Source organism: Arthrobacter glacialis, from assembly GCF_002909445.1.
Taxonomy (GTDB): Bacteria; Actinomycetota; Actinomycetes; order Actinomycetales; family Micrococcaceae; genus Specibacter; species Specibacter glacialis.
Map to the genome: position 1 here is coordinate 1 of NZ_PPXC01000018.1, position 57,671 is coordinate 57,671.

46 protein-coding genes (1 of these 46 running past the window's edge) are annotated in these 57,671 nt (G+C 59.8%); 21 read left to right on the top strand and 25 right to left on the bottom strand.

What is annotated here, in order from left to right; genetic code table 11:
* Positions 1–268: 268 nt before the first annotated feature.
* The 10 genes from CVS27_RS17610 to CVS27_RS17655 form a co-directional block, all read right to left on the bottom strand.
* On the bottom strand, positions 269–733 hold the full coding sequence (locus tag CVS27_RS17610) for a hypothetical protein (protein ID WP_103467164.1): 465 nt from the start codon (positions 731–733) through the stop codon (positions 269–271).
* Positions 730–1,641: a PIG-L family deacetylase gene (locus tag CVS27_RS17615; RefSeq protein WP_103467165.1), complete on the bottom strand. Its 912-nt coding sequence runs from the start codon at positions 1,639–1,641 to the stop codon at positions 730–732. The genes CVS27_RS17610 and CVS27_RS17615 overlap by 4 nt, the downstream gene beginning before the upstream one ends.
* A 126-nt stretch (positions 1,642–1,767) precedes the next feature.
* The gene (locus tag CVS27_RS17620) at positions 1,768–3,555 is read right to left on the bottom strand and encodes an ABC transporter ATP-binding protein (protein ID WP_103467166.1); all 1,788 of its coding nucleotides are present in this window, start codon (positions 3,553–3,555) and stop codon (positions 1,768–1,770) included.
* 4 nt (positions 3,556–3,559) lie between these two features.
* Entirely contained in the window at positions 3,560–4,573 is a 1,014-nt protein-coding gene (locus tag CVS27_RS17625) for an ABC transporter permease (protein ID WP_103467167.1), read from the bottom strand.
* Complete coding sequence (locus CVS27_RS17630) at positions 4,566–5,492, bottom strand: ABC transporter permease (RefSeq protein ID WP_103467168.1); 927 nt, start codon at positions 5,490–5,492, stop codon at positions 4,566–4,568. Before CVS27_RS17630 ends, CVS27_RS17625 begins: the two co-directional genes overlap by 8 nt.
* A gap of 205 nt (positions 5,493–5,697) precedes the next feature.
* Entirely contained in the window at positions 5,698–7,332 is a 1,635-nt protein-coding gene (locus tag CVS27_RS17635; protein WP_103467169.1) for a peptide ABC transporter substrate-binding protein, read from the bottom strand.
* Between the two features lie 266 nt (positions 7,333–7,598).
* Positions 7,599–9,515, bottom strand: coding sequence for a translational GTPase TypA (gene typA / locus CVS27_RS17640; protein ID WP_103467170.1), 1,917 nt, complete (start codon positions 9,513–9,515; stop codon positions 7,599–7,601).
* 280 nt (positions 9,516–9,795) lie between these two features.
* Positions 9,796–10,440 (bottom strand): hypothetical protein, encoded by a 645-nt coding sequence (locus CVS27_RS17645; protein ID WP_103467171.1) that lies wholly within the window; start codon positions 10,438–10,440, stop codon positions 9,796–9,798.
* Between the two features lie 65 nt (positions 10,441–10,505).
* Positions 10,506–12,296 (bottom strand): ABC transporter substrate-binding protein, encoded by a 1,791-nt coding sequence (locus CVS27_RS17650; RefSeq protein ID WP_103467172.1) that lies wholly within the window; start codon positions 12,294–12,296, stop codon positions 10,506–10,508.
* Positions 12,297–12,494: 198 nt separating this feature from the next.
* Positions 12,495–13,031 (bottom strand): DinB family protein, encoded by a 537-nt coding sequence (locus CVS27_RS17655; RefSeq protein WP_103467173.1) that lies wholly within the window; start codon positions 13,029–13,031, stop codon positions 12,495–12,497.
* A 117-nt stretch (positions 13,032–13,148) separates the two neighbouring features.
* Here CVS27_RS17655 and CVS27_RS17660 point away from each other — a divergent pair, with 117 nt between their 5' ends.
* The 4 genes from CVS27_RS17660 to CVS27_RS17675 all read left to right on the top strand — a co-directional run bounded on the left by CVS27_RS17660 (position 13,149) and on the right by CVS27_RS17675 (position 17,600).
* Entirely contained in the window at positions 13,149–13,544 is a 396-nt protein-coding gene (locus tag CVS27_RS17660; protein ID WP_103467174.1) for a VOC family protein, read from the top strand.
* A 65-nt stretch (positions 13,545–13,609) separates the two neighbouring features.
* Positions 13,610–14,086, top strand: a complete 477-nt coding sequence (locus CVS27_RS17665; protein WP_133159192.1) for a DUF1877 family protein — start codon at positions 13,610–13,612, stop codon at positions 14,084–14,086.
* A gap of 145 nt (positions 14,087–14,231) precedes the next feature.
* A complete protein-coding gene (locus CVS27_RS17670) occupies positions 14,232–15,275 on the top strand; it encodes an LLM class flavin-dependent oxidoreductase (RefSeq protein ID WP_103467176.1) in 1,044 nt (347 codons plus the stop codon).
* 213 nt (positions 15,276–15,488) lie between these two features.
* Entirely contained in the window at positions 15,489–17,600 is a 2,112-nt protein-coding gene (locus tag CVS27_RS17675) for an FAD-dependent oxidoreductase (RefSeq protein ID WP_207767563.1), read from the top strand.
* 72 nt (positions 17,601–17,672) lie between these two features.
* Here CVS27_RS17675 and CVS27_RS17680 read toward each other — a convergent pair whose 3' ends face one another.
* Positions 17,673–18,560, bottom strand: a complete 888-nt coding sequence (locus CVS27_RS17680; protein ID WP_103467177.1) for a DUF808 domain-containing protein — start codon at positions 18,558–18,560, stop codon at positions 17,673–17,675.
* Positions 18,561–18,804: 244 nt separating this feature from the next.
* On the opposite strand from CVS27_RS17680, the gene CVS27_RS17685 reads away from it, so the two are divergent.
* Positions 18,805–19,419: an NAD(P)-dependent oxidoreductase gene (locus CVS27_RS17685; RefSeq protein WP_165788200.1), complete on the top strand. Its 615-nt coding sequence runs from the start codon at positions 18,805–18,807 to the stop codon at positions 19,417–19,419.
* A 90-nt stretch (positions 19,420–19,509) separates the two neighbouring features.
* Here the strand turns inward: CVS27_RS17685 and yiaA are convergent, their stop codons facing one another.
* Both yiaA and CVS27_RS17695 read right to left on the bottom strand, forming a co-directional pair.
* On the bottom strand, positions 19,510–19,974 hold the full coding sequence (gene yiaA, locus CVS27_RS17690; RefSeq protein WP_103467179.1) for an inner membrane protein YiaA: 465 nt from the start codon (positions 19,972–19,974) through the stop codon (positions 19,510–19,512).
* Between the two features lie 430 nt (positions 19,975–20,404).
* Positions 20,405–21,049: a dihydrofolate reductase family protein gene (locus tag CVS27_RS17695; protein ID WP_103467180.1), complete on the bottom strand. Its 645-nt coding sequence runs from the start codon at positions 21,047–21,049 to the stop codon at positions 20,405–20,407.
* Positions 21,050–21,440: 391 nt separating this feature from the next.
* Between CVS27_RS17695 and CVS27_RS17700 the strand changes: the two genes are divergently transcribed.
* The 5 genes from CVS27_RS17700 to CVS27_RS17720 all read left to right on the top strand — a co-directional run bounded on the left by CVS27_RS17700 (position 21,441) and on the right by CVS27_RS17720 (position 24,888).
* Positions 21,441–21,989 carry a hypothetical protein gene (locus CVS27_RS17700; RefSeq protein WP_133162980.1) on the top strand — a complete coding sequence of 183 codons (549 nt, stop codon included), beginning with the start codon at positions 21,441–21,443 and terminating at the stop codon, positions 21,987–21,989.
* Between the two features lie 74 nt (positions 21,990–22,063).
* A complete protein-coding gene (locus CVS27_RS17705) occupies positions 22,064–22,684 on the top strand; it encodes a hypothetical protein (RefSeq protein WP_103467182.1) in 621 nt (206 codons plus the stop codon).
* A 159-nt stretch (positions 22,685–22,843) separates the two neighbouring features.
* Complete coding sequence (locus tag CVS27_RS17710) at positions 22,844–23,536, top strand: histidine phosphatase family protein (RefSeq protein WP_103467183.1); 693 nt, start codon at positions 22,844–22,846, stop codon at positions 23,534–23,536.
* A 24-nt stretch (positions 23,537–23,560) separates the two neighbouring features.
* The gene (locus tag CVS27_RS17715) at positions 23,561–24,121 is read left to right on the top strand and encodes a DUF3090 domain-containing protein (RefSeq protein WP_103467184.1); all 561 of its coding nucleotides are present in this window, start codon (positions 23,561–23,563) and stop codon (positions 24,119–24,121) included.
* The gene (locus tag CVS27_RS17720; RefSeq protein ID WP_103467185.1) at positions 24,121–24,888 is read left to right on the top strand and encodes an SCO1664 family protein; all 768 of its coding nucleotides are present in this window, start codon (positions 24,121–24,123) and stop codon (positions 24,886–24,888) included. The genes CVS27_RS17715 and CVS27_RS17720 overlap by 1 nt, the downstream gene beginning before the upstream one ends.
* Positions 24,889–25,156: 268 nt before the next feature.
* Here CVS27_RS17720 and CVS27_RS17725 read toward each other — a convergent pair whose 3' ends face one another.
* The 4 genes from CVS27_RS17725 to ychF all read right to left on the bottom strand — a co-directional run bounded on the left by CVS27_RS17725 (position 25,157) and on the right by ychF (position 30,648).
* Positions 25,157–27,406, bottom strand: a complete 2,250-nt coding sequence (locus CVS27_RS17725; protein WP_103467186.1) for an AAA family ATPase — start codon at positions 27,404–27,406, stop codon at positions 25,157–25,159.
* Positions 27,407–27,527: 121 nt separating this feature from the next.
* Entirely contained in the window at positions 27,528–28,274 is a 747-nt protein-coding gene (locus CVS27_RS17730) for a TIGR02391 family protein (RefSeq protein WP_103467187.1), read from the bottom strand.
* A complete protein-coding gene (locus CVS27_RS17735; protein ID WP_103467188.1) occupies positions 28,267–28,929 on the bottom strand; it encodes a DUF8453 domain-containing protein in 663 nt (220 codons plus the stop codon). The genes CVS27_RS17730 and CVS27_RS17735 overlap by 8 nt, the downstream gene beginning before the upstream one ends.
* A gap of 633 nt (positions 28,930–29,562) precedes the next feature.
* The gene (gene ychF, locus CVS27_RS17740; RefSeq protein ID WP_103467189.1) at positions 29,563–30,648 is read right to left on the bottom strand and encodes a redox-regulated ATPase YchF; all 1,086 of its coding nucleotides are present in this window, start codon (positions 30,646–30,648) and stop codon (positions 29,563–29,565) included.
* Positions 30,649–30,744: 96 nt separating this feature from the next.
* On the opposite strand from ychF, the gene CVS27_RS17745 reads away from it, so the two are divergent.
* Positions 30,745–31,923 carry a DNA recombination protein RmuC gene (locus tag CVS27_RS17745; protein ID WP_103467228.1) on the top strand — a complete coding sequence of 393 codons (1,179 nt, stop codon included), beginning with the start codon at positions 30,745–30,747 and terminating at the stop codon, positions 31,921–31,923.
* A 114-nt stretch (positions 31,924–32,037) separates the two neighbouring features.
* Here CVS27_RS17745 and CVS27_RS17750 read toward each other — a convergent pair whose 3' ends face one another.
* Positions 32,038–33,111, bottom strand: a complete 1,074-nt coding sequence (locus CVS27_RS17750) for a 4-hydroxy-3-methylbut-2-enyl diphosphate reductase (protein ID WP_103467190.1) — start codon at positions 33,109–33,111, stop codon at positions 32,038–32,040.
* A gap of 10 nt (positions 33,112–33,121) precedes the next feature.
* Positions 33,122–33,955: a hypothetical protein gene (locus CVS27_RS17755; protein WP_103467191.1), complete on the bottom strand. Its 834-nt coding sequence runs from the start codon at positions 33,953–33,955 to the stop codon at positions 33,122–33,124.
* 165 nt (positions 33,956–34,120) lie between these two features.
* Between CVS27_RS17755 and xseA the strand changes: the two genes are divergently transcribed.
* Genes xseA through CVS27_RS17770 form a run of 3 tightly spaced genes read left to right on the top strand, consistent with a single transcriptional unit; the run spans position 34,121 to position 36,629 of the window.
* Positions 34,121–35,425 carry an exodeoxyribonuclease VII large subunit gene (gene xseA / locus CVS27_RS17760; protein WP_103467192.1) on the top strand — a complete coding sequence of 435 codons (1,305 nt, stop codon included), beginning with the start codon at positions 34,121–34,123 and terminating at the stop codon, positions 35,423–35,425.
* The gene (locus CVS27_RS17765) at positions 35,422–35,667 is read left to right on the top strand and encodes an exodeoxyribonuclease VII small subunit (RefSeq protein ID WP_103467193.1); all 246 of its coding nucleotides are present in this window, start codon (positions 35,422–35,424) and stop codon (positions 35,665–35,667) included. Before xseA ends, CVS27_RS17765 begins: the two co-directional genes overlap by 4 nt.
* A gap of 38 nt (positions 35,668–35,705) precedes the next feature.
* Positions 35,706–36,629 (top strand): CE1 family esterase, encoded by a 924-nt coding sequence (locus CVS27_RS17770; RefSeq protein WP_103467194.1) that lies wholly within the window; start codon positions 35,706–35,708, stop codon positions 36,627–36,629.
* On the opposite strand, the gene CVS27_RS17775 is transcribed toward CVS27_RS17770, so the two are convergent.
* The 4 genes from CVS27_RS17775 to CVS27_RS17790 form a co-directional block, all read right to left on the bottom strand.
* Complete coding sequence (locus CVS27_RS17775; RefSeq protein WP_103467195.1) at positions 36,626–37,480, bottom strand: polyphosphate kinase 2 family protein; 855 nt, start codon at positions 37,478–37,480, stop codon at positions 36,626–36,628. The two genes, CVS27_RS17770 and CVS27_RS17775, sit on opposite strands and share 4 nt — an antisense overlap.
* A 14-nt stretch (positions 37,481–37,494) precedes the next feature.
* Complete coding sequence (locus CVS27_RS17780) at positions 37,495–38,712, bottom strand: pyridoxal phosphate-dependent aminotransferase (RefSeq protein WP_103467196.1); 1,218 nt, start codon at positions 38,710–38,712, stop codon at positions 37,495–37,497.
* 67 nt (positions 38,713–38,779) lie between these two features.
* The gene (locus tag CVS27_RS17785; RefSeq protein WP_103467197.1) at positions 38,780–39,739 is read right to left on the bottom strand and encodes an ABC transporter substrate-binding protein; all 960 of its coding nucleotides are present in this window, start codon (positions 39,737–39,739) and stop codon (positions 38,780–38,782) included.
* A 28-nt stretch (positions 39,740–39,767) separates the two neighbouring features.
* Positions 39,768–41,699, bottom strand: a complete 1,932-nt coding sequence (locus tag CVS27_RS17790) for a glycoside hydrolase family 35 protein (RefSeq protein ID WP_243400263.1) — start codon at positions 41,697–41,699, stop codon at positions 39,768–39,770.
* Positions 41,700–41,910: 211 nt separating this feature from the next.
* Here CVS27_RS17790 and CVS27_RS17795 point away from each other — a divergent pair, with 211 nt between their 5' ends.
* Complete coding sequence (locus tag CVS27_RS17795; RefSeq protein WP_103467198.1) at positions 41,911–42,933, top strand: LacI family DNA-binding transcriptional regulator; 1,023 nt, start codon at positions 41,911–41,913, stop codon at positions 42,931–42,933.
* Between the two features lie 89 nt (positions 42,934–43,022).
* Here CVS27_RS17795 and CVS27_RS17800 read toward each other — a convergent pair whose 3' ends face one another.
* Entirely contained in the window at positions 43,023–43,934 is a 912-nt protein-coding gene (locus CVS27_RS17800; protein WP_103467199.1) for an N-acetylglucosamine kinase, read from the bottom strand.
* A 17-nt stretch (positions 43,935–43,951) separates the two neighbouring features.
* On the opposite strand from CVS27_RS17800, the gene CVS27_RS17805 reads away from it, so the two are divergent.
* The 3 genes from CVS27_RS17805 to corA all read left to right on the top strand — a co-directional run bounded on the left by CVS27_RS17805 (position 43,952) and on the right by corA (position 46,718).
* Entirely contained in the window at positions 43,952–44,980 is a 1,029-nt protein-coding gene (locus CVS27_RS17805; protein ID WP_103467200.1) for a nitronate monooxygenase, read from the top strand.
* A 140-nt stretch (positions 44,981–45,120) separates the two neighbouring features.
* Complete coding sequence (locus CVS27_RS17810; protein ID WP_103467201.1) at positions 45,121–45,636, top strand: Lrp/AsnC family transcriptional regulator; 516 nt, start codon at positions 45,121–45,123, stop codon at positions 45,634–45,636.
* A gap of 86 nt (positions 45,637–45,722) precedes the next feature.
* The gene (corA, locus tag CVS27_RS17815; RefSeq protein WP_103467202.1) at positions 45,723–46,718 is read left to right on the top strand and encodes a magnesium/cobalt transporter CorA; all 996 of its coding nucleotides are present in this window, start codon (positions 45,723–45,725) and stop codon (positions 46,716–46,718) included.
* A 16-nt stretch (positions 46,719–46,734) separates the two neighbouring features.
* Here the strand turns inward: corA and CVS27_RS17820 are convergent, their stop codons facing one another.
* Positions 46,735–48,021, bottom strand: a complete 1,287-nt coding sequence (locus CVS27_RS17820; RefSeq protein ID WP_103467203.1) for an ATP-binding protein — start codon at positions 48,019–48,021, stop codon at positions 46,735–46,737.
* Between the two features lie 169 nt (positions 48,022–48,190).
* Here CVS27_RS17820 and CVS27_RS17825 point away from each other — a divergent pair, with 169 nt between their 5' ends.
* The 3 genes from CVS27_RS17825 to CVS27_RS17850 all read left to right on the top strand — a co-directional run.
* On the top strand, positions 48,191–48,823 hold the full coding sequence (locus tag CVS27_RS17825; protein ID WP_103467204.1) for a malonic semialdehyde reductase: 633 nt from the start codon (positions 48,191–48,193) through the stop codon (positions 48,821–48,823).
* A 324-nt stretch (positions 48,824–49,147) separates the two neighbouring features.
* Positions 49,148–53,662: a family 20 glycosylhydrolase gene (locus tag CVS27_RS21085; protein ID WP_243400265.1), complete on the top strand. Its 4,515-nt coding sequence runs from the start codon at positions 49,148–49,150 to the stop codon at positions 53,660–53,662.
* Between the two features lie 269 nt (positions 53,663–53,931).
* Positions 53,932–57,671: part of a discoidin domain-containing protein coding region (locus CVS27_RS17850; RefSeq protein ID WP_165788345.1), annotated on the top strand (this coding region is incomplete at its 3' end). The annotated region continues 132 nt past the right edge of the window; the window shows 3,740 of its 3,872 annotated nt.

The following is a 57,671-nucleotide window of genomic DNA, read 5'->3' on the forward strand; positions in this document are numbered from 1 at the left end:
TCCATGAATAATTATCTCCTCCTGCCCCACCAAACATGAATGAGAAAAACTCTCTCACTCAAGGCTGGCACGTAGGGGATACGGGGTGTTTTTCCCTAACGCTCGCGCAGTTACGACAAGTAATTGGGCGACGCCCGCTCACTCAGTGCCCACGAGATTCCGGCCTCACAGCCATGTGCCGACGGAATCCGGTATCCGGCACCCACTGCTGCAGGAGCGTTGGGGAAAAACACCCCATAACTGAAGGAGCGTTGGGGTTGAGGGAGGGCTACTTCTTGGGGATCAGAAGTCGCCAGACAACCAGTGCCACCAGGGGTGTGGTGAAGGCAATGCCGTAGAGCCACACACGGCCCTGCAGGTTGTCGATGATCATGCCGAAGGAGCCCCCCTGCATGGAGAGCAGCCCGGCGGTGAGGTAGGCGGCGGCCCCGCAGAGCACCACAACCCAGGAACTCTTGCTCCACAGTCCAACAAACAAGCTCACGGCGGCAAGTAATAGCAAGGCCAGTGCCGCGCCAATGGGAATCAGCGCCCCGCCGTCGAGATGCCAGAGGTGGCCGTGCAGGGAGGTGCCCAGCAGCCCGCTGCCCACACCAGCACCGGCAGCTGCGGCCAGAACTGCCCACCGGCGCGGCGGCGGAAGAACGAACCGGGACTTTTGGGCCCGGGCGGGTCCGGGCTGCCCGGCCCCTGTCTCAGGTCCTTGAGTGCGTGCTTCCAACGGTTCGGTCATGGTGTCTGCGCCCCATAAATCAAGGCCGGATCCACGGCAACAAACTCTTCCAAGGCCGTGATGTCTCGCCACACGTTATCGGAGAGGGCAAAGCGCTCCCCCTGCACAGTGATTTGGGTTCTGTGGGCCTGCATGGCCGATTTTTTGGCGGCCAGATCGCCCTGGACGGCAAGCCGGGCCACGTCAGCTGGCAGTTCGCGCTCCGGGCGGTCGCTGACAATGGCGTAGATGGCCGGCACCACCCAGCCGGAAGGTTCAGTCGATGGCGTTGCAGCCGCCTGCAGGGCTGCCATGGTCAGTTCATGCGTGCGCACGTGATCGGGGTGGCCGTAACCGCCGTCGGCAGCGTAAGTGACAACCAGTGCAGGACGCAAGGCCCGGATGGCTGTGGCCAGCAGATCCGCCGTCTCCGCAAGGGGCGCCTTGGAGAATGAACCCGGCAATACCGTTGACGCGGCCGCGGCTCTGCCATCGGACCCCCATTGCATGCCCGAATCCCGGAAGACCACCGGTCCGCCGCTGGGCGCCGTGAGGCCCTGGCCCAACCAAATATGTTCTCTGACGCCCAGGGCATCTAGGGCCGCGGCCAGTTCGCGTTCACGTTCCAACGCCAACCCCGTGCCGTCCGCCGCTGGAGCGCTGCTGGTGTGTCCGACGTCGTGAGCGCCCGCTGCAATGTCGGCTGCCTTCACTTCCAGGTGGGCCAACTCCGGTGGAATCACTTCACCGAGCTCCCCGCGCGTGCAGGTCACGAGAACCACTCGGGTCCCGGCAGCGGCTGCAGCTGCCATGGTGGCTCCCGTAACAATGGTTTCGTCATCCGGATGGGCGTGCACAAACAAGGCAGTGACATCCGGGCCCATACCGGGCAGAAGGTGCTCGAAAGCAGTGGCGGCGTTGTTCTCCATATCCACCAATCTACTCGCTGGCAGCAGCGCTGCCCCAATGCCGGTGCGCGACAAATGCTGGCGCCGGGACGCAAAAAGCCGGCACACCCGGGCAAGGCCACGGGTGTGCCGGCTTCGTTGCTGGTGCTAGACCAAGAGCGTGGCTCCCGGAATGGCATTGAGCAGATCTTGCGTGTACGTCTGTTTCGGGTTGTTGAATACCTCATCGGTGGAGGCTGCTTCCACAATCCGGCCATTTTGCATGACACACACCTGATCAGCAATCTGGCGAACCACGGCCAGGTCGTGGGTGATGAACAGGTACGTCAAGCCCAGATCTTCCTGGAGCTCGTTGAGCAGGTTCAGCACCTGCGCCTGCACCAACACATCGAGTGCCGAGACCGCCTCGTCACAAATAATGACGTCCGGGTTCAACGCCAGGGCGCGCGCAATGGCGATGCGCTGGCGCTGGCCGCCGGAAAGCTCATTGGGGTATCGGTGCATGGTGGCCGCAGGCATGGACACCTGATCCAACAACTCGCGGACCTTCTTCTCCCGCGACTTGGAGTCACCGATCTTGTGAATCTTCAGCGGCTCCTCAATGGTCCGGTAGATGTTGAACATCGGGTCCAAGGAACCGTAGGGGTCCTGGAAGATGGGCTGCACCCGCCGGCGGAAATCAAAAAGCGCCTTGCCCTTGAGCGTATTCACCTCGACACCGTCAAAGAGAATACTGCCCTCGGTGGGCGCCAGCAGGCTCAACGCCATCTGTGCCACAGTGGACTTGCCCGATCCGGACTCACCGACAATGGCCATGGTGCTGCCACGCTTGACGGTGAAGGAAACATCATCAACAGCCTTGAACTGCGAGGACTTGCCCAGCGCGCCGCGGAGCTTGAACTCCTTGGTAAGGTTCTTGACCTCCAAGATGGTGTCGCCCTTGCCCGCGGGCTTGCGTGCTTCGGACGACGGCGTGGCGTGGCTGACGTGTACGGGAGCCGGGTGTGCCCCGTCCCCCACGTCGGGAGTCGACTCCTCGATGTCTTCCACGGCAGCGGCCAGCACATCCTTGGCTTTCTGCGACTGCAGGCGCCGTGATGACAAGGACGGGGCTGAGTTGACCAGTCGCTGCGTGTACGGGTGCTTCGGGTTGCGCAAGATCTCCAGTGCGGGACCCGATTCAACCACCTGCCCCTTGTACATAACCACTACTTTTTCCGCCCGCTCGGCCGCAAGGCCAAGATCGTGGGTAATGAGCAGCACTGCCGTGCCCAATTCCGTGGTCATCCGGTCCAGGTGGTCCAGAATCTGGCGCTGCACTGTCACATCCAGAGCAGAAGTGGGCTCATCGGCAATCAGCAAACGGGGTCGGCAAGCCAGACCAATGGCAATGAGCGCCCGTTGGCGCATGCCGCCGGAGAACTCGTGCGGGTACTGCTTTGCACGGGCCTCAGCATCCGGCAAGCCGGCCTCGGAGAGAACTTCCGCCACTCGGGCCTTGGAGTTGCCGTCGTCGAGCCCGTTGGCCTTCAGCGTCTCCTTGACCTGGAAACCAATCTTCCAGACCGGGTTCAGGTTCGACATGGGGTCCTGGGGAACCATACCGATGGAGTTGCCACGGAGTTCAATGATGCGTTTTTCACTGACGTTGGTGATGTCCTCACCATCGAAAATGATCTGCCCGCCGCTGACCCGGCCGTTACTGGGCAACAGCCCAATAGCTGCCAGTGCCGTAGTGGACTTGCCCGAACCGGACTCCCCCACAATGGCCACAGTCTCGCCCGGCATGATGGTCAGATGTGCATTGCGCACGGCATTGACGGGCCCATTCTGGGTGTCAAAGGTGATGGCCAGGTCCCGAATTTCAAGAAGCGGCGCATCGTCGTTGCGGGAAGACCGGGAATTCACGGGCGTACCTTTTCCATTTATTGACATGCCGTCACCGCTTCCTTGCTTTGGGATCCAGCGCATCGCGCAACGCGTCACCGAGCATGATGAAGCTCAAGACGGTGATGGACAGTGCCACGGCGGGCCACAGCAGCACACCGGGGTTGTTGCGTACCTGTGGTTGGGCTGCAGCGATGTCATTGCCCCACGACATCACCGATTGCGGCAAGCCAAGGCCCAGGAAGGACAACGTCGCCTCGGCAACGATGAACGTTCCCAGGGAGATGCTCGCCACCACAATAATGGGTGCCAGCGAGTTCGGGATCACATGTTTGACCAATGCCCGGAAGGGCGTCAAGCCAAGCGCCTTGGAGGCAGTGACAAAATCGGCGTTGCGGTTCTCAAGGACTGCGCCGCGGGTGATGCGGGCAATCTGCGGCCAACCAAAGGCCACCAACGCGACAACCACTGTCCAAACACTCCTGTTGTCGCGAAAGGCGGGCAACTGGTTGATGACGATGGCGCCAAGGATCAGGGGCAGGGCAAAGAAGATGTCTCCCAAGCGTGCCAGGATTGTGTCGAGCCAGCCACCGTAGTAGCCGGCAAGGGCACCCATGATGCCGCCGATGACCAGCACGCCAAGGGTGGTGAAGATACCCACCATGAGCGAAGCCCTCGTGCCGTAGATTACGCGCGCATATACATCGCAGCCCTGCAAGGTGAAACCGAGCGGGTGCCCGGCGCGGGCACCCTCGGCTGAGTCGTCAAGTGTGCAGCTGGTGGGATCCACGCTGGCAAACCACTGCGGCACCACGGCCACCACCACTACCAAGATGATCAGCAGTGCGGAAATGATGAACAGCGGCTGCTTGCGGAGGTTGCGCCACGCATCGGCCCAGAGGCTCAACGGGGCTGCTTCCTCATCGACCTTGTCAACGGCCGCCAGCGGAGTCTCCTCCAGGGGTGCCACAAAATGTTCAATGAAACGGGTGGAAGTTTTTCCCTGTCGGCTCGCGGGGGTCACCCGGGCGGCAGGATCATTTTCGGGTGTCAGGTTCTCAGACATAGCGAATCCTTGGGTCGAGCCACGCGTACAAAAGGTCCACAACAAGGTTGGCCACCACAAACACAATGACCAAGATGCCAACAACGGCCACAACGGTGGCGCTCTCGCCCTTCTTGATGGCTTGGAAGAGCAGGTTGCCAACACCGGGGACGTTGAAAATGCCCTCGGTGACAATCGCGCCACCCATAAGCCCGCCCAAGTCTGCCCCGAGGAAGGTCACCACAGGGATCAGTGAGTTGCGCAGGATGTGTACCACGACAACGCGGCGGCGGCTCAGGCCCTTCGCCGTTGCCGTGCGAACGTAGTCAGCATTCATGTTTTCGCTGATGGAGGCCCGTGTCAGGCGGATCACGTAGGCCAGCGACACAAGTCCCAGCACCAGTGCGGGCAAGATCAGTTCATTCCACGGCGCGGTACCGCTAACGGTGGGACGGGCCCAACCGAGTTTGACGCCAACCACCAGTTGGAGCACAAAGCCCAGAACAAAGGTGGGGACTGCGATGACTACGAGTGAAGCAACCAGTACTGTGCTGTCAAACAGTTTGCCCTTGCGCAGGCCGGCAATGACACCGAAGAGAATGCCGAAGAAAGCTTCAAAAGCCAGTGCCATGATGGCCAGGCGGGCGGTGACGGGGTAGGCGCGGGCAATGACGTCTGCGACTTCCTGGCCCGAGAAGGTTTGGCCAAGGTTCAAGGTGACAAGATTTTTCAAATACAGGAAATACTGCATCCAAAAGGGCTGGTCCAGATTGTATTGGGCCCTCAATGCGGCTTCGACGGCGGGAGCCATCGGCTTGCCGCCGGATAGGGCGGCAATGGGATCTCCGGGGGTGGCGAAGACAAGGAAGTAGACCAGCAGCGTGGCCCCGAAGAAGACGGGAATCAGCTGCAGGAAACGGCGGATTGTAAACATGACCATTACGGCACCACCACTCCCCGGGTTCCCAATCGCAAAGCATTCATGAAATTACCTGTTCATTAGTTGACGGTACAGGGCGGTTTTCTGCGGATCGCGCATAAGCTGCTGTACGGAAAATAACATATATGTGTGTCGGTGGGGCAGTAAAAGGGGACCCGGCACCAAGGCCGGACCCCCTATTTACTGCGCCGCGGAAGTAAGAAACCTACTTTGCGGTAACTGCGTATAGCAGCGGTTGGCCGTCCCAGCCAAACTGCACTGTGTTGACGTTGTTGCTCCAAACACCCTGGACTGCCTGGTACCACAGTGGCACGGCCGGCATGTCCTTGAACAGGATTTCCTGGGCTTCATTGAAGAGCTTGTTGCCCTCGTCGACGCTGGTGGCAGCCAGTCCTGCCTTCAGCTTTGCATCGAAGGCGGGGTTGGAGTAGTTGCCGTCGTTGGAACCTGCACCCGTGCCGAACAGCGGGCCCAGGAAGTTGTACAGCGACGGGTAGTCAGCCTGCCAGCCGGCACGTGAGGCACCGGTGAGCTCCTTCTTGTTGACCATGGCGCGCATTTCCTTGAACGACGTGACCGGGTTCAGCTCTGCCTTGATGCCCAGATTGGTGGAAATCTGGTTGGCCATGGCAGTGATGTATTCCTTGTTGCCGGGACCATCAATGTTGGAGGTGACGGTGAAAACCTTGTCTGCCGGCCAGGGGCTGATTGCATCGGCCTTGGCCCAGAGCTCCTTGGCCTTGGCTGCGTCGAACTTCAGGACCTCGTTGCCGGGGATTGCCTTGTTGAAGCCGTCCAGGACCGGGGAAGTGAATTCCGTGGCAACAGTCTTGGTGCCGTAGAAGATCTTGTCGATGATCTGCTGGCGGTCAAACGCCATGGAGATGGCCTGGCGGCGCATGGTTCCGGCTTCGCCCTGGAATTCAGGCAGGTAGCTTGGGATGGTCATGTTGGCGTTACCGGCGTAGGGCTGGTTCACGTTGCGGCCCTCAAAGTCCGTGGTGAAGTTCTGCAGACCGCTCGGCGGCACATCCTTCAAAACGTCCAGGGTGTCCGCCTGCACGCTGGTGTAGGCGGCATCAAGGCTGGTGAAGATGGTGAAGGTCACGCCGCCGTTTTGGGCCTTGCGCGGTCCGTTGTACTTGTCATTGGGCACCAGCTCGATGGAAACGTCGTGCTTCCAACCGCCTTCTGCCAACTTGTAGGGGCCGTTTCCGACCGGGTTCTGGCCGAATGCGGCCGGATCCGCAAAGGCGGACTCGGGCAGCGGGTAGAACGCCGTGTAGCCCAGGCGCAGCGGGAAGTCGGACTCGGCCTGAGCCAGTTCAACCGTGAAGGTGGTGTCATCGACAACCTTCAGGCCTTCCATGGTGTCCACGGTGGCGCCCTCGGCGGAAACCGTGTCATAGCCCTTGATCGACTCAAAGAAGTAGCTGTTCAGCTGCTTGTTCTTGGCTGCAGCGCCAAAGTTCCAGGCGTCAACAAAGCTTTTGCCCGTGATGGGCGAACCATCGCTGAACGTTTGGCCGCTCTTGATCTTGATGGTGTAGTTCTGGGAGTCCTCGGTCTCGATGGACTCCGCCAATTCGTTGACGGTCCTGCCGGTGACGTCGTAGCTGACCAGACCGGTGAAGATGAGGTCCATGACCTTACCGCCACCAACTTCATTGGTGTTGGCGGGCAACAAGCCATTTTCCGGTTCGGTGTTGTTGGCTGTGATGACCTTGGTGGTGTCGCCGGTTGCGGTGTTGCCGCTGTCCGTGCCGCCACCACATGCTGACAGGGACATAGCAACTACTGCTGCCAGACCCAATGCCTTGGAAGTGCGTGAGAAACGCATTCCGCCTCCTTGATTTTTTTAATGGTTGCGAGAAGAAACATCCGTGTTGCAAGGTAACCGGGATCGCCGTTGACCCGGATAGTGTTCCAACTCATACCCTATGAGCCTAGCCACAAAATGTTACTAGCAAGTAAACGCGACCACATTTTGAGCAGATCTTGATCAAGATGAGACCTTAAACACAAAAGCCCGCCCCAGTTGCAACTGGGGCGGGCTGTTGTGTTATTGCTATGAGTAGCGCCAGGCGCTACCGAAAGCTTGAAGCGTTAGTTCTTTGCGCGGCTGCGGGCGGCCTTGGCGCGCTCGGAAGCGTCCAGGATCAGCTTGCGGATGCGAACCGACTCCGGGGTAACCTCAACGCACTCGTCTTCGCGAGCAAATTCCAAGGACTCTTCCAGAGTCAGGTTGCGCGGCGGGGTCATGTTCTCGAAGGTGTCCGAGGAAGCTGCACGCATGTTGGTGAGCTGCTTTTCCCTGGTGATGTTTACGTCCATGTCATCGGCGCGTGAGTTCTCGCCAACGATCATGCCCTCGTAGACCTCAGAGGTGGGCTGCACGAAGAAGTTCATGCGTTCCTGGAGCTTGATCATCGCGAACGGGGTGACCACGCCAGAGCGGTCAGCCACGATGGAACCGTTGGTGCGGTATTCGATCGGGCCGGCCCACGGCTCGTAGCCTTCGGAGATGGATGCCGCAATACCGGCACCGCGGGTGTCGGTCATGAAGCGGGTGCGGAAACCGATCAGGCCACGGGCCGGAACGATGAATTCCATGCGGCACCAGCCGGTGCCGTGGTTGGCCATGTTGGTCATGCGACCCTTACGGGCAGCCATCAACTGAGTCACGGAGCCCAAGTATTCCTCGGGTACGTCGATGGTCATGTGTTCCATCGGCTCGTGGGTCTTGCCGTCGACCTGCCTGGTCACAACCTGCGGCTTGCCAACGGTCAGCTCGAAGCCTTCGCGACGCATCTGCTCAACGAGGATGGACAGAGCCAATTCGCCACGGCCCTGAACTTCCCAAGCGTCGGGACGCTCGGTGGGGAGAACGTTCAAGGAAACGTTACCGACGAGTTCCTTGTCCAGACGATCCTTGACCTGGCGTGCGGTGACCTTGTGGCCCTTGACGCGGCCGGCGATCGGCGAGGTGTTGATACCGATGGTCATGGAGATGGCCGGCGGGTCAACGGTGATCAGCGGCAGCGGCTGCGGGTTTTCCAAGTCGGTCAGGGTCTCACCAATGGTGATGTCCTCGATACCGGCAACAGCAACAATTTCGCCGGGGCCAGCGGACTCGGCCGGAACACGGGTCAGAGCCTGGGTAGCCAGCAGTTCGGTGATCTTGACAGGCTTGACGGTGCCATCAGCGCGGCACCAGGCAACGGTCTGGCCCTTGCGCAGGGTGCCGTTGAAGATACGCAGCAGAGCCAAACGGCCCAGGAACGGGGAAGCGTCCAAGTTGGTGACGTGCGCCTGCAGGACACCTTCCGGGTTGTATGTCGGGGCCGGAATGTGATCGATGATGGTCTTGAACAGCGGCTCAAGGTCCTCGTTGTCCGGTGCCGTGCCGTTATCGGGCTGAATGGTGGAGGCGCGGCCCAACTTGCCGGAGGCGTAAACAACGGGAACGTTCAGAACGGCGTCGAGGTCCAAGTCCGGAACTTCGTCGGCCATGTCGGAGGCCAGGCCCAGGAGCAGGTCCATGGACTCGGCAACGACCTCGTCGATGCGAGCATCGGGGCGGTCGGTCTTGTTGACCAACAGGATGACGGGGAGCTTTGCGGCGAGTGCCTTACGCAGCACAAAGCGGGTCTGCGGAAGCGGGCCTTCGGAAGCGTCAACGAGGAGTACAACGCCGTCAACCATGGACAAACCGCGCTCAACCTCGCCACCGAAGTCAGCGTGGCCGGGGGTGTCGATGACGTTGATGGTCATGACCTGGCCGCCAGCGGAAGGACCGTTGTAGGCAACCGTGGTGTTCTTGGCCAAAATGGTGATGCCCTTTTCGCGCTCCAGGTCACCGGAGTCCATGACACGCTCTGCAACGACACCGTGATCGGCAAAGGAGTGCGTCTGCTTGAGCATGGCATCAACCAAGGTGGTCTTGCCGTGGTCAACGTGGGCCACAATGGCGACATTGCGCAGGTCAGTGCGCGAAGCAGTGTTCAGAGAAGTGTCGTTCATGCGTTAAGACTCGTTTCAGTTGGGCCCGGCTGCAGGCCCGGAAGGGCTAAAGCAGAAAGTCACATTGATGGTTGGCCGTGAAGAATCGGCAGATAACACCATTCTAGTCGTACTGACAAATACGGCCTAGTCACTTTATCCCATCTTGGGCGCATTTTTTCCATCGCGTAGCCATGGATCACTCCCCAACTGCTAATTAACCGCGCATTCACGCCTTAAAAGTTCGACGCCGGACACTTCAGCGAGTGATGAAACTCACCCAGGCTGCAAAGTGGATTGCTCAATCACGGAAAGCCGAGCTCACGCACGCCCCCGCATCTTGGCTCTCATCAAGGGCAGTGAGCGTCAGCTGGCCGTCGTCTTGCAGGGGCAGGGCTGCCAGCTGCCTTGAGCCGTCGGCGTTGACTTTCACATTGGCCACGGCTGTTTCTGCACCCAGCCGGTGGCGGCGCACTGTGACCAGGCCGCCGTCCATGGCATGGGCCTCGGCAACCAGACCGTTCACCGTTTGCTCAAGAAAATCTGCGATGTCCATGTCGGCACGCAATGGCAGGCACAGGTACTGGCTCAACGGCCTGAGGAAGATTGCGGCCTTGCCGTGGGGAGAGCTGACTATATAGGCGGGCAATGAAGAAGTGGCACCGTAACGCGTGGCCTCAAACCATTCCGTGGCTGTCGAGAGAATGACTGAGAGGACAAGCGCGCCGTCGCGCAGGTGGATGCCCTCCCCGTCGGCCTCGGCCATATCCCGAACGTGCAGGGTAGCCAACCCGGCGCGGACTAGGTCGCTGTCTTCGGGCAAATCGGCAAGGACCAGAACCTTGCGGCTCAAATCGGCCCCGGGCCCGGGGCCGAAGGAAAGCAAGGCCAGTACTTCGTGGCTGGTGACGCGGAGGGCACTGTTGGGGATTGCTTCGGCGTTCATGAACTCTTCTTTCCTTGGCGCTTCCGGGCAGCGCTCACTGCTGGCATGCGGATGTGCACAACGAGCTAGTTAACGTATGCCCACTGGGCGACGCTCTTCCACGGACCAACGTCCAGTGGAGAGAACTGCACGCCTGAAACGTGCTTGCCTGTGGCGCTGAGGGCCGTGCGCTGGAACAGGGGCAGGCCGTAGGCAGCTTCCACAACCAGCTGGTCGATCTGCATTTTCAAAGCATTTTGTTTGGCATCGTCAGGGTTGACAGCAAGCTGTTCGGTCAGTTGATCCACCACTGTGTTGGAGAAATTGTTGAGGTTGGAGACGGCTCCCGTTGTGAAGACCTGAGGCACCTGAACAGAACCCGTGGGGTTGCTGGTCCAACCATAGAGGGCCACATCGAAGGCCCCTTCCTTCAACGCAGCGAGCCATTGCTTGGAGTCTTTGCCCGCATCGGTGACACTAAATCCTGCCAGCGTGGCCGAGGCGGCGATCAGGGAATACTCCTTGGCGCGGTCGGGATCGTCCTTGTTGTACAAGATGCGCACAGTGGGACTAGCGCCGGCCAGGAGTGCCTTGGCGGCTACCAAGTCCACTGCAGCCATATCCGTGGTGCCGTTGCTGCGTGCGGATTCCTTGTAAGGAACGTGTACGGGGTTGAACACAAATGAGTTCAGTACCTCAGCGTTGGAGTCAAGGGGCTTGGCAATCTGGTTCACGATCTCCTGGCGCGGGACCGTGTGCAGGAATGCACTGCGCAAATCTGGTGGCGACAAAACACCCTTGAAGTTCAGCACCAACTGGTCAAAGCCCAAGCCCAAGCCTTGCTGGACTTGCACCCCGGCAGACTTCAGCGCTGCCAGCGCACTGATCCGTTCTGCACTAGCAGCAGGTGTGGCCACATCGGCAGTTCCAGCTTCAAGCGCTTTTATCTGCTTGTCGGGGTCGCTTTCATAGTGGACGGTCAAGGTGTCCAGCTTGGGCACATCCCCCCACGTGTAGTCCGCGTTTCGGGTCAGGATCAGTTCTTGGTCCGCGGTAACTCCCTTGACCAGGTAAGGCCCGTTGGACAGCGCCAAGGTCGGATCAGGCATGGTCTTGCTGTCAAAACCTGTGTTCCAGAAATCCGCAACCTTGCGCAGGGCCGGATTGGCGGGGACGGGTTTTGCAGGATCTCCCTTGGGCACGGACTGCAGCAGTGCAGTCAATGCCTGCGCATCCTTAAGCCCTGTTCGGACGGCCACAATGTGGGCCGGCACGTCCACGGAGGATCCGAGGGCTGTTTCCCAGTCGGAGAACGGGGTGGTGTAGGTCAGGGTCAGCGACAGTCCGTCGTCACCGATGACGGGAAGCTCCGTCTTGGCCAGGCCCGTGTTGTCACCGGCGGCGTGGAAGTAGGCCGTTCCTGCCGTTACGGCGAAATTCTTGTCCAAGGTGGCATCGTTGAAATATCCCGACTCCGAAGCCCACTGCAGGAACAAGTCATCGGCCGTCACCGGGGCGCCGTCGGACCATTGGACACCGCTGTTGATGGTGTATTTGATGGTGAGGGGCTTGTCCTTGACCATCTCATACTTGCCAAACTTGTCGTTCTTGATGATCTTCAGGTCGCTGCCCACGGAGTTGAACCCGGAGTGGGTGGCAGAAGCAATGCGGGCGTTGGTCAGGGTGTTGCCTGTGACGCTTGTGGCGTTGAACGAGCTGAAGGGGGAACCCTCAAGAACAGTGACATTCCCGCCGGCCGTTGACGTGGCGGAGGTTGTGGTCTGGTTGGGGGCCGGGGGTGTGCCCGTGCATGCCGCCAGGGCCAATGCAAGTGCCGCGGCCGTGGCCAGTACTTTGGAAATGCGTCCGGGCCGCATTCCACCTCCAAGTTCTTCGCTTCAAAATGGGCTTTACGGGAATTCAACGGCGACTCGCCAGTCCCTTGGAACAATCCTGCTTTTCAGCGTACCGCAGCGTTCTGAACAGGAGCTGTGGAATGTCCTAGCTCAACGGATGAATGTGAGCATCGACTCACGGCCGGTGCAGGCGCCCAGTCCAGCATCCGACGTCGTACATCAATACCCTGTTCGGCCGTCAACACATTCGCGCAGCAGGTCCACGTGCCCCAAGTGGCGGGCGTACTCCTCAATCATGTGGGTGTATACCCAGCGCAGGTTCAGCTGCTGGCCGTGCCGGAGCGCGGGCAGGGGTGCGTCGAGGTCCGTGACGGCGGCGGCCAGCTCCCGGACGCTGGCGAGTTCCTCCGTGTAGGCGGCCACGTCGGCCAGTGCCTGCGCTTCGGAGTAGTCGTTGAAGTCGGCGTCGGAGTTCTCGGCCTTGTAGCGGGCAACTTCTGCGCTTCCGGCCGCCACATTGGAAAACCAGTAGCGCTCCACATCGCTCAGGTGGCGGACTATGCCGGCGATGGTCATGCTCGACGGCGGGACGGCGGCTTGGCACAGTTGGCTCGCCGTCAGTCCGCCCACCTTGATGGGCAGGGTCGCCCGGTAGAACTCCAGCCACGCCTCAAGGGACTCCCGCTCCCCTGCCATGAACGGCGGACCTGTTCGGGTGTCGGGCAGTTCCGGTGTGCGTTCCTCAGGTGTGTCCATGGCCTAACTTTTCCACACATTGGACCGATTGGCGGGAGCTTGTGGCCGCTAGGGCTATTCGGCGGAGACCAGGGGCCAGCTCTGGCCAAGAGCTGTCGGGGAAGGCACAATGGCGGCATGGGATCACGCATCGAAAACTTCTCCATTGACTCAACAACACCCCGCGAAACTGCGCAGTTCTGGGCGGAGGCCCTTGGCTGGCGGATAGTCGTCGAAGATAGCGATGACGACGAGGTGGCCCTGCAACCTCATGCCGGCAGCCCCGAAGCGGGAGCCCTCCCGGACATTCTGTTCCTGCGCGTACCCGAGACAAAGGCCGTCAAGAACCGGTTGCACCTAGATCTGCGCCCGGATGACCAGGCGGCCGAGGTGGCCCGGCTGGAGGCACTGGGTGCCAGGCGGGTCGATATTGGCCAGGGAACCGACGTCACCTGGGTGGTCATGGCTGATCCCGAGGGCAACGAATTCTGTGTGCTGCGAACGCTGACAGAGGCGGAGCGTGCCGCGCAGTAATTTGTGGATGTGCGCCCTGTGGATAACCTCAAGCGGGAAATCCTGATCACTGGAAAAATTGCTGCATGGGAATCAGATACTTTGCACTTCCGATGCCAGCACCAATGGTCAACATTGCCCGCATTAATCCACGGGCGTTCCTGTCCGACCACCACTTTTGGGCGTCCTGGTCCGATCCACCGGATCGGCCCGAAGGGCTGTATCTCGACAAGGCTTGGCGGGACCTGCAGTGGCTACTGGGTGAACCGGAGCCACCCCGGGCCTCATATGAACTGGTCAGCGGTGACGTGGAAATGACCAGCTGCGGGTGGATTCCCTTTGACCGGGTGCTGTCTGCCGAACAGGTCCGAAGCGTGGCCACAGACCTGACATTGGTCGACTTGCGCGAGCTCTACCAGCGCCGTCTGCCGCAGGAATCCCCAGACTGGGCGGCGATCATGGACTACAGGCGCGACTATGTGGAGTCCTACCTGGAGGCAGCAAGAAAATTCACGGCACAACTGGCCAGCCTAGGACTCGGTTTGATTTACTCGATCGGCTAAGGCCACCATGGTCCTGGGCCTCCCACGCTCTAACTCAACAACTCACTTTTCGGTGTCAACGACTTTCGGGGTAACGTCCCGACTTCCGCGCCCGATCCCCCACCTATCATGAGAATCAGCCGTACTCCGATCCATGAAGGAAGCCATGACCGACTCCTCACGTCCGCTGCGCAAGCTTGGTTTCCTCACCATCGGATTGTTCGATCCGGCGGACCCTGCCGCGGGTCACGAATCAACGTTGCAGGTCATCGAACTGGGCGAGCGACTCGGATTCGACAGCGCCTGGCTGCGACACCGCCATCTGCAGTTCGGCATCTCCTCCCCCATTGCGATCATGGCTGCGGCCAGCCAGCGCACGTCCCGGATCGAGCTTGGCACCGCTGTGACCCCCATGGGCTGGGAAAACCCCTTGCGCCTGGCCGAGGACCTTGCCACCGTGGATCTGCTCTCCGGCGGACGGATCAATCCGGGCCTGAGTGTGGGTGAACCGATGCACTACGACACGGTGAAACACGAACTTTATCCCGATTCCGCCGAGCTGGAGGACTTCAGCTACGCACGGGTAGATCGGCTTGCCCGTTTGGTTGCAGGAGAACCGGTTCGGGAATTTTCCGGCAAGCAGGGCGTTGTGGAAGAATTCTCCAATCGTGTTGAGCCGCACTCTTCGGGGCTGAGTGAACGTCTTTGGTATGGGGCGGCAAGCAAGAAATCGGCCATCTGGGCCGGAGAAAATGGATTCAATCTGCTCACCAGTAGTGTGGTCTTCCCCGAAGAGCATCAAGAACCGGTGTTTGCTCAAATCCAGCAATCACAAATCCGCGCCTACCGTGCAGCAGCCGAGGCATCAGCTCAGACGCGCGGGCCAGCCCGGGTCTCCCAAGGGCTGGTGGTGATCCCGACGGATTCAGCCTCGGTAAAACAGCGGGAAAAGTACCAGCGGTACGTCGACGAGCGCACTCCCCGCACCAAAGCGCCGCAGGGGCCAAAACGGATGCTGTTTGCCCCGGATCTCATCGGCACCAGCGAACAGATCGCGGAGCAGTTGTACGCACACGCGGGATTCCAGGAGGTGGATGAAGTGGCGTTCGCGCTGCCCTTCAGCTTCGACCATGAAGACTACGTGCAGATCCTCACCGACATTTCCACAAAATTGGGCCCGGCCCTGGGCTGGACCCCTTCTAAGGGCTAGACCCTTACGGGACCCCAGCGCCTTCGCCTGCCTTCCGTGAGTGCGCAGCTGATGTGACTTCCAGCGCCGGAAGTCGCATCAGCTGCGCACTCACTGCATCATTCGGCGGCGCGACGCCCTGATGTGGGAGTTGCGTCGCATCACACACTCTAGGCAGCCGAATTTGACGATGACCAGTAAACTATAGTGTCCATAGGACAGTATTATTGAGTTATGAACACCAAGACATTCCCGCACCTGATGGCCGCCGGACGCATCGGCCCCATGCAAACACTCAACCGCATTGTCCTCCCGGCGATGGACATGAACGTCTCCGAGCACGGCGAGATCGAACAGCCCGAGATCGACCACTACGTGGCTCGCGCCGCCGGAGGAGCCGGACTCATCATCACCGGCGCCTGCGCCATTGCCTTCCCCTTTGGCGCGGCCTCGATGAAGGAGCCGGGACTCTCGGATGACAAGTTCATCCCGGGCCTGAAAGCGCTGGCTGACGCTGTCCACGCGGCTGGCAGCAAGCTGTGTATTCAGTCCACACACCACGGCAAGGTTGCCCGCGTTGACGTCGCCAACGATCGCCCGGTCCTTGCACCCAACAAGCCTGACTACAGCTACAACATGTCGGCACTGGCAGATAGCACCCCGGATGAACTGCGTCGGATGGGTGCAGCCACCGCCGGGAAGCAGGCAACGTACAAGGAAATGACCGACGATGATATTTCCGGACTCATCTCCGACTGGGCCGACGCCGCCGAACGCATCGCCAAGGCTGACTGCGACGCTATCGAAATCCATGTGGCGCACGGCTACATCCTCGGAGTGTTCCTGAACCAGCGGGATAACAAGCGCACTGACGAGTACGGCGGCCCGCTGGCCAACCGGGCCCGTCTTGCATGCGAGGTCATCAAGGCCGTCAAGGAGAGGGTCGGCGACAAGCTGGCCATCCTCGTTCGAGTTTCCGGCGAGGAGTACGGGCAAGAAGGTGGCCTGACGCTACCGGAAGCGATTGAGGCCTCGCAACTGTTCGAGCAGGCTGGCGCGGACGCAATCCACGTGACCGGATGGGGGCGGAACCCCTTCGATAATTTCACCGACGGCCCCTTGCCCAGCAAGGTTGGCGCCTACCTGAAGAACGCAGCCGAGATCAAAAAACACCTCACGATCCCGGTCATCGCCGTGGGCCGGATGCTGCCGGAGATCTCCGAAAAGGCCATTGCGGCCGGCCAGATCGACTTTGCCGCCATGGGACGCCAGCTGCTGGCCGACCCGGACTTGCCGAACAAGCTGCGCGACGGCAAGTTCGACCAGGTCCGCCCCTGCATCAACTGCTACCTGTGCGTTGCCGAGAACTTCTTCGACGACACCCCCTTCTGTGCAGTTAACCCTGCACTTGGAAACGAGGCGCTGCTGCCGCTCAAGCCCGCCTCGGCGAGCAAGCATGTGGTGGTGGTGGGCGCCGGCCCTGCAGGCCTGGAGAGCGCCCGTGTCCTTACCGAGCGCGGACATCGCGTCACCGTGCTCGATAAGTCAGATCGCCTTGGTGGCACGATGTGGTTCTCCACGATGACCACCCCTGACAACGAACGCCTGCTGCGCTGGTTCAAGGCCGAGATCAAGCGCCTGCGCATCGCGGTCAAGCTCAACACACCGGCCACCGTCGAGACGATCCGGGCACTGAACGCCGATCACGTGATCGTGGCGACCGGCGCTGTCCGCCCCAAGCCGGACTTCCCCGGCGGCGACTTGCCGAACGTACAGACCGGCGACACCCTGCGTGCCATGATGCTCGGGACCGCGACGGCACAGGAGGCTGGTTTCGTCCTCAGCAACCTTGGCAAAATGGGACGCCTCTCTGGCCTGACCAAGAGCCCCGAGTTCGTGCGTCAGTTCACCAAGTACTGGCTGCCCATGGGTAAAAACGTTGTGGTCATTGGCGGCTCGCTCGTTGGCTTGGAGCTTGCCGAATTCCTCGCCGAGCGTGGCCGCAATGTCACTCTCCTGCATGAGAAGCAGCAGCTGGGCTTGCCCTTGGCCATGCCGCGGCGCTGGACTGCTGTGAAGGATTCCCTTGACCACGGCGTGAAAATTCACCGTAACGTCACGATAGACCGCATCACGCCCAAGACTGTCGAGTGGACCGAGGGCGAGGAATCCTTCAGTGCCCCGGCGGCCATGGTGGTCTACGCGGACGGCACGACGGCGGCCGCTCCCCTAGCGGACAAGCTGCAGGACGCCGGAATCAGTTTTGACGTGGTTGGCGATGCCGGCGCCGTCAACTATATTCACGGCGCCATCCACTCCTCGTGGGAAGTTGTCACCGAACTGTAGCCAGATAAAGATCGACGGCGGCACCCAAGGTGGGTGCCGCCGTCGAGCTTTATTCAGTTCAGCCGGGCGAGTTTAGGCTTCCGCGTGGTGGCGCTTGGGCAGCAGCTTTTGGACAAGCAACATGACGCCGACGGCGATCAGGCCAATCAGCAGTCCGGCCAACGCGGACACCAAGGTGTCGCCGAACCAGGTCACAACGGCGCCGAGCGGCTCCAAGGCATGCTCAACTTTGTGCAGCAGGTCTATGGGCCAGTGCCAGCCCACCTCGCCCACGTTGAGGATGGCCAAGTGACCGCCCACCCAGAGCATGGCCACGGTGCCAATGATGCTGATGACGCGGAACACGGCTGGCATGGAACGCACAATTCCGGCGCCTATCCTGCGCGTGCCGCTGTTCTCGCTGGCCTCCATCTTGATGCCGACGTCGTCGAGCTTCACCAGCAGCGCAACCGCACCATAGACCAGACCCGTCATCACCAACGCAATCACCACGAGGGCACCGAGCCGCATCCAGAAGCCCATCTCCGGGTCAAGATTGGACAGCGAGATGAGCATGATCTCGGTGGAAAGAATCAGGTCCGTGCGCACCGCACCAGCAATGAGCGCCTTCTCATCGCGTGCCCCCTCTTCCTTGTGGGCATGAACGTGACCAAACCATTCGGTCACCTTTTCGGCACCCTCGTAGCAGAGGTAAACACCGCCGATAATCAGCAGGTACGGCAGCACCCACGGCGCAAAGGCCGTCAGCAGCAGGGCCAATGGAATGATGAAAACGAATTTGTTGATGAGCGAGCCGCGGGCTATCTTGGCCACAACCGGCAGTTCGCGGGCGGGCGTCAGGCCGGCAACATACTGCGGGGTGACGGCGGCGTCATCAATCACCACGCCAGCCGATTTAGCAGACGCCTTCAAAGCGGCGGTCAGAATGTCGTCAACGATGGCGAGCAAGCCAACAGACATGGTGCACTCCTTGGGTCTTGCGGTTGGTGTAGTCATGACGCCTGAGAGCAGAAATGCATTGATTCTCTGACACTCCGGAGAAAAAGCCGGGCAGAGAACATCTTAGACCGAACCAGCGAATCCGGACGGTATTTTTGCGCCCGCCGTTGCGCCCGGGGCACTTGCCACTACAGAACTCTCGGCCTTGCGGGCGCCGGTAAGCTTCTCGAAGACATCAACGGCGTCGACGACGAAAGAGGAATTCGTGAAGATCACGATTATTGGCGGCTCGAAAGGCACCGGAGCTCAGCTGGCTTCCCTTGCCCTTCAGGCAGGGCATTCGGTCACAGTCCTCTCCCGGAGCGGCAACGCGCCGGCCGGGACTCGGGCGATCACCGGCAATGCGACGGATCCTGTAGCAGCCGCCGAAGCCGTGGCCGGAGCCGACGTCGTAGTTGTCACCGTAGGTGGGGCTAAGGGCGTCAACCATCAACGTGCTGCTGTCACACGGACAATCATTGCGGCCATGCAGGCGGCAGGCGTGCGCAGGCTCGTTGTGCAATCCTCACTGGGGGCAGGTGATTCGGCGTCGGCGCTACCGGCTCCTATTCGGCTGATTACTCAGCTCGTGCTCGGACGGGCCTTGGCTGACCACAACGAGCAGGAGTTGGCCGTCACCACCTCTGGTCTTGACTGGACAGTGGTCCGACCAGCCGGCCTCACCAACAAGGTCCCCAGCGGCACCTGGACTGCGCTCGGGGCAACCGGAGAAGGGAAGCCCTACGGTTCGATTCCACGTGGTGACCTCGCGGCATGCATGCTCGAAATTCTGGATAATGATTCCACTCACGGCAGTGCGCTCAGCCTGAGCAGCCGATGAGTTCGCAGTGGTCAGCCTAAGAGGCTAATGATCCGACCCACAGAAGAAGCCGCAGAGGTGGGCTCTGCGGCTTCTTTGCAATTGGACCTCTTACAGCTCTGGTTTGTCCAGAAAACTGGGCCTGGCCTGTACGTGTAGATCAGGGTAGACAGCCTTGTGGGCTGCAAGATCCCTGATGTTCTTCTGCACCGCCACGACGGCGAACAAGCTCATGGCGAAACCGATGCCGTAGAAACCCTTCTCGCTCAACAGCAACTCTGCATTCCAGAGACCTATCGCCAGCAACAACAGTGACGCCAGCAGCGCAAACCAGGCGATCCCGAGGTAAATGGATGTCACGGGGATTTCCTCGGACTTATCGCGGACCGCTTTCTGGAGGGACACCGCCGCAAAAAGCCCGAATAGAAACACAGTGAGATAGAAGCCCTTCTCATTCAGCTCCATCTTCGCGTTCCAAAGGCCTATGAAGTAGACCCCCATTCCTAGCCCCAAAGCAATCCAGGAAGCCCCTATAAAAGCACCCGTCGGTTTTCCTAGCTGGTTCGTCGCACTCATGATTCCTACCCCTTCACGTTAATTACTCCATCGAATGTTGTATCTAGTATCAGCATAGGTGATTTCTCGTCCCATGGCCGTATCAGCTCAGTCTCAAAAACCATTTAAACGCTAGAAGCCCGGCATCGTTATAGATGCCGGGCTTCTCTTGTGTCTAGAAGCTACCTTGATGCTCTCAGTACTCGGAGTGGCTCCAAGGAGACACTTTAGGCATTCAAACGAACCATCACGCGATCCTGAACCACGTCGAGGAACAGCTCAGACGCAACACAAACCCCCAACCGAAAATAGGGCCAGTAGGGCAATTTGAAAACAGGGCCATAGGTTGTGTTTTTCTATTGCGCCTTGGTGTCGGTGGTTTGGTGTTTTCGTAGTCGGCAGCTGTCGCCTTTGAGGCTGATGATGGGCTCAACTGCCGCACGGTCGTCATTCACGCGCGGTCCTTCCGATTCCACAGCTGATGCGTCAGCCCGCTGGACGTGCTGATGGATTCGACGCTGAACCGGCCTTCCAAGTCAGCCAAGTGATCCCAGATCCGAACACCGGAGCCGAGCACGATCGGAACGATCACCACATGCAGGAAGTCGATGAGATCAGCCTGCAGGAATTCGTTCACTGTCGACGGCCCGCCTCCGATCCGAACGTCCAAACCGCCGGCCGCTTCCTGCGCCAGACGAAGCGCTTTCTCGGGAGACGCATCTACGAAGTGGAAGCTGGTGCCGTTTGCGAACTCGAGTGACTTGCGAGGATAGTGAGTCAGAATGAAGACCGGAGTGAGGAAGGGCGGTGCGTCTCCCCACCATCCTTTCCAGCCGTCGTCGGGCCATTCGCCCGACTGCGGACCGAATTTTCGGCGGCCCATGATCTCCGCCCCGATGCCTTGGGCCCACATGCTGAACATGGCCCGATCCACGGTCACCGGGTCGTCCATGCCATGGATGCCGTGGATGACGCGTCCGTCGAACTTACCGAAGAGCGCCCCGGCATCACCGATCGGCTTTTCGAGCGTCACGTAATCACCAGCGGCAAATCCGTCTGAAGAAACGAACAGGCTGTGTACCCGCGTCCGAGCCATGAGATCTCCCTGTGTGCTTGCAATCTGGAATCACTTGAACCCTAGCTCAGAGTGATTTTGAACTGCAATCATTTTGGAGGTCAGGTGGCCGGAAAACTGCCTCGCCGGGATCGGTTCGGCGACCCGCGGGCATGACCGCACGGTTAAGTTCGCGGCACTGCCCGACGACTTCGGGGCAGGGCTGCACTGGCGGGGCCTGCAATAATAAATAATTGAGACGGCGGTGCCTACGCTGGGACCGTCGCGCCAAGCAGTCGCCTAAAGCACAACCGCGAAGATGGGAATTGAACTATTGGACGAGAGCCAAGACAGCACTCCCATGAGGAATCCACCATGGCACAAGCAGCCTTTCAAAGCGTTCATCAGTTCGGTTTCGCACCATGCCCCCAGGATGGAGAAGAGCACAAAACTGTTGTTCGTGGCCGCGATCATGCTACCGCTGGGCCTGTACTTGATCCTCAACGGCCTTCCCGACACGTCGAGCAGTCGCGCACGGATCATCGTCAATGGGACGCCTACGATGGTTGGCGGGCTGGCTCTCATCTACGGCCGTGTCGGGGTGGTGACTGCGTGGTCGGGCATGGCACGCAAAGGCAGCGATGCGATCGATCTGAAGATCGCATCGAGCGGAATCACCGTGAGGGGTGGTCACAAGATCCCCTGGAAATCCATTTCCCGCGTCACCAGCATCCAGTATGACAACACTGCCAAAATCCAGCTCTTGTGGGACCGAGCTGATCTGAATCGCGCTTTCGAGGTCCACTTCAACGGGCCCATGGACATTCCTCGGCTCAGGACGAAAGACGGTGTTCCTTACCTGAAGGTCAACGTGGTCCGTTATCCCGCCGTCGACTACACACGCCTCCACGAAGCGTTCATCGCCGAGTTCGAGCGCCGAGGCATTCCGATCGACGAGAAGCGGAAAACGAAAGAGACGTAGCCACGTCTTTGTTCGGCCGTCGCTGACGATCTCGTGACCGGCAGCTGATACCAGGAAAGCGAGAAATTTACTCCTTGAAGAACGCAAGATCGGGCAAATACGCCATCAGAGACTTCGTCAGTTCGAGTCCGCACTACTGGCCCATGCTGGACAGGAGCTTCAAAAACCTCTTCTTCGGCTTTCTCATGTTCTTTCCGGGCCTGTACTTGGCGACCATTGACCTTCCCGGCACGCCGAGTTATCTTGCACAGATCAGGGTCGGCGGTCTGCCGATGGCAGTTGGCGGAATCTGCGTCATCTTCGGCTGCATCGGGTTCGCGACTGGCGTGATGGGGACATTCCGTAAGCGAGAGAACGCCATTGACCTGAAGATTTCTGCAAAAGGGCTCACTGTGAGGGGAGGCCACGAGATCCCCTGGGATTCCATTTCCCATGTCACCAGCATCCAGTATCACAACCATGCCGCAATCCAGGCCATTTGGGATCGGGCTGATCTGAATTCCGCTTTCGTAGTCCATCTCAAGGAGCCCTTGGGCATTCCGAGACTCAAAACGAAGGCCGGCATACCGCAGCTGAAGATCAAACTGTTTCGTTATCCTGCCCTCGACTACAAGCCCCTATATGACTGGGTTGGCACCGAGTTCGAACGCAGGCACATTCCGGTCGACATGAAATGGAAAACGAAAGAGACGTAGTCGACGTCTTCGAACGAGCCGAACTCGAGGTGACCGCGCGCGAACGCGTGATGAGATCAAGGGGCTACACCTGCACCGGCTTGCTCTGATTGTCCATCAAGTTGGTGACACTCGGCTTCTGGGCTGGGTTCGTCGACGGCGGGTGGCTAGGCTGGGTGGATGGCAACAGTTATTCTCGTGCGGCACGGCCGCACCACAGCCAATGCCACTGGACTGCTGGCCGGTCGGGCTGTCGGCGTCAGCCTGGACCAGATCGGGCGGGACCAAGCGGCTCTGACCGGAGACCGGCTCGCGCCCGTGCCCTTAGTCGGAGTGGTGTCGAGCCCCCTTGAGCGCTGTCAGCAGACCGCCCAGTTCATCCTCGATCGCCAGACTGGCGCGCCGTACGCGCCCGTTGACCTCGATCTCACCGAATGCGATTACGGCCAGTGGCAGGGCCGCATGCTCAGTGAGCTCACCACCGAGGATCTGTGGCCGGTTGTCCAGTCGCAACCGTCCGCCGTCGTCTTTCCCGGAGGTGAATCCATGGCAGCGATGCAGGCTCGGTCAGTGGCAGCAATTCGCCGCCACGATGCAGACTTCGAAGCCGAGTACGGGCCAGGGGCCGTATGGGTGGCGGTGAGTCACGGTGACATCATCAAGTCAATCCTCGCCGACGCGCTCGGCATGCACCTTGACCTGTTCCAGCGAATCAACGTGGGCCCCGCCTCCGTATCGATCGTGCGCTACGGCCCCAGTCGGCCGAGCGTCTACGCGACCAACACCGACGCGGGTGATCTATCGTGGCTCTCGAACCACATCCACTCTGGCGATGCGCCGGTGGGCGGCGGTGCAGGGACAAAGGCGCCATGAAGATCATGCGCCTAGAATATTGACATGCCTACACTTGTTCACGAGTTTTCCTGGCCTGATCGGGTCGTCGTTGGCACCATCGGCCTTCCGGGGGCACGCACGTTCTACCTGCAGGTGCGCGCAGGGAAGCAGATCGTTAGTATTGCCCTGGAGAAGCAGCAGTCGGCTCTGCTCGCCGAGAATATCGACGATATTCTCGATCAGCTCCTCACCGTCGAAAGCAACCCCTTCAGCATTCCCACGGGTACTCCCATTGAACTTGTCGACAATGAGCCGCTCGAGGCCGTCCAGGAGCAGTTTCGCACTGGGGCCATGAGCTTGGGGTGGGACCCAACCACGGCCCAGATCGTCATTGAGGCGTACCCCATCCCCGATTCCGATGATGACGATGATGACAACGACGAATCGTCTGATGAGGACGGCGCTATCGAGTCCGAAATGTTGCTGGTGCGAATCCCGGTCGGCACCGCCCGCGCATTCGCCAAGCGCACCCGCGAGATCGTGGGTGCTGGGCGTCCCCTGTGCCCGCTCTGCGGTTATCCCGTGGACGCTGACGGACACATCTGCACCCTTCCCGAGCTCTGATGCCAACGCCGGACCTAGAGACCGCCGAGCTAACGCTCACCGGCCGCATCACGACGGCGTCAAACGCCACATTTCTTGGCAGCATCGGCGACGTGGTGGTCGTCTACAAGCCGATAGCCGGCGAAAGTCCGCTGTGGGATTTTCCCCAGGGAACGCTGGCCCACCGGGAGGTGGCCGCCTATCTGGTTTCGCAGGCCCTCGGCTGGGGCGTCGTGCCCCACACCTGGCTGCGCGATGGTCCGATGGGCGAAGGAATGGTGCAGCTCTGGCAGGAGCAGGATCCCGCCCAAGACGCCGTGAACCTGATCGCGGCCGACCACGTGCCGGAGACGGGTTGGAAACAAGTTCTCCAGGGACAAGATGAGAACGGACGGATGGTCGCTCTCGTTCACGAAGACTCGCCTGCACTCAGACGCATGGCGGTGTTCGACGTCATCGTCAACAACGCCGACCGCAAAGGCGACCACATCCTTGCCATGGCTGACGGACACCGGCACGGTGTGGACCACGGGCTCACCTTTCACCGTGACCACAAGCTGCGCACGGTGCTGTGGGGCTGGTTGGGAGAGGACCTAATTTCCGAGGAACTGGACGGCATAGATCGTGTCAGCGAAGGACTGCATGGTGAGCTGGGCCGAAACCTGGCGGACTTGCTCAGCGCCGAAGAAATCGCAACGCTCGCCGCGCGCTGCGCCCGGTTGCGCTTGGCAGGGCAGTTTCCGGCTCCGAGCGGTGAAATGTCGGCGGTGCCCTGGCCGCTGTTCTAAGGAATTACGGCTACTGGCTTCGCGGTCAGTGTCACGTTGACTCGTCCTCGGCGGACGACATCATTTCCATTTGGTAGCCCGTAGAAAAAGCACATGGCCGCCAAGAACAAGTGTTCTCGGCGGCCATCACAAAAGATTGCATGAATGTCAGGACCTAGACGTTGAAGCGGAACTCCACCGAGTTACGTCATGGAACAACCTTTCACACGGTCCGCGCGCGGTTGGAAACGCCTGAAGCTTGCAGGCTACGTGGCTGGCACAAGTTCACTTAGACAACGTATGCCTGTGCCCTGTCCATCATCATGGCGTAGTGCCCAAAGTGCGCACCGCTCGACGTCTTCTCAAAGAGACGCTTGAACGCGTCAAGCCAATGACCGCTTGGAGCTGAATTTTGTGCATAGACGTCGTCATCCATGATCGTGTGTGAGCCGCTGTGTGACCACGCAATGAGCGCGTTGTGAAGTGCACGCTCCACCGGCAGAAGCTCGGCACCTACTTCATAGAGATTCTTCTCGCCGCCAAGAGTCGTGAAGTAGCTTTCCAGAATTCGCCGCATGACATTCGGCAACCACGGCATCTGCTTCGTCCGATGGGTGGCAGCGGTTTGAACCTCGTCCCACAATTCCTGGTACGCAGTGCGGATGGGGTTCTTCTGCCCGCAGTCTTCGACGGCGTTGGGTTGGGGCGCATACTTCCTGATGCGGTAGTACTTTGTTGCCGAAGAAGAACTGGCGTTGTGGTGGTAGCTGACTTCATTATGAAAGCGGGTGTTGTGCGTCAGCATGATCACTTGCTGGACCCGGTCATGATTCCCAATTCTAGTTTCCTCGATCAGCATGCGAATCAAAGCTGAAACTACAAACATGATGTCCCCGTCAAGACTTGAGATGGGATCGTCGATCACAGCAAGAACCCTGTCAGATTCATGCTCCTGCCTCACTTCGGACAACGAATGGTAGAAATAGAGGAAAGTGATGAACGTTCGTTCGCCTTCGCTCAACGTCTCGATGTCTGCAGACTGGCCGTCCTCACGAATGATTCGATAGCCGTCTTTCTTGGCTTTGGCAGCGGCCAGCCTAATGCTGTGAAACTGGCTGAGTTCGAGAAACCTGTTGATGTCTTCGATAGTCGCGGCGCTAGACGTTGTCTTCTTCCTCAGCTCCTTAAGTTGCGTCTCGTGGTCTTCGGAGTAATCGCCTTGGGTGCGGATGGTGTCCCGGAAGGACTGGTTAACACGATCTGATTGCTCGCATTGCTTTACGTGCGAATTGAGCAATTCGTTCAGATGGCCACGTGCAAACTCGCGCCAAGCCTCGTCAACGATGAGGTTCCGCTGTCCATGTCGACCAGCAATGACTGTGTTGGTTTTCGTGATGTCATCGTTTGCCCTGTCCACAATGGCGCTCAATGAGTCATAGTCAGCCTTGACGGAGGGGAAGCTAACCTTGTCAGAAGGCTTGAGAAGTTTCTGGTTCATGGCCTTCTCCGCCGCGGCGAGGCCAAGCATTAGTACATGAAACGCGCTGTCAACTTCTTCTTCTCCGACTGCGCTAGCGAGGCTCGTGGCATTGATTATCTTGTATTGTTCTAGGGCCGCTATGGCTTGAGTAATGATCGCAAGGAACCCCACCACTTCAGCTTGTTTCTTTTCATAGGTTTCATCAAAAACGATTGCGAGCTGCCCAGCCAGTGCTGCCGGAGACTTCTGCTGACAAAACGGGCACAATCCTTCCGTGTTTTCCCCTGAATTGAGATACTCCAAACCTTCGTGAACCCAGTCAGAGTTGCTCAGGCGATCAATTAGATCCATGAGCGGGACATCTGCACTGCCAACGATGGGCGTCTTCAGAGCTGCTTGGAACGCGGCTTCATCCCAGACTAATTCAGGTGCTGCAGAGTACAGTGGCCGTTCTTTGGCCGAGTCATCAAATGCCGCCACTGTCTTTTTGGAGAGAGCGTCAAAATCATCGTTACCTCGCAGGGGATGGGCTTTAGCCGCAGCGAGCACTTTCTCTAGACACTGGTCTTTGCTTCCCCTCAGCCCAGACATGCGTTGTTGGACCAATACTGGGATGACAGACCGTTTGAGCCAGATTGTGTCGGCCAGATCAGAACGCAATTTTTTCGCTTCTGCTAAACGTTGATCTAGGTTTGTCTGGGCAGCTATGACCTTGTGATCAGCCTTGGCTTTTTGCTTCTCAATCGCTTTGATCTTCTCGTACGCCTCACCACCGTCTTCGCCAAGCAGGAAGACCCCGGGTTCCTCGCCATCAACGCTGGTGAATGCCTTACGCACGTAATCTCGGTTATACACCTTGACGGTTGGCTTCGTTTGTCCCCATCGGACCGCTAGTCCACCGGCGTCGCCATCGGTTGCGGACAAGCTTGCAAGGCCTTGGCTGATCGTCGTTTTACCGGATCCGTTGGGGCCAAAAACATAGTTGATCGTCGTCAGGTCACCTAATACGGCACCGGCTTCGAAGCAGTGCGTTCCAGCAAGCGCGATCTCCTCGATCACAGAGTTCTCCTAAAGGTTACGGAATTGCCGACGCGACGACTGCGCACCGGGCGTTGATGAAATCGATAACGTCAGCTAGTGACTAGCCGACGACCGTCAAAACTCACACGTTAAGAAGCGATTAAGCTCGTACGACCTCCGCCTGATCGACCCACCGCGCAAAAACACTGAACGCTGCCAATTGTTCCAGCGCCACTTGCTTGTCAATGGGCTGTTCTGTGTGGTGTGAGCCGGGATTGCGGATGCCCCAGAAAAGTCCTTGTGCCAACGCAATCGCACCCTTGTGTACGTTCTTGTAGGTGTCCCCGCCGTTGTCCTCCATCAACCTAAGACGCGGACTACCTTCCTTCGGCTCTGCCAGAGAAAACGCCTGAGCGAACAAGTCAGCTTCACTCAGGTCGAAGCGTACTAGTTTGCGTTGACACTCCGTGACGATCTGCTTCGCGGCCTCCAAGATGGCATGCATGTAGAAGCCTTGGCTCCACAGCCCTGACGCCGCGTTCCAAACCCAAGGATGCAGGCCCGCCGGCACGATCTCCGCATCGAGCCCTTCCCGCTCGTTACGAAGCCGCAGCAGCGCGCCCTCCTCGATCTCGACCCGCGCGTGTTCGGCCTTCTTCCTAGTGAACTTGTAGCTCTTGTCCCGAGACTCCACGTCGAACCGCCAACGAGGAAACAGGAGATCCAAAATTCGCTCAACTTTGTACGCCGCTTGACTGATCTGACCGGCGTCACCGCGCATCGTGGTGCCGAAGAAAGTGATCCCCGGAGCGGTATCTACCCCAACTTGATCAGTCAGGTGAATGAACTCACCAATCAGTCGGAGTGCCTCGTCATCTGACGGGATCAATTGGAACGAATCACGCATGGAGATCGTCCTCGTTCTCGGAGTACGCGGGCTCTTTCCGCTCTTCCATTACCTCCGCAATGCGCGGGATGGTGGACTTGACGCTGTCCGCAATTACCTTCGTCGACGCTGCGATCATCTCCAGTCGACCGGGGACCGAAGACGATGACACAGCATTTCCCTCCAACAGGACTAGCCGCACATTGAGGTTGTAGAAATCGCTCAGCTCCACGCCGTCCAGTCCGGTGTAGGTGAAGGTTACCTTGACCTCGTTGGGTAGGCCGCGAACATTGCGTGAGGACGGGTCATCGAGGCTGAAATCTGAAAGCCACCAAGAGTTGCCGAGTTGCTGCCCGGGAGCGAGGGTGGGGATGGCCTTGTCATACCTCTCGTGCAGCACCCATGCGTGGGACCCCTTTTCACCCTCGGGTATCGGCGGTTCGAAGACTACCTGTATATCCCGGGCTGGCGTCTCCCCCATGTTCTTGACAACCAATCGAATGGTCTCTGAACTGAACTCGGACGGGCCAAACTCGGCGACCAGGACCGGTTGGGCCCTGGTGCGGTTGTCGTTGGTTGTCCGGCGAATACCCCATCCGGCGAATACTGCCGCGCTTACTGCGGCTACTGCTCCGACGCTCGCGCCAACGGAGTTGATAATGTCGAGGGTTCCCATTTCTCAAGTCTGCACTACGGCACAGACATGTGCGGCCCGTCCCTGAGCGACACTGTCCACGGCTATCTCAAAATCCTCGACTGAAGCTGAAATCTATGCCCTTATGATTCCCATCGCTTACAGCGCACATCGTTCTCATCGACTCCGGAGTTTCCTAGTTAGTCCTTGTTGTCAAACACTGAAGACAGTATGGATGTCATTCCGCTCGCCAGCATTTCATCGAGTATCCGAAATAGAAATACGGACACCTGTGACTCGTGTTTTTGCGCCAAGGCAGACAAGGAAAGGCCAGTTCTTCAGCTATTAACTGCTGGAGCAGCCCATCCACAAAGACAGAATTAGACGCTAAATCCAAAATCAACCTTTCGCGGCGATCAGTGGCCAGCCAAGCCGTTTCCTACTGCAAGACAATTGAATGCCTCGGGCTTCTCAGAACGAGACGCTATTGCGTGAATCGCGCGGGATCTCCCGAAAGGCGAAGACCTCCGATGGCCATCAGTCCAGATTCAAGGGGCGATCCTTTGTCCTCATCGCTCCTTGAACATTCGTTAAGGATATTTTAACGCCGGGTACAGAAATGCCCGGAATGTAAAACCATTCCGGGCATTTCTTACGGTCTAGACCGAGGCGGTTCTATACATTAAATCTAAATTCCACCACGTCGCCGTCGTGCATGACGTATTCCTTGCCTTCAATGCGAACCTTGCCCTTGGCCTTGGCCTCGTGCATGGAACCGGCCTCAATCAGGTCCTCGAAGTGGACAACCTCAGCCTTGATGAAGCCGCGCTGGAAGTCGGTGTGGATGACGCCGGCAGCCTGCGGGGCGGTATCGCCCTGGTGGATGGTCCAGGCGCGGGTTTCCTTGGGGCCTGCCGTGAGGTAAGTCTGCAGGCCGAGGGTGTGGAAACCAACGCGGGCCAGCTGGTCCATGCCTGACTCTGATTGGCCACTCATCTCCAGCATTTCGCGGGCTTCCTCCTCGTCGAGTTCAACGAGGTCAGCTTCCAGCTTGGCATCCAGGAAGATGGCGTCGGCCGGGGCCACCAGCGCGCGCAGTTCTTCCTGGCGTTCCGGGTTGCCCAGCACTGCGTCATCAACGTTGAACACGTAGATGAAAGGCTTGGCCGTGAGCAGCGCCAATTCCTTCAGGTGTTCCATCTCCAGCTTGTCGCTCTTGACGGAGGAGAAAATGGTGTCGCCGCGTTCCAGAACCTTCTGGGCCGCCAGGATGGCACTCAGTTCAGCCGCTTCGCGCTGCTTGAGCTTGACAGCCTTTTCGATGCGCGGGATGGCCTTTTCAACCGTCTGCATGTCGGCCAGGATCAGCTCGGTGTTGATGGTCTCCATATCGGAGCTGGGATCAACCTTGCCGTCAACGTGGATAACATCCGGGTCATCAAAGACGCGGATGACCTGGGCGATGGCCTCAGCCTCGCGGATATTGGCGAGGAACTTGTTGCCCAAGCCTTCACCTTCCGAGGCACCCTTGACGATGCCGGCAATGTCCACGAAGGACACCACTGCGGGCAGGATGCGCTGGGATCCGAAGATCTCGGCGAGCTTTGCCAAGCGGGGATCGGGCAGGCTGACGATGCCAACGTTGGGCTCGATCGTGGCGAACGGGTAGTTCGCTGCGAGCACATTGTTGCGTGTCAGTGCGTTGAAAAGAGTTGATTTGCCGACGTTGGGCAGTCCGACGATGCCAATAGTAAGAGCCACGGTAAGTGATTCTACCGGTCGGGCTGGAATTATGCTTGCGTGTGCGAAATCGGGCCAGAAAACACCAATGTCAGTGGCTCATGCGAAAGTGGTTCCATGACTGGAATCGCTTGGCTTGTAGCCATCTTGATGTTGTTGGCAGGCGTTGCGCTAGGCGCAGCCGTGGTGGCGTGGCTGCTGCTGGGCAGGCTGCGCGGTGCCACGGAGGAAGCGGATGCGGCACACAACCGCGCGGCCGAGCTCAACGCGAATTTCGCTGCCGCCGATGCCGAACGCCGACTGTTGGCCACCCAGAACCACGCCCTGGCGGCGCAGCAGGGCTCTGACTCCAACGTGTTGCAGGCCCTGGGACCGGTTTCGGAGAAGCTCAATGCCGTGCAGCGCCAAGTGGCCCTCCTGGAACGCGACCGTGTTGAACAGTACGGCCAGCTCGCCGAGCAACTGCGCGACGCCAAGGATGCCGACGCCAAGTTGCTGGCCACCACCTCGTCGCTCGCCGCTGCCCTGCGTTCCAACAGCGCACGCGGCAAGTGGGGTGAGGTGCAGTTGCGCCGCGTGGTGGAGGCCGCTGGCATGCTGGCACACGTTGATTTTCAGGAACAAGTCCACACCAATACGGACGACGGCGTTCACCGCCCCGACATGGTGGTGCGACTCCCCGGCGGCAAGGAGCTGGTCCTGGATGCCAAGGTTCCGCTGACCTCATTCCTTAACGCCCACGACGCCGGAACTACAGACACTGCCGAAACCCAGCAACACTTGGCCCGCCATGCCAAGGCTGTCAAGGTCCACATTGATGCCCTAGGCAACAAGCAGTACTGGACCTCGGCCAAAAACTCCCCCGAACTGGTGATTTGTTTTGTCCCCGTGGAGTCGATCCTGTCCGCAGCCCTTATGGCCGACCCCGAGCTCCTGGACTACGCCATGAGCAAGAATGTGGTGCTGGCATCGCCCATCTCGCTGCTGGCCATCTTGAAGTCCGTGGCCTTCACCTGGCGCCAGGATGTGCTCACCGAAAGCGCCAAGGAACTTTTTGAACTCTCAGCCCAGCTGTATTCCCGTCTGGGCACCATGGGTGAGGCTGTTTCCGCCGTGGGTGTTTCGCTCAAGACCAGCGTGGACAGGTACAACAAGTTGGTGGGCACGCTGGAGGCCAGAGTTCTTCCCACCGCCCGCAAACTCAATGCCATGGACCCGAAGACGCTCGAATCCCCCGCCCAAGTGGAGGTCACGCCACGAATGCTCACAGCTCCGGAATTCGATGTAGCCAGCTGACTTGAGTCGTCATTTTTCCGGCGACTATCCGACGCGTCGGCCGCGGGCGGCCTTTGGCGTCTCCTTTACGTCGCCTACAAAAAATGCCGGCTCCAGTCAGTTGGAACTGTAAGGCTAGCTGTTGCTCTTGGCGCCCATCTTGTACGTGGGATCGCCGGCGGCCTTCATGGTGGCGCGGAGTTCCTTGGGCAGGGAGAACAAAATGTCTTCCTCGGCCGTGACAACCTCTTCAACGGAGCCGTAACCGTACTCGGCCAGCAGGCGCAGCACGTCCTGGACAAGAACTTCCGGCACCGAGGCCCCGCTAGTGACGCCAACACTGGCCACACCAACAAACCAGGCCTCGTCGATCTCGTTGGCGAAGTCAACACGGTAGGAGGCCTTGGCCCCGTATTCCAGCGCAACTTCAACAAGGCGCACGGAGTTTGAGGAGTTGGCGGAGCCCACCACAATGACCAGTTCAGCCTGGGGGGCGATCTTCTTGATGGCCACCTGGCGGTTGGTGGTGGCATAGCAGATATCGTCGCTGGGAGGGTTCTGCAGGTTGGGGAAACGCTCGCGCAAGATGTCGACGATCTCCATGGTCTCATCAACTGACAGGGTGGTCTGGGAAAGCCAGATCAAATGGTCAGGGTCATCAACCTGGACGGTGCGCGCCTCTTCGGGGTTGTTCACGATCGTGGTGCTCTCAGGCGCCTCGCCGTAGGTGCCTTCAACTTCCTCATGGCCTTCGTGGCCGATCAACAAGATGTGATTGTCCTCGGCGAATCGGACAGCTTCCTTGTGCACCTTGGTGACAAGCGGGCACGTGGCGTCGATGGTGCGCAGGCCACGGTCCGCAGCCGATTGCACCACGGCGGGTGAGACACCGTGGGCTGAAAAGACCACCAGCTCCCCTGCGGGCACTTCCTCATTCTCTTCAACGAAAATGGCGCCACGGGCTTCCAAAGAGGAGACCACGTGAACGTTGTGCACGATTTGCTTGCGCACATAGACCGGGGCACCGTAATGCTCCAAGGCCTTCTCCACGGCGATCACTGCGCGGTCAACACCAGCACAATAGCCACGCGGGGCCGCCAGCAGCACCCGCTTCGGGGCAGTCACGGGAGCGGCGGCAGCCACCTCTTCGGGCGACCTGCGACGACGCGGAACGGCGGGCATGGGGACGGAAACAGCAGTGGCGCTCATAGCTACCATCTTACGTGGTGCGCCTGCGCGCCACGATGAGAGATGTGCCACCAACTGCCGCCACCACGGCCGCAACAATAAACGTGGCAGTAATGCCGCCCTGCCAGCTGTCCTGCGCCAGCACAGCCAGTTGCGCACCCATCTGGCTGGCAGCAGCCGGCCCCACAGCCAAATTAGCTAGGACGGTCTCCACCATGCCGGAGGCCAGGAACCACAACAAGGCAACAAGTGCCAAGCCAACACCGACGAAGATGAGTGCCAGCGATCGACGTCGGGCAACAAAAACGCCCAGCACCAGAAGGCCCACGGCGATGACAGCCAGCCATACCGACCAGCCGCCCAGCGTTGTGGCCAGCGGCAAAAGACGCGCGACCTGCGGCTGCTCCAGGCTCACCACCACGTCCTTGGGCGTAGGCAAGGTGACGCCCACGTCCTCGCTGACACGGGCGGCAACCATTGCCACGAGGGGAGCAATGTCCAATTGCAGATCGCCCTGAATCTCCTTGTTGCCAGCTGCTGCGAAGGACAGTGCGTGACTGCGGGCCAGGGTCTCAGTCCAGGCCTGTGGGTAGCCCGGATCCGTGTAAAGGCTGCGCGCAGTGGAGTTGACAATGGCAGCGGCCAGTTCCTTCAATTGGGGCGGCAGATCCAAGGAGGCAGTGGTTTGAGTGGCCACCATGGTGGACAAGCCATCCTGGAATTCCTTGTTGCTGCCCAACGGTCCGGCCAAAGCCACAAAGCCGTTCTGCTCAACCACGTTGCGCTGCAACCACACTGCGGGCCCTGCCACTGATGCCAGCAATAGGGCCACAATGATCAAAATTGCCGAGCCTGCGGTGCGCATGTGCCATCCTTATAAACCAAAAAAGAATCCAATAATGGATTTCCACACTAGTACATGCCTGTGGATAGCGCGGTTTGAATGTCAGTGAGGAAAGCTAGAGTTACTTCATAGGCTGTACTGGACGGCCACGCTGGACACCCTTGTGAAGGACGGTGAGCTTAAGCCATGGCAGAAACCCCTGAACGTAAGGTCATTGCACCCACGGCTGCGGAGACCTCCCCGGACAATCCCTGGCCGCTGCAGCTGCTCAGCCAAAAGCTCAAGGCCCATATTGAAAAGGCCCCGCCGGCATGGGTTGAGGCGCAAGTCATTGAATTGAATCAGCGCGCAAATGTCAGCTACCTGACGCTGCGTGACATTGATGCCGAAGTCTCCCTGAGCGTAACCATCTGGGGTTCTGTGTTGAGCCGCCTGGAGGCCCCGCTGGAACGTGGATCCCGGGTGGTGGCACAGCTCAAACCCGACTTTTGGCTTAAAACAGGCCGTTTGTCCATGCAGGGACAGGACATCCGCCCCGTCGGTTTGGGCGATCTGCTGGCACGCATTGAGCAACTCCGCCAGGCACTGGCCGCCGAGGGACTCTTCGATGCGCGCCGCAAAAAGCCCTTGCCCTTGCTGCCGCACAGGATCGGCCTCATTACGGGCCGCAACTCCGATGCCATGAAGGACGTGGTGCGGAATGCTTCACTGCGTTGGCCTGCCGTGGAGTTTGAAATCCGTGAGGTGGCTGTCCAGGGCGTCAATGCCGTCACGGCCGTCATTGGCGCCCTGGCCGAGCTCGACGCCGATCCCCGCGTTGACCTGATTGTCATTGCCCGGGGTGGCGGGTCTTTGGAGGATTTGCTGCCGTTCAGCCATGAATCGTTGGTGCGCGCCGTGTCTGCCGCACAAACCCCCGTGGTCAGTGCCATTGGCCATGAGGCCGACCGGCCGCTGCTTGACGAGGTGGCCGATCTCCGCGCCTCCACCCCCACCGACGCGGCCAAGCGCATAGTTCCCGATGTTGGCGAGGAATTACGGCGGGTGGATCAGGCCCGCACGCAGCTCAACCGCCGAATCCATGACCTCTTGGACCGTGAGACCGAGCGGCTTGCCTATTTGCGTTCCCGCCCGGTGCTGGCCAACCCTGCCATGATGCTTTCCACCAAGTACGACGACGTCTCGGCCCTGACGGGGCGGGCCCGCACCGCGGTGCGTACCCAGGTGGGGCGCCATGCCGATCAGTTGACACACTTGCAGGCCCAAGTACGTGCCCTGTCGCCGCAGAAAACACTTGACCGCGGTTACGCTGTGGTGCAGTTGGAGGACAGCAGCATTGTCCGGCTGCCCGAACAGGTCCACACCGGTTCGCCTCTGCGCATCCGGGTGGCGGGCGGCACCTTTACGGCCACGGCCTCCAGCGGCGAAAAGCCCTCAGGCGCAATAGAGACTCTAGAGCGCACCGACACCACAGCAAAGGAATCCGCATGAGCCCCACCACAGCCGCCACCCCCAACGGCGACGTTGCAGCCCTCAGCTATGAGCAAGCCCGGGAACAGTTGATAAACGTTGTCAATCAGCTTGAGGCTGGAAGTTCCAGCCTGGAGGACTCCCTGGCCCTCTGGGAGCGGGGCGAAACGTTGGCCAAGCGCTGCGAAGAATGGCTCGAGGGCGCCAAGGCTCGCCTTGACGCCGCCCGAGCAACTGATGGCGACGCACAGCCCGGGCAGTAACCTCACCTGCGATCAGCACCCAACGGACAGGAGCCGTGATGGCACAGGCGTGGCTAAAGTCCCTCTTGCCGGGACCCACCCGAGCTCCCGCCGCGCCAAGAGTCTCCAGCCGCAGCGAAACGCTCATGGTTGCCGGCAGGAGACGGCGGTACCTGTTGGTTGGACCACCACCTGATGCACGCCGCTACAGCCAGCCCGCCGCCGTCCTCATCGTGTTGCACGGCTCGAGCCAGACAGGGCAGGCGGTGCGCTCCTTTAGCGGCAACAGTTTTGACTTCTTGGCGGCGGAGGGCCGTGTGGCGGTTGTTTATCCTGACGGGCTGAAGAAGCGGTGGAACCACAACAAGTCCGCCCGCGAAGCCACCAATGACGTTGCCTTCATGGATGCGCTGGCCGGGCACTTTAATGCCCTCCACGGTCAGGTTCCGGTAATAGTTGTTGGCTTTTCCAACGGCGGGCAGTTGGCCATCCGGCTTATCCATGAGATCCCGCACAAACTCTACGGAGCTGCCATTGTGGGAGCCACCTTGCCGCGGCCCGGCGGGCTGGCCTTTGCAGACCAGTACCAGCCGGTGCCTGTGATGCTGATCCACGGGACCCATGACCCAGTGGTGCCCTATGGGGGTGAGGGCTGGTTCGGTAGCCTTTTGGGCAGGCCGCGCGGACCGTCAGCGCCGGAGACGGCCGCCTACTTTGCAGCCAGGAACGGGATCACAGCAGCACCAAAGACCACGGTGCTGCCACATAGGCCCGAAAGCGGACGAACCGCCGTGACACTCACCCGCTACGAGCAGCCGGGTCTGGCGCCTGTGGCACTGTACACGGTGTTTGGCGGTGGGCATGTGGTGCCCAACCGTCAGCGAAAGGCCGTCATTGTTGCGGGCAGAACCACCCAGGACATCAGCGCCGTTGCGGCGTTGGCGGAGTTCTTCCCCGTCCTGCGTCAACAACCGAGAGGCTAGGCGCCGACCAGGCGGGACCTTTCATGGGCCAGGTCGTAGTCCCCCGCCGGCCAATGCAGGTTCATCCCGCGCATCGCCTCGATGAGAATTTCCTGAACAGCCATGCGGGCGTACCACTTTTTGTCCGCCGGAACCACGTACCACGGTGCGCGCTCAGTGCTGGTGTGTTCAAAGGCCCGCTGGTATGCGTTCATGTAGTCGGGCCAAAACTCGCGCTCATCCAGGTCCGTGGGGCTGTACTTCCAATACTTGGTGGGATCGTGCAGGCGGGCTGAAAGCCGTGCCAACTGCTCATCGGGGCCCAGATTCAGCATGACCTTGACAATGGTGGTGCCTCCGTCTGCGAGTTCCGCTTCAAAGTCGTTGATGGCTGCGTAGCGCCGCTCAATTTCAGCCTCATCGGCCCACCCGTGAACCCGGTGGATCAGCACGTCCTCATAGTGGGACCTGTCGAACACACCCAGCATGCCCGGCCCGGGCGCCGCGGGGCGCACGCGCCACAAAAAGTCGTGCTCCTTTTCCTCATCCGTTGGCGCCTTGAAGGTTTTCAGTTTCACGCCCTGCGGGTCCACCGCCCCCACAACACGGCTCACGATGCCGCCTTTGCCGGCGGTGTCCATGGCCTGCAACACCAACAGCACCGACTTCTTGCCGCCATAGCGGCTCTCAGCAAAAAGCTGTTCCTGAAGTCCGGCCAGAACTGGCGCCCGGGCAGCCAAGGTGGCTACGCCGTCGACCTTCTTGCCATCAAAACCAGACGCCGCATCGGTGGGTTGTGCAGCCAAGGAAAAGCCCTTGCCCACGCGCAGAAGATCGGACAGTTGAGAGGTGAAACCAAGCGGAAGTGACACGGTGGAGCCTTTCCCTAGGGTTTGTACGTGCTCAGGAAATCTGCAATGCGCCCAATGGCTTCCTCGAGATCAAGGACATTGGGCAAGGTAACAAGGCGGAAATGATCGGGGCGAACCCAGTTGAAGGCAGTGCCGTGGGAAATGAGGATTTTTTGTGATTCCAGCAAATCCAAGGCGAATTTCTCGTCGCTCTTGATGGGATACACCTCAGGGTCCAACTTGGGAAACAAGTACAGTGCGCCCTTGGCCTGGTTGGTGCTCACACCGGGAATTTCATTGAGCAGCTTGTAGGCCACGTCGCGCTGCTCGCGCAGCCGCCCGCCGGGCAGGATCAAGTCCTCGATGCTCTGGTGCCCGCCCAAGGCCGTTTGGATGGCGTGCTGGCCTGGGGCATTGGCACACAGTCGCATATTGGCGAGCAGGTTAATGCCCTCTAAATAGTCGGCGGCATCGGCCTTGGGCCCTGAAATGGCCAACCAGCCGGAGCGGTAGCCGCAAATCCTGTACGCCTTGGACAGTCCGCTGAAGGTCATGCACAACACGTCCTCCCCGGTGATGGTGGCCGTGTTGATGTGCTCGGCATCGTCGTAGAGGATCTTCTCGTAAATCTCATCGGAGAACACCACCAGGTCATGCTTGCGGGCCAAATCAACCATGCCCTGCACAATGTGCTTGGGGTAGACGGCACCCGTGGGGTTGTTGGGGTTGATGATGACTATGCCCTTGGTTTTGGGCGTAATCTTCGCCGCAATGTCCTCCAGGTCGGGCCACCACTCGTTGTCCTCATCGCACAAGTAGTGCACGGGACGCCCACCGGCGAGGCTGACAGATGCCGTCCACAGCGGGTAGTCGGGGGTGGGGATCAGGACCTCATCGCCATTGTTGAGCAAGGCCATCAAGGACAAGGTGATGAGCTCGCTGACGCCGTTGCCCAGATAAACATCATCGACGTGGATGTTTTGGATGCCGCGGGTCTGGTAGTACTGGACCACTGCTGTGCGTGCCGAGAAGATGCCGCGGGAGTCCGTGTAGCCCTGGGCGTGGGGCAGGTGGCGGATCATGTCCACCAAGATGGCGTCCGGAGCTTCGAAGCCGAAGGGAGCTGGATTACCAATGTTCAACTTCAAGATGCGGTGGCCTTCGGCCTCCATCTGCTGCGCCTTTTGCAGCAGCGGACCGCGGATGTCGTAGAGCACATTGTGAAGCTTGGTGGATTGCGTAAATTCTGCCATGAGACAAATATGGCACACGGGGCCCGGGGTTTGTTTCCAAGACGTGCCCAACGGCACAGGCCAATGGCTAAGAACTGGCCTTGATGAGTCCTTGCTGAACAAGCCAGGCTTTGGCGACGTTGGCCAAACCACCAAATTGGGTGTCCTGCGACAAGCGGTTGAGGTTGGTCAATTCCTGGGATGTGAGGGCAGCACTGACCTTGTTCATGACCTCTTGCACCTCGGCAGGGACCTTCTTTGAGGCTACCAACGGCACAACATTCTGGGTGAGGAACAGTTGCTTGGGGTCTGTGAGCACCACCAGTGAGTTGTCCTCAATGGCCGGGGAAGAGCGGTGAAGTTCGGCCACTTGAATGCTGTCACGCAGAAGCGACCACACCACGGAGTCCTTGTTGGGTTGCTCGTTGGGGGCCAAGGGGAGGTACGTCTTGGGTACACAGTTGTAGTCGCTGCCCAAGCCGGCCAAGCCGCGATCCGCGCTCTCGAAGGCTGCCGATCCGCCCATGGACAGCTTGTCGCAGATTTTTCCCAGATCACTGAGGCTCTTAAGTTGATGCTTCTGCGCAGTAACAGCTGTGACCACCATGGCGTCGCTGACTTCGGCCTTGGCAGCATCCAAGATGCCCACCTCATCCGGGAGCGAAGTTTTCAGGGCTTCCAAAACTTCAGCGGTGGCCTCAGCCGTGAGAGCGGGCGCCACGTCAGCCAAGGCCACGCGGGAGTAGACAGGGACAATATCAACGCTGCTCAGTTGCAGATTGGATACCAAGGACCCTTGAGTTTCGTTCGCCGTTTTAACACTTGTCTTTACCCCGGCGGCATTGAGGGCTGCGGCGTATACATTGGCCAGCAGGGCACCTTCTAGCGGATTTACGCCGTCGGGCACCTGGGGAGTTCCCACCACCAGGGACTCTGCCCCTGGTGAGGCGGCGGGTATGCCCACAATGGGTTCGGGCGTACATGCTGTGAGCGCACCCAACAGCAACGCCACGGCGCATGCGCCAGAAAGAACTTGACGCAGCACCATACCCTCCCCTAAAAACGATCTCTACTAGTTAGCTCAAATCTTCCACATACGTTACTCCCTCAACACCCAATATGGGATTCTCATGGAGTTCGGCGTGTATTCCACCGTGTTCCAGTTCAAGCACAGTGACCTTGTTGACTCCTGCTTTCAGCAGCGGGCCGGGCACATAAAGGGTTACCTGCGGCCCAATTTCCCAGAAACGGCCCAACAGGAAGCCGTTAATCCAGACCAGGCCCTTGCCGAAGCCCGGCAGCGCCAAGTAGGTGTCGGCTGGTTCGTCAATGTGCAATTCACCGTGGAAGTAACCGGCACCAAGTTCCGCATCTGCAGGCGCCGCTGCAGCTCCGGTAAAGGTGGGGCTTTCAGGATTGTCCGAGCAGTCCTCGGCAACGCCCACCTGCAGGAGCTCAGCCAGCGGCTTCTCCAAGTTGATGGGGCGCTGTTCCCAATGGAAAACGTAGCGCTGGTTGATCAGGACGCCGTCCAAGATGCCCTTGCCCTCGCCAAAGCGCGGACCGTAGTTGATACGTCCCTGGTTCTCCACCAGGATTTCCAACTGAGCCAACCCCCCGCCGCCGTTGACCTTGAGCCCGGTCTCGCAGTTGGCGTCCGTCAGGACACCCGCATAAGCGCCGTCCACCCACACGTACGCCCGGTCATGGAGTTCGCGGACCTTGATGGTGCCTTCGCCGGAGGGCAATACAGCTTTGGCGCTGTAGTGAACCAGCCCCCGGTCAAGTCCCAGCTTTTCAAAGGACAGGGGCTTGATGCTGTGAACAGGCCTGATGGCCCTGACAAAATCAAGCAATGCTGTGCCGCGAGTCAAAGTGAAGGTGCAGGCGGGAACAACGCCCGCGGGCGTGTTCAGGTGGACGGGGATGGGTGTCAGTTCCCGGCCTGAGGATGCATAGAACGCCTCGCGCATGGCGTGGAATTTCTCGGTGAGACGCCCGTCTTCGGCAATGGGGGCATCGGAGTCGTAGCTGGTGATGGTGGGCTGGATGGCTCCATCATGATTAGCCCCGGAACTCAGACCAAAATTGGTGCCGCCGTGGGCCATGTAGAGGCAAACGGAACCGTCAAGGTCAAGAATCTTTTTGACCTCGTCCGCCGCGTCAACCGCGGCACGCGTGTGGTGTGGTTCTCCCCAGTGGTCAAACCAGCCATTCCAAAACTCAACATTGAAGAACGGCTCGCCGGGGCGCCGGCGTTCCCAGATCGCATCGGCCTCGTCACCGCGGGAGCCAAGTGTCGCCGTCGCCCAAGTATCCGGCAGGGCACCGCCGTCCAGGAAATAGTCCGTGCCGCCGTCGGCCGTAAAGAGAGTCTCGGTAATGCCGCGATCCACCAAAGCCTTGCGGTTCCAGCGCAGATATTCCTTGTCGTCGCCGTAGCTGCCGTATTCGTTCTCGATCTGCACGGCAACCACGGGGCCGCCATGGCACGCCTGGAGCGGGGCGATTACCGGCAGGAGCGCATCGAACCATTCCTCCACGACACCTGTGAAGAGCGGGTCGGAGGAACGCAGCACCATGTCCGGGTTGGAGATGGCCCAGGACGGGAATCCGCCGTTGTCCCACTCGGCACAGATGTAGGGCCCGGGGCGCACAATGACGTCCAGTCCGGCGTCACCAGCCAAGGTGACGAACCGGGCAATGTCCTTCCAACCCGTGAAATCCGGGGCAGCATCGGCTCTGGGCTGGTGGAAATTCCAGGCAATGTAGGTATCAAGGGTGTTGACGCCCATGGCGACCAGACGGTCAATCCTGTCCTGCCACTGATCCGGATGAATCCGGAAGTAGTGGATGGCGCCGGCAATAATCCTGTGCGGCTGGCCGTTCTTGAAGAGTTTACGATCCTCGTAGCTCAGGGCCGGGGCCACCGCCAATTCTTCGGACAACTCGGCGGGCGCGAGCGATTTGCTGGCCGGGGCACCCGACGCGGTCACAATGGTAGACAACTAAACTCCTGGTACTAGTCACACAGACGCACTCGTGGACATTCTGTTATGGATAACAAATACTGTCCTAACAATACCGTCAAATGTTGATGACCCGCCGGAATTGAAAGAATTCACAGCGTGTTACAAGTAAACAAATTAGACTTGCCCCAGACTCATATCTTGGATGCACCGCCCTGACGGATGAATCCGAACCAGCCAAAGGAACCTCATGACGGCCCCCCAGTTCACCCGTGGCCCAGCAATGCGCGACGTTGCCTCCGCAGCGGGCGTTTCAGCACAGACCGTCTCCCGTGTGCTCAATGAGCATCCAAACGTCCAGGAGAGCACCCGTCGACGCGTTTTGGCCGCGGTGGAGGAGCTGGGATACCGCCGGAACAACACCGCCCGGGCGCTGGTGACAGGCCAGTCCAAAACCATTGGTGTGCTGACTCTGGCCACCAACAACTACTCGCGCTCCTCCTTGGCGTTGGGCGTTGAACTAGGTGCACGCGAGGCCGGGTACACAGTGAACTCGGTGACCTCCAGCCTGAGCGCGCAGGCACTCACAGATGCTGTGAGCAGGTTGGTGCACCAAGGCGTGGACGGCATCATCATCGCCGCCCCTCTGCAGGAAGCGGCCGAGCAGGTCAGTAAAATTACGTCCCGCATTCCCACCGTCAACACTGACGGGTCCTCCAGTATGGGAGATCGCATGGTGGGTGTTGACCAGGACATTGCGGCCGTTCTGGCCACCAAGCACCTGCTGGATCTTGGCCACAAGACCGTGTGGCATGTTGCTGGACCGGTGGAGTGGTCTGATGCCGCGAGCCGCCTGGGCAGCTGGCGGCGGACCCTGCAGGAAGCCGGTTGCGAGGTGCCCCCTGAACTCCACGGCGACTGGAGCCCGGAATCCGGTTACCGCAACGGGCTCATTTTGGGCCGCATGCCGGAGGTCACAGCCATTCTGGTGGCCAGTGATGAAATGGCCTTCGGTGTCATCCGAGCCCTCACCGAACTGGGCAGGCGCATCCCCGAAGATATCTCGGTGGTGGGCATTGACGACATCGATTTGGCCGCGTTCTCCAACCCGCCACTCACAACCATCCGCCAGTCCTTCGAGGACACCGGCCGCCGTGCCGTGCAGCGCCTGGTGGCTCAAATTGCCAACCCAGCCCTGGAGAACACTCCCGATCTGGTGGCGCCAACACTTATTGTTCGCGGCAGCACCGCTCCCCCGCCCGCAGACAATTAGCGCCGGACCGAACGGGCAGTAGTTGTTGATGTTTCTGAAAAACATCAACAACTACTGCCCGTTCGCGGTTCGAAAAGCCGCGCCTGCCCTCAGGTGCGGGTTGCCACCAGCAGCGGGATGCCAAAAATGGGGTCCTGATCCAAGACGTCAACATCGTCCAGTCCGGCCGCGGCCAAATGAGCCTTGAACGCAACTTGAAGGGCGGGGACATTGGTGCCCAAGCCGCTGCCAAGCACAATGGGACCGGTAATCGATAGCTGCCGGGCAACTTGGCTGGCCATGGCAGCCAAATCCTTGGCGGCCTGCTCCACCAGGCCCAGTGCGTGGGCATGTCCCTGTTCGGCCGCGGCAAAAATCACCGGCGATGCTGCAGCCCAGTAGCGACGAGTGGTGCCCTGGTGAAAATGGGCAATCAGGCCCTGCGGATCAGTGAGCTTGCAGTAATCCAGCAAACCGGCTGTCAAACTGTCCACGGGCTCGCCCAAATCCATCCTGTGCAGGCTGTAGCGCACGGCCTCGCGACCCAACCAATATCCGCTGCCCTCATCGCCCAGCAGGTATCCCCACCCGCCGGCGCGGGCCTGCTCCCCTGCCGCATTCACCCCCCAGGCAGCCGACCCTGTCCCGGCAATGACGGCGATCCCTTCGGTTGCACCGGCTGCGGCGAGCAACAGGCGGGTGTCATGGACAACGCGCACCTGCGCCCCCGGCACAAATCCTGCGATCAGATCGCGAAGGGCTGCTGCGTCGTCGTCCGTGTCAACACCCCCGGCACCTGCCAGCACTTCCGTGGGCTCGATGCTGCCCAGCAGGCCAAACAGCTCCGCCATGTTGGCGCGGGCCGTCTCGGGGCTCACATTCTGGACGTTGGTGCTACCCACACTGAAATCAGCCACAACTTCGCCGTCGATCCATGCGATGCCGCGGGTCTTTGAGCCGCCAATGTCCAGACCCACATGGCAGGCAGGGACATTGTTCAGGTTCCGTATGTTGTGATTCACACACCTAGACTAGTGGCATGTTCACTTCGCCCCTGATAGCTGCCCCGATGGCCGGTGGAAGTACGACGACGTCGCTCGCCTTGGCCGCCCAAGGTGCGGGTGCATTTGTGTTCGCCGCCGGTGGCTATAAAACAGCGGAACAGCTTGCCGCGCAGATAGCCCCGTTGCGGGCCACCGGCATTGATTTTGGCGTCAATCTGTTTGTTCCGCGCAACACTGCACTCGCAAGCGGACAGGCGGCGGCACTGAGACGCTATGCGGCCATGCTGGGGCCAACGGCAGAACGTTACGGCGCAGTGGTTCCAGAGGTTTCGCTCGCCTGGGCGAACCCGCAGGGGCAGGATTATTGGGATGAGAAAGTAGCTCTGCTCTTGGCTGAGCCCGTACCCGTGGTGAGTTTTACCTTTGGCTTGGCCCCCTCCCGCGTGGTGTCCGCATTGCACAATGTTGGTACCAGGGTGGTTGCCTCAGTGACAAGTGTGGCCGAGGCGCTCGCTGCAGCGCAGAGCGGCGCGGACGCCTTGGTGGTCCAACACGCAAATGCTGGCGGTCACACAGCAGCCTTCTTGGCGGGTGGGGAAGTTTACCAAGGCACCCTTGTTGATTTGATTACTGAGGTCCGTGCTGCCGTATCTCTGCCGTTGGTTGGCGCAGGGGGCATCTCCAATGCCCGGGCGGCAAAGGAAGTTCTGCGCGCCGGGGCAGTTGCTGTTGCAGTGGGTACGGCCTTATTGCGCACTGATGAAAGTGGCGCCAGGGCTGTGCACAAGGATGCACTGGCTGACCCGCGCTTCACCAGCACAGAAGTAACGCGCGCATTTACCGGCAAGCCCGCACGTGCATTGGTGAATGATTTTGTTCGCAGCTATTCAGCGACCGCGCCCAACGCCTATCCCGAGGTCCATTTCCTGACAGCTTCGCTGCGTGCGGGCGCAGCAGCCACCAATGACCCGCAAGCCCTGAACCTGTGGGCCGGTACGGGCTGGAAGTCGGCGCAGGAAGGCCCGGCCGCCGCTGTGGTCAGGACATTGCTGGCGGAACTGTAGCCCGGGCAGTTTACGTACTGAATTCTTGAAATTACTGGGAATTGAATCAATTATTCGGTATTTTGTTAGAATAGCGAACTAACGAACGCCGCACCCCGGCAGTTTTTCACCGTGCTTGTCTAACTTCTTGGAGAATCCCCATGGCAACAGTCCCGAAGAACGTTCGGCGAGATCAATCCCAGGTGCACTACGGGGCCGAGCCGCTGGACTCCGTGGACCGTCAGATTATTGACACGCTGGTGGCCGATGCCCGCATCACCAACAGGGACCTGGCCGACGCAGTGGGGATTGCCCCGTCAACGGCGTTGATGCGCACCCGCGCCCTGATGGAACGCGGCGCCATTGAAGGCTTCGAGGCCAAGCTGAACCTGGCCTCCATTGGCCGCGCAGTTCAAGCCCTCATCGCTGTGCGCTTGCGCGCCCACGACAGGGACGAGATTGACACCTTTACGGCAAGGGTCCCCCTGCTCCCTGAAGTGCTTTCCACGTTCCACACCTCCGGTTCCGTTGACTATCTGCTCCATATTGCTGTGCGGGACACCGACGCGCTGCGCGACTGGGTGCTGGACAACCTGACCACGGATCCTGTGGTGGGCCACACCGAAACTACCCTGGTGTTCAAGCACATTCCAGGCCATACGGGTCCGCTGGACTAGTCGTGGTTTGAGCATTCCGCCCCGGATTCCAGGCCCTGCCGGGGCGGCTGCAAATCTTTTGCCCCATCCGCCCCCATAATGGGCTTGTGACCATCATTGACAACGCCGTGTACGTCAACGGCCGGCGCTACGCGGCCCCCACCAGCCTTGATCAGACGTATGAGCTCATGGACTCCTGCCATGGGATGGCATGGATTGGCATGTACCGTCCCGATGCCGAGGAGATGAGATCCCTCGCCACAGAGTTTTCGCTTCACGAACTCGCCGTTGAGGACACCATCATGGCCCACCAGCGGCCCAAGCTGGAGAGGTACGACGACGTCCTGTTCACCGTGCTTCGACCCGCCAAATACATTGATGAAACTGAAGCTGTTGAGTTTGGCGAACTGCACATCTTTACTGGCAAAGACTTTGTGGTGACCATTCGCCATGCCGAGACGCCAGGGCTTTCTTCCACCCGCACCCGGCTGGAGGCCGATCCCGAGTTGCTGGCGTTAGGTCCGGAAGCTGTGCTGTACGCCATCATGGACCAGGTGGTTGACGACTACCAGCCGGTCATCAATGGTTTGGAGAATGACATTGATGAGATCGAGGACCAGTTGTTTGCCGGCGACCCAGCCGTGTCCCGACGCATTTATCAGCTCTCCCGTGAAGTCATCCAATTCCAGCGGGCCATCCACCCCTTGAGCGACATGCTTACCCGGCTCAAGGGCGGCTTTGAAAAGTACCACATCAACGTTGAGCTGCAACGGTACCTTCGCGATGTGGAGGACCACGTGGAATCAGTCACGGCGAAAGCTGATTCCTTCCGCCAGCTGCTGCAAAACGCGCTGACAGTTGATGGCACCCTGACCACCAACCGCCAAAACGAGGCCAGCGCCGCCCAAAATGAGGAAATCAAGAAAATTTCATCCTGGGCAGCGATCTTGTTCGCTCCGTCCTTTGTGGCAGGCATTTACGGCATGAACTTTGCTGTGATGCCCGAACTCCATTGGGCATGGGGGTACCCCTTCGCCTTGGCCTTGATGCTTCTGGTAGGCCTAACCATGTACGTCATCTTCAAGAAGAAGACCTGGCTCTAGCTCTGACCTCAGCGGACTAGGTGCGGGCCAGCGCGGCGATGTCCTCCAGGAAATCGGCCGCCACAGCATCACTGACGGTGGCTTTGGTCTCGGCAATGGTGTCCAGGTAGTCGGCTGTCACGGGACCACGGCGCTCGGCGGGCGCAACGCCGTCGAACACGGCCTTTTCCAAGGCACGCTGCGACGCGCTGCGGGCGGCAAACTCAATATCCGCCGGTGAGAAGCCAACGCTGGCGCTTACCAAAGCGGCCACATCAATGTGTTCCACCAGGTGCCCGGGAATGAAACGGTTCCACATGGCTGCTCGGGCTTGGGCGTCGGGCAGCCCAATGGGGATGACGTAGTCAAAGCGTCCGTGGCGTAGAAATGCCGAATCCAGGGAGCGGATGAAGTTCGTGGCGCACACCAGCAACCGGCCTGGCTGGTCCCGGAACGCTGGGATGATCTTCAGCAGCTCGTTGGTGACACCCTGCATGGGCGACGGCGGCTCCCCCGAACGCTGCGAGGCAATCTCCTCGACCTCGTCAATGAAGACCACGGCATGCTCCAACTCGGCGATCTCCAAGAACGTCTGGCGCAAGGCACCGGCCAAACCGTCCGGGGAACCTGCTAGCCGGGATGGGAAGACTTCCACAAAGGGCCATTCCAGGCGTGAGGCGATGGCCTTGGCGAAAGTGGTTTTACCTGTTCCGGGAGGACCAAAAAGCACCACAGCCCGCGGCGGCACCACACCAAACTCCTCAGCCAGCTCCGACTCCGCTAGCGGAAGCACCAGGCGGCGTTCCAGCAGCTCCTTTTCATCCACCATGCCGGCTACACGGTCCCAGAGGTCACGGGGCAACAGCCTGCCACCCAATTCCTCCAAGGCGCCACGCTCGGCCCGTTGGACGGGGATGCGCCGTTCAAAATAGCGCAGGTTCTTTTTCACCACGAATCCCCTGTTACTAAAGGCTTCCACCCGGGTTTCCGTTTCAGGCATGAGGGCTGAGAGCTTGTTCAAGCCATGGGCGGTCATGCGATTCTCAACCGCAGCCAGCAGCAAGGTGCCAATGCCGCGGCCACGAAAAACAGGCAACGTGGCCAGGAAAACTATCCAGCCCTGATCGTGGGCGGCCCGCCCCACGGCCGCACCAATAATTTGCTCACCCTGGACGGCCACCACTGCATGGTCCTTTTCACAGGATGCCAACACCTCTGAAAGGTCGTAGACGGGGTCCACACCGTTCTCGCGCAGCGACTGCCACAACTGAAGAATGCCTTCAACATCTTGTGAATGAAAATCACGAATAGTCCATGCCGTCATGTAACTGCCGCTCCTTTGCGTTAGCCAATGCCGCCATCATGGCACAGTGCTTGGTCCGCACGGAAACCGTCAGCGTATCTAAAGTCACAGGCACGTTGGAAACAATCCTGGCCTCTCCGGCGCTGTAGACCCCAGAGAACATTCCTCACCGCTAAGAAAGCTGGACCCCATGAGCATCGACATCGCATCAGAACCGGACCTGAACAACCAACTCATCCTTGACGCGGACGCGGCAGCAGCACTCTTCATGGAGGCCCGCACAGCCAATAGCTGGTCAGATGAAAAAGTCAGCGACGAAACTCTTCAGGCCATCTACGCACTGACCAAGATGGGACCCACCGCCTTCAACGGCCAGCCTCTGCGCATTACTTGGGTCCGTTCATCCGAGGCCCGTGAGCGTTTGGTTGAGCACATGATGGACGGCAACAAAGCCAAGACCCTCACGGCACCCATGGTGGCCGTGCTGAGCTTCTCGCAGGAATGGCACGCCCTCATGCCTACAACGGCACCGCACATGGCTGACATGCTGATGCCAATGTTCGAGGCCAATGTTGAATCCCGCATTGCCGCAGGCAACAACAACGCGCATGTCCAGGCTGGCTATTTCATCCTTGCAGCCCGCGCTGCAGGTTTGGCTGTTGGCCCCATGACAGGCTTCAACCCCTCCGGTGTGGATGCCGAATTCAACGGTGACTCGAACTTCAAGTCCTTCATGGTGGTCAACATGGGCAAGCCCAGCGGTGACGTCGATCGCGATCGCCTCCACCGCCTGGATTTTGACCTCGCCACCGTAACCTTGTAAAAATTTCTTTCAGTCTTTCGGGACAATTTTGACTAAATTACCCACTAGCGCGCTGTCCTCGTTTTTTACGGGTGACAGCGCGTTTTTTGGTGCACCAGCCCGGAACTGCGGGACGGGCAACAAATACGAGCAAGAACCATCTAGCGCTTTTTCAAGCTTCGCCACTCCTTGGCACCCCAAACGCGTGCGGAACCGGCATCCCGCCTGCCGGGCCGCGACCCCAACCTGGAATTAACACTCTTCCCAAGGAATTTTGATATGGATAACATGAAGTTTGTGTGACCTGTATCTCTCATTTCAGCAAAGGATGAACACGTGCATTCCATGTGGAAAAAGACATTAGCAATGGCGGTGGTGACCCCTGCGATGCTGCTAACGATGGCGGCCCCGCCGGTGGTTGCAGCCCCTGGTGACCCCGTTTCGGCGAACCTAGCCCTGGCCTCTGCCGGCGGCACTGTAACCTCGTCCGGCGACGAGTCGGCCAGCAGCAACGGCACCGACTTCGCCACCGACGGCAGCGCCAGCACCCGCTGGTCGTCCAATCACGCCGACAATGCGCAGTTGACGGTCAAGCTGGCAAAGCCCACTCTCATTGAAAAAGTAGTCATTAAGTGGGAAGCGGCTTGTGCCGCCAAGTACAAGCTGCAGGTCTCCAATGACGGCGTCACCTTCATTGACGCCACGGACGTCATTTCCCGCGCGAATTGTGATCCGGCAACTCTAGACACTCAGACGGTCAAGACTGCCCTGGCCACCACCAAGTACCAGTACGTTCGCATGCAGGGCGTGGAACGCACACCCATCGGCGGCACCAAGTGGGGCATCTCCCTCTTCGAAATGGAAGTTTGGGGCATCCCGGCAGCAGCAGGGAAAAACGTAGCCTTGGCATCCGCCGGCGCCACCGTGACCGCATCGGGGCAAGAAGTTGCCAACCAGTGGGGCCCCGCACTGGTCATCGACGGCGACACCGACGCATCCAAGCCCAATGCACAGCAGTCCCGCTGGTCCTCCAACACCGCCGATAATGCCCAGATCACGGTAAAGCTGGCAGCGCCGACGGTTATTGACCACGTCAGCATCGTGTGGGAGGCCGCCTGCGCCAAGACGTACAAGCTGCAGGTATCCACGGACGGCATCGCCTTTACCGACGCCACCGACGTCATCACCCCCACCTGCGCCACGCGCGACACCCAAAAGCTCAAGGCAGCAGTGGCCGCAACACCGTACCAGTATGTACGCATGCAGGGCATTGAGCGCACGCCCATCGGTGGCACCAAGTACGGCATGTCCATGTGGGAATTCCAGGTTTGGGACGGCGAGGAAGCGGTCACGGCAGCTCCCGCCGAGGGCATCAATTTGATCCCCCTTCCCGTCAATATGGAGGCCCCCACAGAGGCTCCCTTTAAGCTTGCCGCTGGCTCACGAATTGTGGCCAACAACGCTGAGACCAAAAAGACGGCCAACTACCTGGCAGATATCTTCCGCACCTCTACCGGCCTGGCCTTGCCGGTAGCCGATGGCAGCACGGGCGACGCCGACGACATTGTGTTGGTCCAGACCCCCGGGGTAATCCCCAACCTGGAAACTCAGATGCAGGCCGAGGCCTACACCCTCAGTGTTGACGCGCTAACGGGCGCAAAGGTCACGTCCCCCACCAGCGACGGTGTTTTCAACGGTATCCAAACCCTGCGCCAGCTGTTCCCGGCTTTTATCGAATCCAAGCAGAAGGTCTTCGCCGACTGGAACGCACCGGCCGTGGAAATATCCGACGCGCCTCGTTTCGACAAGCGTGGCATGATGCTCGACGTCGCCCGCGACTTCAAGCGCCCCGATGAGGTCAAGAACATCATCGATTCCCTGGCTGCCTACAAGATCTCCACCTTGCACATGCACCTGGCAGACGATCAGGGCTGGCGCATCCAGATCACCAACGACGGCAAGAAGGCCGGCGACACGATTGACTACGGTCTACTGACTGACATCTCCGGCAAGACGGCCGTGACCAAGAACCTCAGCTTCCAGGACGAACTGGGTCACACCGGCTTCTACACCCAGGATGAGTACAAGGACCTCGTGGCCTACGCGGCCTCCCGCCATATTGAGATCATCCCGGAAATCGATGTCCCGGGCCACACCTCGGCCATCCTGCACGCCATCCCGCAGCTGAACACCGCCGGCACCAAGCCCGGGGTTGACGAGTGGGGCGTTGTGCCCGCCGACGGCACAGGCAATGTGGGCGGCTCCACCCTCGACGTCGCCTCACCCGTGACCTGGACGTTCCTTGAACACGTGTTCGGCCAGATCGCCGGCATGACCACCACCAGCGACTACGTCCACATCGGTGGCGACGAATCCCACGTGACAGGCCACGACAACTACGTTGAGTTCATCACCAAGACGATTAAGATCATCCACGATCTGGGCAAGAAGCCGATCGGCTGGAACGAGTCGGCCATTGGTGGGCTCCAGCCAGGAGACGGCATCCAGTACTGGACCGGCGGCACCGCCGACACGCTTGACGCCATCAAGAACAAGGGTGCCAAGTTGATGGTGTCCAACGGCTCCACCTCCTACATCGACATGAAGTACAACTCCAAGACACCCATCGGGTTGACCTGGGCCGGCACCGGCGATTTCCCGAAGTACTACAACTGGGATCCGGCGGCCACCATCAAGGATGGGGCCAACAACCTCCCTGATTCCAGCATTCTCGGTGTGGAAGCAGCCCAGTGGGCCGAGACCATCCGCGGCGGCAAGCAGGCAGAATTCCTGGCCTTCCCGCGCGTCGTATCCTTTGCTGAGATTGGCTGGACACCGCAGGCCAAGCGAAATGTGACTGATTTCAAGGTGCGCATGTCCTCCATGGGCCAGCGCCTGCTAGCCACTGGCACCAACTTCTATGACGGCAATGAAGCCAAGTGGCGTTCCTCCATCGCCGGTTTGCCCATTGCTGTTGCACCGGGCAAGAGCCTGAACCTCAACGTTGGGCAGTTTGCAGCCCCCGGCACCAAGGCCTCGGCCGATGGTTCCACCATTTCCGTGGACATTGTTGACGACGCCGACGGCGTCAGCGCCTCGAGCATCATCGGCAACCTTGGCGTCACGGTTAACTGGGGCGACGGCAGCGCCACCACCCCTGCCGCGTTTGTGGCCAAGGAGGCACGCCACTCACTCGCTGCAGGAAGCATCTACACCCTGAAGGGCACGCATAACTACGCAACAGCTGGCACCTACACGGGAACCTTGACGGCTTCCAACGGCAGCACCGCCAAGTTCACAGTGGCAGTTGCCGCTGGTACGGCTGATCCGGCCGGGCCCGCAGTGTGGGACTCCTCACAGACCCCCACTTTGAGCACCGTCGACACACCCGTCAAGGCCGGCTACCGCGCGCAGACCACGCTGACAGGCTTTGAGCCCGGCAAGTACGTGGTTTTGACGCTCGACGGCGGTCGCGTGGGCTCAGTTTTGCCTGACTCAACAGGCAAGCTGACCTTCCAGTTGCCTGTGTACCCTAGCGTCTACAGCGGAACTTTCACGCTCACGGCAACCCAGGGTGCTCGGACGGCAACTGACAGCATCACCGTCAATTCAATGGTGGTTCCCATGGAAAACAAGATCCCGCAAGCCGGGATCGGCATTCAGTCTGTAACATCGCAGGAAACTGTCAGCGAGACTGCTCCCAGTGGACCTGCAACGGCTCTTCTGGATGGCAAGCTGGATTCGTTCTGGCATACCAAGTACTCCGGCGGAACAGACAACTTCCCGCATTCGGTGGTGTTCAATCTCGGCAAGAGCTACAACGTCACATCGTTTGAATACACGCAGCGTCAGTCCAACTCCAACGGCAAGATCAAGGACTACGAACTCTTTGTCTCCGACAGCCCCACCGAGTTCGGCACCAAGGTTGCCTCAGGTTCACTCCTGGACCTGAGCCGCCCCCAGGTGATTGCTATTGCAGGCGGAAAGGCTGGCCGGTACGTCAAGCTGGTTGCCTTGAACTCAATCGCAGGCAACGCCTTTGCCGGTGGCGCCGAGGTCAACATTGGCGGCAAAGTTCCCGGAACCGTTGAACCCACGGTTGCACCGACCGTTGCGCCCACTGTAGCTCCCACAGTTGCACCCACCGTGGCACCGACCGTGGCACCCACCGTGGCGCCCACCGTGGCGCCCACCGTGGCGCCCACCGTGGCGCCCACAGTTGCACCGACCGTGGCACCCACGGTTGCACCGACCGTTGCACCCACCGTGGCGCCCACAGTTGCACCCACAGTTGCACCGACCGTGGCGCCCACTGTAGCTCCCACAGTTGCACCGACCGTGGCGCCCACTGTAGCTCCCACAGTTGCCCCCACAACGGCGCCGACAACTCCGGCCGCCGGCGAACCCTCAGTATCCCTGAGCAACGCATCCGTGGCCGCAGGCGGGAAGCTGACCGTGATGGGCAGCAACTTCAAACCCGGCACCACGGCCACCTTTACGCTGCACTCGGACCCCGTTGTCCTGGGCACGGCAGTGGTGGCAGCCAACGGAACTGTTTCACTGACGGCCACATTGCCGGCAACAGTTCCCGCTGGCGTCCACAGCGTGATTATTACAGGTACCGGTGTCAACGGTGAAGCCGCCGAAGTCAGCATCAAGCTGACCGTGGCTGCAGCCGCAAGCACCGCACCGACCACCAAGGCTGCTGGCAGCACCTCCGCCGCTGCCAACCCCGGTGGTGATGGTCTGGCCAGCACCGGAGCAGGAACCACACCGTTCCTGCTCGGTGGCTTGATGCTGCTGCTGGCAGGAGCCGTAGCCATTATCAGCCGCCGCAAGCGGAATTCCTCCCACGCCTAGCGGTTGAAGATGAAGTAACTAGGCATAAAAAAATAGCAACGAAATAAAGGGCGGGCTTGTCAGTGTTTCCACTGACAAGCCCGCCCTTTTCCTCTTTGACATATTTTCGCTTGACTTGTTTTCACCATCAGGAAGGCATGTTAACTACTTAGCTCGTAATCTCCCAACAGAACCGCCGAATAGTTTCAGATTTCTCTTCCAAAAACTGCTTGATATGGATAACATCAGCGCAGGACAGTTATTCTCGCATGCTCAATTTAAGGAATTTCATGGGATCGTATTGGAAGAAGACTTTGGCAACGTTGGTGGTTGCGCCAGCGTTGTTGCTGGCCCTCACCGCTCCACCTGCCTTGGCCGCACCCGGAGATCCTGGCCTTGTCAACGTCGCCCTGGCAAGCTACGGCACCATCGCCACCAGCTCGGGGCTCGAGGTGGCCGGCTCCAACACCGAGGATTTGGCCATTGACGGCGATGTCAACACGCGGTGGTCTTCCAACAAGGCTGACGATGCCCAGCTCACCTTGAAGCTGGCCCAGCCAGCGCTCATCAGCCATATGGTCATCAATTGGAAACCCGTCTGTGCGAAAAAGTACACGCTGCAGGTTTCTACTGACAATGCACTGTGGACAAATGCCACCCCCGAGATTACTCCTGTGTGCGGGTCCACTGACACACAAGTCCCAACACTGTTGGATCCAGCAGCGAAGTACCAATACGTGCGCATGCAAGCCAACGGCCGCACCGCAATTGCTGGCGTATTTTACGGCGTCTCCCTCTCGGAATTCCAAGTATGGTCCACACCACCAGTTGTGCCAGTTCTGGAAAACAAGATTCCCCAGTCCAGCATCAGCATCCAATCTGCCAGCTCCCAGGAACTCACAAGCGAGACGGCACCCAATGGTCCCGCAGTCGCCTTGCTGGATGGCAATCCGGCAACCCACTGGCACAGTAAATACTCGGCCCCGGCTGCTTCCTACCCGCACAACGTTGTGTTCAATTTGGGCCAAAGCTACGCTGTTTCGGGTTTCCAGTTAACCCAACGGACATTCAACAGCGGAAGAATCAAGAACTATGAAGTTTACGTCTCAGATAATCTGGCGAACTTTGGGACAGCCGTCACGACAGGCGTATTAGGCAATACAGCAATACCTCAAATTCTTGCCATTACTGGAGGAAAGGTGGGACGCTACGTCAAATTCGTTGGGCTCACACCCATTACGGCGGGCCAGGCATTTGCCAGCGGCGCTGAAGTAAATATTGCCGGTGCGCTGCCACCAGCTTTGGCCGCAGCCGAAGAAACCGTCCAGGCCGGCAGTGATCTGGCCATTACGCTGACAAACTTCCCCGCGGACACAAATGTGGCCATTGCCGCCGGCGGCAGCACCCTGAAGACGGTTGCAACCACAGCCACCGGTGGAACAAACTTCAATCTCACCATTCCTGCCGACACCTCCGCAGGACTGGTGACCATCACCGCAACGGCCGGTACCGTTGTGGCAAGTAAAGCCGTCACAGTCACAGCCGCCCCGAGTCTGAGCATCTCAGCGCCGTCTGTTCAAGCTGGAAGCAGCGCAACGGCGACTGTGAACCGCTTCCCCGCAGCGACCGCCGTCGAAATTCGACTGGGCAGCTCCGTGCTGGCCACCATCACCACCGATGCCGCCGGGGCCGGCAGTGCTTCCATAACCATCCCCACCGGGACGGCTGCGAACAACTACACGTTGAGCGCAACGGCGGGGAGCAAGACGGCAACAACCACCTTGGGCGTCACACCGGCGCCGGCCCTGACGTTCGCGAACGGAAATGTGGTTCAAGCAGGCAGTGCGCTCAACGCAACGGTTACAAGTTTCCCTGCCGGAGCGACGGTACAGTTCACCCTGAATTCCTCCGCCACAGTCTTGGGAACACTTGTTGCCGATATCAGCGGCGCTGCCTCGGGAAATATCACCATCCCCAGTGATACCACAGCAGGAAACCACAACCTTGTGGCAACGGCTGGCGCAACAACCGCGACCAAACAGATCTCAGTCACGGCAGCACCAGTTGTCTCCAATGCCGTGAACCTTTCGTTGGCCTCGCTGGGCGCAACGGTCACATACTCGGGAAATGAAACAACCACCTCGAATCTGGCCGGCTCAGTCATTGACGGCAACACCACCACCCGATGGTCCTCAAATGGCGCAGACAACGCATGGGTCGCCGTCAAGCTCCGCCGCCCCACTAACATTGAAAAGGTCGTCATCAAATGGGAAGCAGCCTGTGCTGCCAAATACAAGCTGCAAGTGTCAACAGACGGCATTAACTACGTTGACGCCACGGCTGAGATCGCACCCACGTGCGGCACCACTGACACCCGAACCATCAAGCCGGAGCTCGCCGGAAACTCCTACCAATTCATCAAGATGCAGGGCATAGACAGAACCCCCATTGGCGGACAAAAGTGGGGAATTTCCCTCTTTGAACTCGAAGTTTGGGGAGCACCCAACGACCTCGTATCACTCGTGCCCCAAAGCCAGATCAGCATTGCGGCCGTCAGTTCCCAAGAAATGACAGGTGAAACCGCACCCAGCGGCTTGGCAACGGCCATGCTTGATGGAAACCCGGCCACGTTCTGGCACACCAAATACACTGGCGGCGTTGCCGCATACCCGCATCAGGTCACCTTTGACCTGCACAACTACTACTCCGTCGCCGGATTCGAGTTCACCCAACGCAACAACGCAGGCACCCGCATCAAAGGCTACGAACTTTACGTCTCCAATGATCTGAACAATTTTGGCACCCCAGTGGCAACGGGCGAGCTTTTGAGTATCCTCCCTGTGCAGCTCATCGACCTGCCCAGTGGCAAGGTGGGCCGCTACGTCAAACTCGTGGGGCTTTCCTCCTACGCGGGAACGGCCTTTGGCTCTGGCGCCGAAGTCAACATCCGCGGAACTCTGGCACCCCACCTTGAAGCAAGCACCAACTCGGTGCAAGCTGGTGACCAATTCACCGCCTCCGTGGTGAACTTCCCCGCAGCCACTCCAGTAAGCATCACGTGGGCTGGCGCAGCGCTTGGCACCATCACCACTGCCGCCGACGGATCCGGCTCCAAGGCGTTCATCATCCCTGCCAGCACTGTTGCAGGAACACAGGCTCTCGCAGCGACAGCCGGAAGCCTGATCGTTACGACACCGTTGACGGTCACCGCTGCCCCGGCTGTTTCCGTCCCCGGCCCCGTTCAGGCGGGCAGCGACGTCACGGTAAACGTGGCGAACTACCCGGCCACCACAGCCGTGGAAATCAGGCTCGGCACCACACTGCTCGGCACGATCACCACAGCAGCCGACGGCTCAGGTTCCAAGGCATTCACCATCGCCACCAACACCGCACCCGGCAGCCTGACCATCACAGCAACGGCCGGCACCAAAACCGCCACAACCCCGCTGACAGTCACCCCCGCCCCAGCAGTCACCACCGCTGGCACGGTCCAGGCAGGCAGCCCCGTCACGGTGAACCTGGCCAACTATCCGGCCACCACAGCCGTGGAGATCAAGCTCGGCACCACAGTGCTCGGCTCGATCACCACAGCAGCCGACGGCACAGGAACCAAGGCATTCGCCATCGCCGCTGGCACCACACCCGGCAGCCTCACCATCACGGCAACCGCCGGCACCAAAACCGCCAGCACCCCGCTGACAGTCACCCCGGCACCAGCAGTCACCACCACAGCCGGCACGGTCCAGGCGGGCAGTGACGTCACGGTAAACGTGGCGAACTACCCGGCCACCACAGCCGTGGAAATCAGGCTCGGCACCACAGTGCTCGGTTCGATCACCACAGCAGCCGACGGCACAGGAACCAAGGCATTCACCATCCCGTCGTTATTGACTGCGGACGACTACACAATTATTGCCAGCGCCGGAACCAAGACAGCCTCGGTCACGGTGAGGGTCACCTCGGCGCCAGCTGTCACCACTTCTGCATCAACCGTTCAGGCTGGATCATCAACTGATGTATCCATCGCGAA

Coding starts and splice junctions, on each gene's coding strand:
- typA (WP_103467170.1), bottom strand. CDS start 9,515: ATGAACGACACTTCTCTGAACACTGCTTCGCGCACTGACCTGCGCAAT.
- CVS27_RS17645 (WP_103467171.1), bottom strand. CDS start 10,440: ATGAACGCCGAAGCAATCCCCAACAGTGCCCTCCGCGTCACCAGCCAC.
- CVS27_RS17635 (WP_103467169.1), bottom strand. CDS start 7,332: ATGCGTTTCTCACGCACTTCCAAGGCATTGGGTCTGGCAGCAGTAGTT.
- CVS27_RS17615 (WP_103467165.1), bottom strand. CDS start 1,641: ATGGAGAACAACGCCGCCACTGCTTTCGAGCACCTTCTGCCCGGTATG.
- CVS27_RS17650 (WP_103467172.1), bottom strand. CDS start 12,296: ATGCGGCCCGGACGCATTTCCAAAGTACTGGCCACGGCCGCGGCACTT.
- CVS27_RS17755 (WP_103467191.1), bottom strand. CDS start 33,955: ATGCGCACCGCAGGCTCGGCAATTTTGATCATTGTGGCCCTATTGCTG.
- CVS27_RS17750 (WP_103467190.1), bottom strand. CDS start 33,111: ATGAGCGCCACTGCTGTTTCCGTCCCCATGCCCGCCGTTCCGCGTCGT.
- xseA (WP_103467192.1), top strand. CDS start 34,121: ATGGCAGAAACCCCTGAACGTAAGGTCATTGCACCCACGGCTGCGGAG.
- CVS27_RS17780 (WP_103467196.1), bottom strand. CDS start 38,712: ATGGCAGAATTTACGCAATCCACCAAGCTTCACAATGTGCTCTACGAC.
- CVS27_RS21085 (WP_243400265.1), top strand. CDS start 49,148: ATGTGGAAAAAGACATTAGCAATGGCGGTGGTGACCCCTGCGATGCTG.
- CVS27_RS17675 (WP_207767563.1), top strand. CDS start 15,489: ATGAACACCAAGACATTCCCGCACCTGATGGCCGCCGGACGCATCGGC.
- CVS27_RS17625 (WP_103467167.1), bottom strand. CDS start 4,573: ATGTCTGAGAACCTGACACCCGAAAATGATCCTGCCGCCCGGGTGACC.
- CVS27_RS17720 (WP_103467185.1), top strand. CDS start 24,121: ATGCCAACGCCGGACCTAGAGACCGCCGAGCTAACGCTCACCGGCCGC.
- yiaA (WP_103467179.1), bottom strand. CDS start 19,974: ATGAGTGCGACGAACCAGCTAGGAAAACCGACGGGTGCTTTTATAGGG.
- CVS27_RS17770 (WP_103467194.1), top strand. CDS start 35,706: ATGGCACAGGCGTGGCTAAAGTCCCTCTTGCCGGGACCCACCCGAGCT.
- CVS27_RS17730 (WP_103467187.1), bottom strand. CDS start 28,274: ATGCGTGATTCGTTCCAATTGATCCCGTCAGATGACGAGGCACTCCGA.
- CVS27_RS17765 (WP_103467193.1), top strand. CDS start 35,422: ATGAGCCCCACCACAGCCGCCACCCCCAACGGCGACGTTGCAGCCCTC.
- CVS27_RS17610 (WP_103467164.1), bottom strand. CDS start 733: ATGACCGAACCGTTGGAAGCACGCACTCAAGGACCTGAGACAGGGGCC.
- CVS27_RS17805 (WP_103467200.1), top strand. CDS start 43,952: ATGTTCACTTCGCCCCTGATAGCTGCCCCGATGGCCGGTGGAAGTACG.
- CVS27_RS17715 (WP_103467184.1), top strand. CDS start 23,561: ATGCCTACACTTGTTCACGAGTTTTCCTGGCCTGATCGGGTCGTCGTT.
- CVS27_RS17620 (WP_103467166.1), bottom strand. CDS start 3,555: ATGTCAATAAATGGAAAAGGTACGCCCGTGAATTCCCGGTCTTCCCGC.
- CVS27_RS17810 (WP_103467201.1), top strand. CDS start 45,121: ATGGCAACAGTCCCGAAGAACGTTCGGCGAGATCAATCCCAGGTGCAC.
- CVS27_RS17665 (WP_133159192.1), top strand. CDS start 13,610: ATGGGAATCAGATACTTTGCACTTCCGATGCCAGCACCAATGGTCAAC.
- CVS27_RS17825 (WP_103467204.1), top strand. CDS start 48,191: ATGAGCATCGACATCGCATCAGAACCGGACCTGAACAACCAACTCATC.
- CVS27_RS17660 (WP_103467174.1), top strand. CDS start 13,149: ATGGGATCACGCATCGAAAACTTCTCCATTGACTCAACAACACCCCGC.
- CVS27_RS17735 (WP_103467188.1), bottom strand. CDS start 28,929: ATGGGAACCCTCGACATTATCAACTCCGTTGGCGCGAGCGTCGGAGCA.
- CVS27_RS17680 (WP_103467177.1), bottom strand. CDS start 18,560: ATGTCTGTTGGCTTGCTCGCCATCGTTGACGACATTCTGACCGCCGCT.
- CVS27_RS17795 (WP_103467198.1), top strand. CDS start 41,911: ATGACGGCCCCCCAGTTCACCCGTGGCCCAGCAATGCGCGACGTTGCC.
- CVS27_RS17695 (WP_103467180.1), bottom strand. CDS start 21,049: ATGGCTCGGACGCGGGTACACAGCCTGTTCGTTTCTTCAGACGGATTT.
- CVS27_RS17820 (WP_103467203.1), bottom strand. CDS start 48,021: ATGACGGCATGGACTATTCGTGATTTTCATTCACAAGATGTTGAAGGC.
- CVS27_RS17655 (WP_103467173.1), bottom strand. CDS start 13,031: ATGGACACACCTGAGGAACGCACACCGGAACTGCCCGACACCCGAACA.
- CVS27_RS17745 (WP_103467228.1), top strand. CDS start 30,745: ATGACTGGAATCGCTTGGCTTGTAGCCATCTTGATGTTGTTGGCAGGC.
- CVS27_RS17785 (WP_103467197.1), bottom strand. CDS start 39,739: ATGGTGCTGCGTCAAGTTCTTTCTGGCGCATGCGCCGTGGCGTTGCTG.
- CVS27_RS17710 (WP_103467183.1), top strand. CDS start 22,844: ATGGCAACAGTTATTCTCGTGCGGCACGGCCGCACCACAGCCAATGCC.
- CVS27_RS17630 (WP_103467168.1), bottom strand. CDS start 5,492: ATGGTCATGTTTACAATCCGCCGTTTCCTGCAGCTGATTCCCGTCTTC.
- CVS27_RS17670 (WP_103467176.1), top strand. CDS start 14,232: ATGACCGACTCCTCACGTCCGCTGCGCAAGCTTGGTTTCCTCACCATC.
- CVS27_RS17700 (WP_133162980.1), top strand. CDS start 21,441: ATGGAGAAGAGCACAAAACTGTTGTTCGTGGCCGCGATCATGCTACCG.